The sequence below is a fragment of the Micromonospora sp. HB375 genome (genome assembly GCF_017872985.1).
GTDB lineage: Bacteria > Actinomycetota > Actinomycetes > Mycobacteriales > Micromonosporaceae > Micromonospora > Micromonospora chalcea.
This window is the reverse complement of sequence record NZ_JAGGJO010000001.1, coordinates 2830344-2888014: the sequence shown is the minus strand read 5'-3', so window position 1 is coordinate 2888014 and position 57671 is coordinate 2830344. Positions and strand designations below refer to the sequence as shown.

General features: G+C 71.2%; 49 protein-coding genes, 1 pseudogene and 1 CRISPR repeat array (2 of these 51 cut by a window edge). Of the genes and pseudogenes, 18 read left to right on the top strand and 32 right to left on the bottom strand.

All coding sequences use genetic code 11. The features are described from left to right. The 4 genes from J3R08_RS13345 to J3R08_RS13330 all read right to left on the bottom strand — a co-directional run. Positions 1-1615 carry the 5' portion of an AMP-binding protein gene (locus J3R08_RS13345; protein ID WP_051611052.1) on the bottom strand. It extends 83 nt beyond the left edge of the window, so the window shows 1615 of its 1698 coding nt (coding positions 1-1615); its start codon is at positions 1613-1615; its stop codon lies beyond the left edge, outside the window. Between the two features lie 89 nt (positions 1616-1704). Then, positions 1705-2853, bottom strand: coding sequence for a CaiB/BaiF CoA-transferase family protein (locus J3R08_RS13340; RefSeq protein WP_064446354.1), 1149 nt, complete (start codon positions 2851-2853; stop codon positions 1705-1707). Beyond that, entirely contained in the window at positions 2850-4484 is a 1635-nt protein-coding gene (locus J3R08_RS13335) for an AMP-binding protein (RefSeq protein ID WP_064446355.1), read from the bottom strand. Before J3R08_RS13335 ends, J3R08_RS13340 begins: the two co-directional genes overlap by 4 nt. Positions 4485-4546: 62 nt before the next feature. Next, positions 4547-6118, bottom strand: a complete 1572-nt coding sequence (locus tag J3R08_RS13330; RefSeq protein WP_209961400.1) for an ABC transporter substrate-binding protein — start codon at positions 6116-6118, stop codon at positions 4547-4549. A 396-nt stretch (positions 6119-6514) separates the two neighbouring features. Here J3R08_RS13330 and J3R08_RS32415 point away from each other — a divergent pair, with 396 nt between their 5' ends. From J3R08_RS32415 to J3R08_RS13300, 6 genes are read left to right on the top strand one after another with little or no spacing between them, the layout of a single operon-like run. After that, positions 6515-7162: a PaaI family thioesterase gene (locus J3R08_RS32415; RefSeq protein ID WP_209961398.1), complete on the top strand. Its 648-nt coding sequence runs from the start codon at positions 6515-6517 to the stop codon at positions 7160-7162. Continuing rightward, positions 7159-8034 (top strand): SDR family NAD(P)-dependent oxidoreductase, encoded by an 876-nt coding sequence (locus J3R08_RS13320; RefSeq protein WP_209961395.1) that lies wholly within the window; start codon positions 7159-7161, stop codon positions 8032-8034. Before J3R08_RS32415 ends, J3R08_RS13320 begins: the two co-directional genes overlap by 4 nt. 26 nt (positions 8035-8060) lie before the next feature. Continuing rightward, complete coding sequence (locus tag J3R08_RS13315) at positions 8061-9167, top strand: TIGR03617 family F420-dependent LLM class oxidoreductase (protein WP_043330306.1); 1107 nt, start codon at positions 8061-8063, stop codon at positions 9165-9167. Then, the gene (locus J3R08_RS13310) at positions 9164-10054 is read left to right on the top strand and encodes a TIGR03619 family F420-dependent LLM class oxidoreductase (RefSeq protein ID WP_166456564.1); all 891 of its coding nucleotides are present in this window, start codon (positions 9164-9166) and stop codon (positions 10052-10054) included. Before J3R08_RS13315 ends, J3R08_RS13310 begins: the two co-directional genes overlap by 4 nt. 50 nt (positions 10055-10104) lie before the next feature. Continuing rightward, positions 10105-10623: a nuclear transport factor 2 family protein gene (locus tag J3R08_RS13305; RefSeq protein WP_082930946.1), complete on the top strand. Its 519-nt coding sequence runs from the start codon at positions 10105-10107 to the stop codon at positions 10621-10623. Positions 10624-10627: 4 nt separating this feature from the next. After that, positions 10628-11497 (top strand): TIGR03619 family F420-dependent LLM class oxidoreductase, encoded by an 870-nt coding sequence (locus tag J3R08_RS13300; RefSeq protein WP_209961392.1) that lies wholly within the window; start codon positions 10628-10630, stop codon positions 11495-11497. Between the two features lie 48 nt (positions 11498-11545). Here the strand turns inward: J3R08_RS13300 and J3R08_RS13295 are convergent, their stop codons facing one another. The 6 genes from J3R08_RS13295 to J3R08_RS13270 form a co-directional block, all read right to left on the bottom strand. Then, positions 11546-12376, bottom strand: coding sequence for an SDR family NAD(P)-dependent oxidoreductase (locus tag J3R08_RS13295; RefSeq protein ID WP_209961389.1), 831 nt, complete (start codon positions 12374-12376; stop codon positions 11546-11548). Continuing rightward, the gene (locus J3R08_RS13290) at positions 12373-12849 is read right to left on the bottom strand and encodes a nuclear transport factor 2 family protein (RefSeq protein ID WP_158560012.1); all 477 of its coding nucleotides are present in this window, start codon (positions 12847-12849) and stop codon (positions 12373-12375) included. The genes J3R08_RS13295 and J3R08_RS13290 overlap by 4 nt, the downstream gene beginning before the upstream one ends. Further along, positions 12846-13769: an NAD(P)-dependent oxidoreductase gene (locus J3R08_RS13285; RefSeq protein WP_209961388.1), complete on the bottom strand. Its 924-nt coding sequence runs from the start codon at positions 13767-13769 to the stop codon at positions 12846-12848. Before J3R08_RS13285 ends, J3R08_RS13290 begins: the two co-directional genes overlap by 4 nt. A gap of 150 nt (positions 13770-13919) precedes the next feature. Next, entirely contained in the window at positions 13920-14102 is a 183-nt protein-coding gene (locus tag J3R08_RS13280; RefSeq protein ID WP_187692486.1) for a hypothetical protein, read from the bottom strand. Between the two features lie 113 nt (positions 14103-14215). Further along, complete coding sequence (locus J3R08_RS13275) at positions 14216-14686, bottom strand: UPF0158 family protein (protein ID WP_209961386.1); 471 nt, start codon at positions 14684-14686, stop codon at positions 14216-14218. A 66-nt stretch (positions 14687-14752) separates the two neighbouring features. Next, positions 14753-15469 carry a DUF998 domain-containing protein gene (locus tag J3R08_RS13270; protein ID WP_209961384.1) on the bottom strand — a complete coding sequence of 239 codons (717 nt, stop codon included), beginning with the start codon at positions 15467-15469 and terminating at the stop codon, positions 14753-14755. 117 nt (positions 15470-15586) lie between these two features. Here J3R08_RS13270 and J3R08_RS13265 point away from each other — a divergent pair, with 117 nt between their 5' ends. Next, positions 15587-16189, top strand: coding sequence for a TetR/AcrR family transcriptional regulator (locus J3R08_RS13265; RefSeq protein WP_082930948.1), 603 nt, complete (start codon positions 15587-15589; stop codon positions 16187-16189). Between the two features lie 181 nt (positions 16190-16370). Here J3R08_RS13265 and J3R08_RS13260 read toward each other — a convergent pair whose 3' ends face one another. Then, positions 16371-16739, bottom strand: a complete 369-nt coding sequence (locus J3R08_RS13260) for a helix-turn-helix domain-containing protein (protein WP_043324848.1) — start codon at positions 16737-16739, stop codon at positions 16371-16373. A 64-nt stretch (positions 16740-16803) separates the two neighbouring features. Between J3R08_RS13260 and J3R08_RS13255 the strand changes: the two genes are divergently transcribed. The 5 genes from J3R08_RS13255 to J3R08_RS13235 all read left to right on the top strand — a co-directional run bounded on the left by J3R08_RS13255 (position 16804) and on the right by J3R08_RS13235 (position 21076). Next, positions 16804-17427, top strand: coding sequence for an NADPH-dependent F420 reductase (locus tag J3R08_RS13255; RefSeq protein ID WP_043324849.1), 624 nt, complete (start codon positions 16804-16806; stop codon positions 17425-17427). Between the two features lie 116 nt (positions 17428-17543). Continuing rightward, positions 17544-18410 (top strand): ABC transporter permease, encoded by an 867-nt coding sequence (locus J3R08_RS32050; protein WP_209961382.1) that lies wholly within the window; start codon positions 17544-17546, stop codon positions 18408-18410. Between the two features lie 11 nt (positions 18411-18421). After that, positions 18422-19450: an ABC transporter substrate-binding protein gene (locus J3R08_RS13245; RefSeq protein ID WP_116509170.1), complete on the top strand. Its 1029-nt coding sequence runs from the start codon at positions 18422-18424 to the stop codon at positions 19448-19450. Further along, positions 19437-20207, top strand: coding sequence for an ABC transporter ATP-binding protein (locus tag J3R08_RS13240; RefSeq protein ID WP_209961380.1), 771 nt, complete (start codon positions 19437-19439; stop codon positions 20205-20207). The genes J3R08_RS13245 and J3R08_RS13240 overlap by 14 nt, the downstream gene beginning before the upstream one ends. Beyond that, positions 20204-21076 carry a TauD/TfdA family dioxygenase gene (locus J3R08_RS13235; protein WP_209961378.1) on the top strand — a complete coding sequence of 291 codons (873 nt, stop codon included), beginning with the start codon at positions 20204-20206 and terminating at the stop codon, positions 21074-21076. Before J3R08_RS13240 ends, J3R08_RS13235 begins: the two co-directional genes overlap by 4 nt. 99 nt (positions 21077-21175) lie before the next feature. Here J3R08_RS13235 and J3R08_RS13230 read toward each other — a convergent pair whose 3' ends face one another. The 11 genes from J3R08_RS13230 to J3R08_RS13180 form a co-directional block, all read right to left on the bottom strand. Then, on the bottom strand, positions 21176-22303 hold the full coding sequence (locus J3R08_RS13230; RefSeq protein ID WP_209961377.1) for an MsnO8 family LLM class oxidoreductase: 1128 nt from the start codon (positions 22301-22303) through the stop codon (positions 21176-21178). A gap of 19 nt (positions 22304-22322) precedes the next feature. Continuing rightward, positions 22323-23390 (bottom strand): LLM class flavin-dependent oxidoreductase, encoded by a 1068-nt coding sequence (locus J3R08_RS13225; protein ID WP_209961374.1) that lies wholly within the window; start codon positions 23388-23390, stop codon positions 22323-22325. A gap of 119 nt (positions 23391-23509) precedes the next feature. After that, on the bottom strand, positions 23510-24865 hold the full coding sequence (locus J3R08_RS13220) for an NtaA/DmoA family FMN-dependent monooxygenase (protein ID WP_209961372.1): 1356 nt from the start codon (positions 24863-24865) through the stop codon (positions 23510-23512). Between the two features lie 15 nt (positions 24866-24880). Next, the gene (locus J3R08_RS13215; RefSeq protein ID WP_209961370.1) at positions 24881-26089 is read right to left on the bottom strand and encodes an LLM class flavin-dependent oxidoreductase; all 1209 of its coding nucleotides are present in this window, start codon (positions 26087-26089) and stop codon (positions 24881-24883) included. Then, the gene (locus tag J3R08_RS13210; protein WP_209961367.1) at positions 26086-27729 is read right to left on the bottom strand and encodes an ABC transporter ATP-binding protein; all 1644 of its coding nucleotides are present in this window, start codon (positions 27727-27729) and stop codon (positions 26086-26088) included. Before J3R08_RS13210 ends, J3R08_RS13215 begins: the two co-directional genes overlap by 4 nt. Beyond that, on the bottom strand, positions 27729-28619 hold the full coding sequence (locus J3R08_RS13205) for an ABC transporter permease (RefSeq protein ID WP_209961366.1): 891 nt from the start codon (positions 28617-28619) through the stop codon (positions 27729-27731). Before J3R08_RS13205 ends, J3R08_RS13210 begins: the two co-directional genes overlap by 1 nt. A 4-nt stretch (positions 28620-28623) precedes the next feature. Further along, complete coding sequence (locus J3R08_RS13200) at positions 28624-29559, bottom strand: ABC transporter permease (RefSeq protein WP_209961364.1); 936 nt, start codon at positions 29557-29559, stop codon at positions 28624-28626. 1 nt (position 29560) lies between these two features. Beyond that, entirely contained in the window at positions 29561-31207 is a 1647-nt protein-coding gene (locus tag J3R08_RS13195) for an ABC transporter substrate-binding protein (protein WP_209961361.1), read from the bottom strand. A gap of 400 nt (positions 31208-31607) precedes the next feature. After that, complete coding sequence (locus J3R08_RS13190) at positions 31608-32516, bottom strand: zinc-binding dehydrogenase (protein ID WP_209961359.1); 909 nt, start codon at positions 32514-32516, stop codon at positions 31608-31610. Between the two features lie 92 nt (positions 32517-32608). Continuing rightward, complete coding sequence (locus tag J3R08_RS13185; RefSeq protein WP_209961356.1) at positions 32609-33142, bottom strand: flavin reductase family protein; 534 nt, start codon at positions 33140-33142, stop codon at positions 32609-32611. 34 nt (positions 33143-33176) lie between these two features. Beyond that, complete coding sequence (locus J3R08_RS13180; RefSeq protein ID WP_209961354.1) at positions 33177-34040, bottom strand: DUF1684 domain-containing protein; 864 nt, start codon at positions 34038-34040, stop codon at positions 33177-33179. A 535-nt stretch (positions 34041-34575) separates the two neighbouring features. Here J3R08_RS13180 and J3R08_RS13175 point away from each other — a divergent pair. Further along, a complete protein-coding gene (locus J3R08_RS13175; protein ID WP_069090055.1) occupies positions 34576-35760 on the top strand; it encodes a Cmx/CmrA family chloramphenicol efflux MFS transporter in 1185 nt (394 codons plus the stop codon). A gap of 148 nt (positions 35761-35908) precedes the next feature. On the opposite strand, the gene J3R08_RS13170 is transcribed toward J3R08_RS13175, so the two are convergent. Further along, complete coding sequence (locus J3R08_RS13170; RefSeq protein ID WP_209961352.1) at positions 35909-36838, bottom strand: NmrA family NAD(P)-binding protein; 930 nt, start codon at positions 36836-36838, stop codon at positions 35909-35911. 92 nt (positions 36839-36930) lie between these two features. On the opposite strand from J3R08_RS13170, the gene J3R08_RS13165 reads away from it, so the two are divergent. Continuing rightward, positions 36931-37515, top strand: a complete 585-nt coding sequence (locus J3R08_RS13165; protein ID WP_209961350.1) for a TetR/AcrR family transcriptional regulator — start codon at positions 36931-36933, stop codon at positions 37513-37515. A gap of 362 nt (positions 37516-37877) precedes the next feature. Then, positions 37878-38750 (top strand): SDR family NAD(P)-dependent oxidoreductase, encoded by an 873-nt coding sequence (locus J3R08_RS13160; RefSeq protein ID WP_166456573.1) that lies wholly within the window; start codon positions 37878-37880, stop codon positions 38748-38750. A 320-nt stretch (positions 38751-39070) separates the two neighbouring features. Here the strand turns inward: J3R08_RS13160 and J3R08_RS13155 are convergent, their stop codons facing one another. From J3R08_RS13155 to J3R08_RS13140, 4 genes and pseudogenes are all read right to left on the bottom strand, one after another. After that, positions 39071-40108 carry a DUF808 domain-containing protein gene (locus tag J3R08_RS13155; protein WP_209961349.1) on the bottom strand — a complete coding sequence of 346 codons (1038 nt, stop codon included), beginning with the start codon at positions 40106-40108 and terminating at the stop codon, positions 39071-39073. A gap of 206 nt (positions 40109-40314) precedes the next feature. Beyond that, positions 40315-40407: pseudogene (locus J3R08_RS13150) on the bottom strand (IS5/IS1182 family transposase); the annotation flags it as partial. A gap of 350 nt (positions 40408-40757) precedes the next feature. Next, positions 40758-41192, bottom strand: coding sequence for a hypothetical protein (locus tag J3R08_RS13145; protein ID WP_043324855.1), 435 nt, complete (start codon positions 41190-41192; stop codon positions 40758-40760). A gap of 376 nt (positions 41193-41568) precedes the next feature. Continuing rightward, positions 41569-42198, bottom strand: a complete 630-nt coding sequence (locus J3R08_RS13140; protein WP_209961347.1) for a hypothetical protein — start codon at positions 42196-42198, stop codon at positions 41569-41571. Between the two features lie 648 nt (positions 42199-42846). On the opposite strand from J3R08_RS13140, the gene J3R08_RS13135 reads away from it, so the two are divergent. Further along, positions 42847-43629 (top strand): transposase family protein, encoded by a 783-nt coding sequence (locus tag J3R08_RS13135; protein WP_209960757.1) that lies wholly within the window; start codon positions 42847-42849, stop codon positions 43627-43629. A 522-nt stretch (positions 43630-44151) separates the two neighbouring features. Next, positions 44152-44991 (top strand): hypothetical protein, encoded by an 840-nt coding sequence (locus tag J3R08_RS13130; protein ID WP_209961345.1) that lies wholly within the window; start codon positions 44152-44154, stop codon positions 44989-44991. A 346-nt stretch (positions 44992-45337) separates the two neighbouring features. On the opposite strand, the gene J3R08_RS13125 is transcribed toward J3R08_RS13130, so the two are convergent. The 3 genes from J3R08_RS13125 to J3R08_RS13115 all read right to left on the bottom strand — a co-directional run bounded on the left by J3R08_RS13125 (position 45338) and on the right by J3R08_RS13115 (position 49468). After that, complete coding sequence (locus J3R08_RS13125) at positions 45338-46792, bottom strand: HEPN domain-containing protein (RefSeq protein ID WP_209961343.1); 1455 nt, start codon at positions 46790-46792, stop codon at positions 45338-45340. Positions 46793-46811: 19 nt separating this feature from the next. Then, complete coding sequence (locus tag J3R08_RS13120; RefSeq protein ID WP_209961340.1) at positions 46812-48044, bottom strand: helix-turn-helix domain-containing protein; 1233 nt, start codon at positions 48042-48044, stop codon at positions 46812-46814. Positions 48045-48793: 749 nt separating this feature from the next. Continuing rightward, on the bottom strand, positions 48794-49468 hold the full coding sequence (locus J3R08_RS13115) for an HNH endonuclease family protein (RefSeq protein WP_209961338.1): 675 nt from the start codon (positions 49466-49468) through the stop codon (positions 48794-48796). 273 nt (positions 49469-49741) lie between these two features. Between J3R08_RS13115 and J3R08_RS13110 the strand changes: the two genes are divergently transcribed. Beyond that, entirely contained in the window at positions 49742-50686 is a 945-nt protein-coding gene (locus tag J3R08_RS13110; protein WP_209961336.1) for an endonuclease/exonuclease/phosphatase family protein, read from the top strand. A gap of 270 nt (positions 50687-50956) precedes the next feature. After that, positions 50957-56652: direct repeats of the CRISPR family, unit length 37 nt; unit sequence GTTGCGATCCTCGCCCGCCGCGGAGGGCGGGCGCAGC. 125 nt (positions 56653-56777) lie between these two features. Here J3R08_RS13110 and cas2 read toward each other — a convergent pair. Both cas2 and cas1c read right to left on the bottom strand, forming a co-directional pair. Next, on the bottom strand, positions 56778-57068 hold the full coding sequence (gene cas2, locus J3R08_RS13105; protein ID WP_209961334.1) for a CRISPR-associated endonuclease Cas2: 291 nt from the start codon (positions 57066-57068) through the stop codon (positions 56778-56780). Position 57069: 1 nt separating this feature from the next. Further along, positions 57070-57671 carry the 3' portion of a type I-C CRISPR-associated endonuclease Cas1c gene (gene cas1c, locus J3R08_RS13100; protein ID WP_209961332.1) on the bottom strand. The gene runs 424 nt beyond the window's last position, so the window shows 602 of its 1026 coding nt (coding positions 425-1026); the start codon falls outside the window, past its right edge; it ends in the stop codon at positions 57070-57072.

Genomic DNA, 57671 nt, shown 5'->3' with positions numbered 1-57671 from the left:
GGTACGCGGTGGACGCGCCGTCGCGGACCCAGACGGGGTCGGTCGTGACCCAGGCGGTACGGCGCAGGATCTGCTTGGCGACCTTGCCGTTGCCCGTGCTGGGGATCTGGTCGACGATCCGCACGAAGCGGGGCCGCCACTTGGTGCCGAGGTCGGCCTGCTCGTCGAGGAAGGCGGTGAACGCCTCGGGGTCGAAGGTGGCGCCGCTGCGCAGCTGGATCACGCACATGACCTGGTCGCCGGTACGCGGGTCGGGCACGGCGAAGACGGGGGCGACCGCCACCCGGTCCCAGCGCTCGATGATCCGCTCGGCGGGGCCGGCCGCGAAGTTCTCGCTGTCGACGCGGATCCAGTCCGAGGAGCGGCCGGCGAAGTAGAAGTAGCCGTCGGCGTCGCGGTAGGCCAGGTCCCCGGACCAGAAGTCCTCGCCGCGGACCCGCTCGGCGGCGGCCTCGGGGTTCTTGTAGTAGCCCTCGAACTTCGCCGCCATGCCGACGCCGACGAGCTGGCCGATGGCCTCGTCGGCGTTGAGCAGCCGCCCGGTCCCGTCGAGCCGGGCCGGCGGGCACTCCAGCCCGGTCTCCTCGTTCATGACCTTGATCTCGGCGCCGGCGACGGCCACACCGAGCGCCTCGGCGGGCGTCTCGGGGGTGCGGTTGATCCGCATGACGCCCTCGCTGGAGCCGTAGCCCTCGGAGATGACGACACCGAAGCGCTCGGCGAAGCGGGCGATGTCGGCGGCCGAGGCCTCGGTTCCGACGGCGCGCCGCAGCGTGCTCGTCGCGTCGCGGGGGTCGACCGGCCGGGCCAGGATGTAGGCCAGTGCCCGGCCGACGTAGTTGAAGTAGGTGACGCCGTGCTCGTGCACGTCGCGTACGAAGCCGGACGCGGAGAACCTGCGGACCATGCAGATCGTCGCGCCGCAGACCATGGCGGGGCCGAGGTTGAGCATGACGGCGTTGCCGTGGAACAGCGGCATCGCCAGGTAGCTGACCGAGTCGCGGGTCAGCTCGGTGCGGGCCAGCAGCGCCTCGGAGACCGCGGCGAGGCGCCCGTGGGAGCAGATGACCGCCTTGGGGGCGCCGGTCGAGCCGGAGGAGAACATGAGCAGCAGGTTGGCGCGCGGGTCGACCTCGTCGGTGGGTACCGGCGCGCCGGCGCGCCGGGCCAGCCAGGCGGCGTACTCCGGGGAGTCGATGTTGCGCACCTGCCCGGCGGGGATGCCCAGGTCGAGCCCGTCGACGAGGCCGGCGAGGCGGTCCTCGGTGAGGAGCAGGTCGGTGTCGGTGTGCCGCACGTCGTGGGCCAGCTCGGCGCCACGCCGGGTCGGGTTGATCCCGACCACTGTGGCGCCGGCCAGCGCGGCGGCACAGATCCAGTACACGTAGTCGGGGGTGTTCTCCAGGAGCAGCCCGATGTGCAGTGGCCTGCCGTCGGGCCGGGGCACGTCGTCCAGTGCCGCGGCCCGGTCGGCGGCCTCCTGCACGATCCGGCCCCAGGTGATGGTGCGGCCTTCGAAGAGCAGGCCGGGGTGGTCGTCGCCCGTGCGTGCCCGCACGATGTCGGCGAAGACGGCGGGTCCCGAGTTTCGGGCCACCGGGGCCTGAGTCGTCATTGACGTTTGCTCCGTCTCGTCCGTCGTCAAATGCGAATCACCAAACAAGCAAGCGCTTGGTCGAAGCGTAGAGTGAGGCTTGCCGCAGGTCAAGGCCTTGACAACGCTTCCCATGGGCTGCTCGCGGCGAGCGCCGAGCGCACCCGGTCGGTGTCCTCACCACGCCGGCGCGGGGCCCGTGGGACCCCCGCGGGTGTACGCGAGAAACGGGGCGTCGGGGCCGGCTGGGCGACCCCCTCGACCTCGACGACGGCGCCCCGGGCCCGCATCTGCGGGTGCTCGGCCGACTCGGCGATGTCCAGCACCGGATGCACGCACGCGTCGACGCCCTCGAAGACGCCGGTCCACTCCCGCCGGGTGCGGCCGGCGAAGACCGACGCGATCCGCTCGGCCCAGCCGGCCCACCCCGACTCGTCGAACTGCGCCGGCCCGTCCTCCGGATCGAGGCCGAGGGTACGCAGGAACGTGCGGTAGAACTTCGCCTCGATGGCCGCCACGGACATGAACCTGTCGTCGGCGGTGCGGTACACCCGGTAGAAGTGCGCCCCGCCGTCGAGGTAGTTCGTGCCACGGGTGAGGTTCCAGGCGCCCCGCGCGAGCATCGAGTGGATGACGACGGTGAGCAGCGCGCTGCCCTCGAGCATCGAGGCGTCCACGACCTGCCCACGCCCGGAGGAGACACGCTCCTGCAGTGCGGCCAGCACGCCGAAGGCCAGCATCATGCCGCCGCCGGCGAAGTCGGCCAGATACATCGGCGGCACGACGGGGCCGGTGTCGGGCAGGCCGATCGTGTCGAGCACCCCGGAGACGGCGATGTAGTTGAGGTCGTGCCCGGCGGCCGCGGCGAGAGGGCCGTCCTGGCCCCAGCCGGTCATCCGCGCCACGACCAGGCGCGGGTACCGCTCGGTGAGTTCGGCCGGGGCCAGGCCGAGACGTTCGAGCACCCCGGGCCGGAACGGGTCGAGCAGCACGTCCGCGTCGGCGAGCAGCCGGTGCACGAGCGCCCGGTCGGCCTCGGACTTCAGGTCGAGCGTGACTGTCGTACGGCCCCTGTCGATCGCGTTGACCTGCGCGCGCTCCCGCCGGTCGGGCTCGCCGGGCGGGTCCACCCGGACCACCTGGGCACCCATGTCGGCGAGCATCATCGTCGCGAACGGCACCGGCCCCTGCCCACCGAGTTCGAGGAGCCGCAGGCCGGCCAGCGGCCCTTCGAACCGCTGGCCGGGGACGCTGTTCACGCCTGCTCCTGGGCGCCGGCCGGGACCGGGAGGCCGGTCACGGCACGGGGGTCGGTGCTCCACGTCCGCGCGGTCACGCCCTCCTCGCGCAGGACGCGCTTGAGGACCCGCCCGACGGCGTTCTTGGGCAGTTCGGTGCGGACCTCGATGTGTGAGGGCACGGCGTACCGCGGGATGCGCGGGTGCAGCCACTCGAAGAGCTCAGCGGGGTCGATCTGGGCGCCGGGCGCGGGCACGACAGTCACCTTGAGGTCGTCCTCGGCCAGCGGGGAGGGGACGGCGTGGACGGCGACCTCGCCGACGGCCGGGTGGGTCGCGACGACGCCCTCGATCTCGAAGCTGGAGATGTTCTCGCCGCCGCGGCGCAGGTAGTCCTTGCCCCGGTCGACGAAGTAGAGGTAGCCGTCCTCGTCGAGGCGGCCGTAGTCACCGCAGTGGAACCACAGTCCCCGGAAGACCTCCAGCGTCTTCTCCGGCTCACGCCAGTAGCCGTTGAACATGATCGCCGGACGGTTGGGACGGGCGACGATCTCGCCGACCTCGCCGACGGGCAGCGGGTTGTCGTGCTCGTCGACGATGCGTACCTCGAAGGAGTCGTTGATCTTGCCGGCGCTCCCGGCCCGGTAGCCCCCGGGTGGGGTGAGGGTGATCAGGCAGGCCTCGGTCAGGCCGTAGGCGCCCGAGCCGACCCGTTCGACGCCGAAGCGCTCCGTCCAGCGAGCGGCGAGCTCGGCGGTGACCGGCGAGCCGGACACGACGCGCAGCCGGCCGAAGGCCTCGCGGGTGGCCTCGGAGTCGGGGGCGCCGGCGATCATCGGCAGCATCGAGCCCATGAGCGCGGCCATCGTCGCGCGGCTGCGCAGGATCTCGTTCCAGAAGCCCCGGACCGAGAAGCGCGACGCGAGGTCGATGGCCGAGCCGAGCTGGAGCGAACCCATCACGTGCCCGACGGCGGCCATGTGGAACAGCGGCATCGCCGTCCAGAGGACGTCGTCGGCGCGGCGTTCGAGGTTCTCGTGCATCTGGCGGGCCATGTTCGCCACGTAGCCGTGGCTGACCATGCACGCCTTGGACGGCCCGGTCGTGCCGGCCGTGTAGATGAGGTGGCTGGTGGCGTACGCGTCGAGGTCCGGGGTGGTCGTCACCGCCGAGCCCTCAGCGACGGCGGCGTCGAAGTCCACGACCTCGGTGGCCCAGGCGGGCGCCGGGCCCGAGGCGGGCCGGATGGGGGCGCCGACGAGGACCGGCACCCGTAGCTCCGTGCCGATGAGGGCGTCGTCCAGGACGGGCACGAACTCGTCCTCGACGATCATCGCGACCGGGTCGGCGTCGAGCACCTGGTGGGCCAGTACGGCGCCGCGGTTGCTCGTGTTGAGCGGGACGACGAAACCGCCGCGAAGCGTCGTCGCCCACCAGGAGAGCAGGGCCAGGCGGCCGTTGCGGGCGAGGACGACGACCCGGTCGCCGGGCGCGACGCGGTCGGCGAGGAACCCGGCGAGGCGACGCGACGCGGCGTCGAGCTCGGCCACTGTGAACGGGGCGCCGGCGAGGGTGAGGGTCAGGTCCGGCTGCTCGTCGAGCAGGCGGGACAGGGCGGGCAGGAGCGGGGTGGCTGCGGTGGGACGGTTCACTGGCTCTGGCTACCTTTCTTCGGGTCGGCCGCGCGCGGTGGCGGACGGCGGGGACCTGACGCTCAGCCCTTCGTCATCGCGACGGTCCGCAGGTCGAACAGGCCGAGGTTGGTCCACGGCAGCTGCTCGGCCCCGACGACCTTCGGGGAGGCGATGGTGGCGCTGGTGAGGTTGCAGATCGGGATGAACCACGCCTCGCTGAACAGCCGCTCCCACAGCTGGTGGTACTGCTTGGCGCGCTCCTCGACGCTGGAGCGGGGGTCGGCGGCCTTGGCCGCGATCGGGCCGATGACCTCCGGGTCGGTGGCGAGCTTGTAGTTGCCGATCAGGTAGTTGTCCACAGTGCCCGCCGGGTCGAGACGCGGATTGAACGTGTTGGACACCTCGAGCTCGAAGTCGCCGGCGATGAAGCGGGCCTCGGTCTCGGAGTTCGGCGTCGGGTTGAGCTTCGCGTCGATGCCGGCCTGGGACATGGCGGCCTGGATGGCGGTGGCGGGCTGCTCGGTGTTGGTGCCGGCGGAGAAGCTGATCGACACCTTCGCCCCGCCGACCTCGGAGATCAGCGCCTTGGCCTTGGCCAGGTCGAACTCGTACGGGTAGGTCGCCGCCGGGTCCTCCCACGGGCTGTCCGGGTAGATGCTGCGGGTGGGCGTGCAGGTGTCGGCGAAGAGCGCGCGGATGGCGGCCGGGTCGACCGAGCGCGCGATTGCCTCACGGACCCGCTTGTCCTTGAGGTCGCCCATGTTGGCGCGCAGCAGGATGCCGAGGACGTTGCGGAACGGCCGGGTGGTCACCTTGAGCTGGCCGTCCTCGCCGAGCTGGCGGGCCTGGGTGATCTCGTTGGCCGAGGAGACGAAGCTGAGGTCGGTCTGACCGCTGATGACGCCGTTGAGCCGGGTGGCGCCCTCGGGGACCCGGGTGATCTCCATGCCGGCGAGGCGCCCGGCGTTGGGGTCCCAGTAGGTGCCCTCGGCGCGCTTGACGACGTACTTCTCGTTCGGGATGAACTCGGTGACGACGTACGGGCCCGAGCCGGCCTTGCCGGGGGCGCGCTTGAGGTCGACGCCGTCGGCGATCGCCTTGGGCGAGACCATCATCCCGGCGGCGGTGGCCAGGGCCGAGGGGAGCACGGCGCCGGTGCCCGGCTTGAGGTTGAGGCGCACGGTGTGCGCGTCGACGACTGTGACGCCGGTGATGCTGGCGAGGTCCTGCTTGATGGTGCTCGTGGGCAGCGTCTGGCCGCGCTCGATGTTGACCTTGACGGCGTTGGCGTCGAAGGGCGTCCCGTCGTGGAACTTGACGTCGTCGCGCAGGGCGAGTTCGAGGTGGGAGCCGTCCTGGGCGTAGGTCCACTTCTTGGCCAGGCCGGGGACGACCTGGTCGGTGGAGTCGACCATGGTGAGCCGGTCGTAGATCAGCGTGAGGTAGGGGTAGCCGCCGGGGGCCGGCTGCGCCGGGTCGAGGTTCTGGAACGGCGACGAGGCGCTCACCCGCAGGACGGCGTCGGGGTCGATCTCACCCGTGGTGGCACCGGGGTCGCCGGTTCCGGTGGCGGAGCAGGCTCCGACGACGAGGGTGGCGGCGAGCAGGCTCGCGGCGACGGCGAGGCGTCGGCGGCGCGGGAGGCGAGACACAATGGTCCTTTCCTGACCTTCGGCCCGAGAGCGGGAGCGGCTCCGCGGGTCACCCGGCGGGTTCCCGGGGGCGGCCGGGCCGTTCGGCGGCGGCCGTGCGGGCGCGATGGTCATGGAGGTGATGGATGGCGGCGCTGGTGTGGAGCGCCTGTCCGGAGCTGATCGGCATCCGCGCCCGAGACTGGCGGTGTTGCGGCCGTTCGCGATCCAAACAAGCGCTCGATTGGGAACCGTAGGTGGCAGCGTGCGGGCACGTCAATAGGCGATCGGCAGCATGATCGACAAGGGGGCGGCGCGTAGCGGGCAACCGTTGCCAGCACGCGATCAGGTCGCTAAGGTGCGCATCAAGCAAGCGCTTGGTTGCTTGATGTCCGGCCGGCCAAAGGAGTCCGCACGGTGGAAGCCCCCCTCGCCACGGCACAGCCCCGCGACACCGGCATCGACGCGGTCGCCTCGGCCACCCGCCGGCTCATCGACGCGGTCACGCGCGCGGGCGGCGCCGTCGACCCCGACGCCGACGCGATAGTGGCCGACCTCGACGCGCTCACCGCCCGGATCGACGCCCACGCCCCGGACCTCGCCGAGCGGATCGCGACGATGTGGCGCCAGCCCGGCCCGGGCCGCTTCGACCCCGCCGGCGGCACCGAGAATCCGCTGTCGCCGCCGGTGTCCCTCTGGGTCGAGCCGGACGGTTCCTTACGCGGGGAGGTCACCCTGAGGCTTGCCTTCCAAGGACCACCCGGGCACGTGCACGGCGGCACCTCGGCCATGCTGATGGACCACGCCCTCGGCATCGCCAACGCCCGCGCCGGATACGCCGCGGTGACCGTCGGGCTCGACATCTCGTTCCGCGCGGCCATCCCGATCGGCTCGACGATCACGATCCTGGCCCGGCACGACGGGCGCGACGGACGCAAGGTGCGCAGCTCCGGCGAACTGCGCGTCGGGGACCTGACGTGCGTCACGGCCACCGGCACCTTCGTCCTCATGGACGACCCGTCCACGCGGGAGAAGTTCCGCCGAGCGTCGAGGGAGCAGGCATGAGCACCGATCCCCATCCGAGCAGCGCCGCACCCGGCCCGCTCGCCGGCCGCGGCGCGCTCGTCATCGGCGGGGGCGGCGGCTTCGGCCGCGCCATCGCCGCCGCGCTGGCCGCCGACGGCGCCGCCGTGACGATCATGGGACGGACCGAGGCGACGCTGCGGGCGGCGGCCGGGACGATCGCCGCGGCCGCCCCCGGAGCACCACCGGTACGGATCAGCGCCGGCGACTCCACCCGCGAAAAGGACGTGGCAGCAGCGGTACGCGCCGCCGACGAGACCCCGCTGGCCGCGGTCGTCACCACAGTCGGCGGCGGCACCTTCCGTCCCCTGCTCGCCCTCGACGCCGAGACCCTCGAACACGACTTCCGGCGCAACGTCACCACGGCGCTGCACGCCATCCGGCACGGCGGGCAGGCCCTGGCCGCGCGCGGCGGGGGCGCGATCGTGTGCACCTCGTCGAGCGCGGGCGGGCACTCCTTCCCGTTCATGCCGTCGTACTCGGTGAGCAAGGCCGCGCTCGAAGCGCTCGTCCGGGTCGCCGCCGACGAGCTCGGCCACCTCGCGGTACGGGTCAACGTGGTACGCCCCGGCATCGTCGCCACCGACGGCGAGAACCCGGGCCGGCTGCTGGCCGACCCCGAACTGGCCGCCGCGACGGTCGCCGAGAAGCCCCTGTCGCGGATCGGGCGCGCCGAGGACGTCGCCGCCGCGGTCCGCTTCCTCTGCGGTCCCGGCTCCTCCTGGATCACCGGCGCGTGCCTGCCCGTCGAAGGCGGGGCACACCTGCGGCGCGCGCCCGGGCTGGAGAAGCTCGCCCGGATCGTCAACGGCGACGAGGTCGTCGACGCCACCCTGGCGGGCCGCATCCCGTGACGGCGTCACAGACACCCGCAACCCGGATGGAGCTGACCACGACGCTGCCGCCGACGACGGCGCTGCGCGAGGTGCCCGCGGTCGTGGCGCGCATCGAACGGCTCGGCTTCGACACCGTGCACATCCCCGAGACGACGCACGACTCCCTGGCGGTCGCGCTGCTCGCGGCCGAGCACACCAGCCGGATCACCGTACGCACCAGCATGACGCTGGCCTTCCCCCGCAGCCCGATGGTGACCGCGTACGCCGCGTGGGACCTCGCGCGGTTCTCCGAGGGCCGCTTCCAGCTCGGTCTGGCCACCCAGGTGCGCGGCAACATCGTCGGGCGCTTCTCGGTGCCGTGGGAGCGGCCGGTGGAGAACCTGCGCGACTACCTCGCCTCGATCCGGGCGATCTTCGCCGCGTTCAGCACCGGCGAACCCCTGGAGCACGAGGGCAGCCACTACCGCTTCACCCGGCTGCAGCCGTACTTCAATCCCGGCCCGCTGCCGACCGCGGCCCCGGCGCTCTACACCGGCGGGGTCAACCGGCGCGTCTGCGAGGTGGCCGGCGAGCTCGCCGACGGCTTCGTCACCCACGCCACCAACTCGCACCCGAGTCACCTGCGCACGGTCGTACTCCCCGCGCTGCGCGCCGGGGCCGAACGGGCCGGACGCGCCGGGATCCCGCGGGTCGTCGTGGTGTCCAAGTCGATCACCGGGCCGACGCCGGCCGCGCTCGCCGCGAGCCGCGACTCCGCCCGCCAGGAGCTGGCGTTCCTCTTCTCCACTCCCGCCTACCGCACCACCCTGGACCGGCTCGGCCTGGGCCGGGTCGGCGAACGGCTCGCCGCGATGGCCGCCTCCGGGCGCTGGACCGGACTCGCCACCGTCCTCGACGACGAGACCCTGGCCGCTCTCATCCCGCACGGCACCTACGCCGAGCTGCCGGACGTGCTCGGGCAGGCGTACGGCGGCATCGCCGACGGGCTCGGGCTCGGGCTGCCGCTCGACCCGGACGACGACGAGGACTTCGGCGCGTTGCTCGAACGCCTCCGGCTCATCCCGACCAGTGCCGCGGCCACCATCCCGCCCGCGAACGCCGGCCCCACCAGCGCGACGCGCGGCGTCGCCGGATCGGAGACCCTGTCATGACCGCACGCATCGGGCTGCTCACCCCGGTCGTCGTCCAGCATCCGCGCACCGCGGCCGCCTGGGAACGGGACGTCCTGTCCGGCCCCGACGTCGGCGGCGCGCTGCTGGCCGTCGCCCGCGCCGCCGACGACCTGGGCTACCACCACCTGACCTGCAGCGAGCACGTCGCCGTGCCCGCCCCGATCGCCGCCGAGCGGGGCGCGACGTACTTCGACCCCGTGGCCACGCTGTCGTTCCTCGCCTCGGCGACGCGCCGCGTCCGGCTCGCGACGAACGTCGTCGTCATCGGCTACCACCATCCGCTCGCCCTCGCCAAGACCTACGGCACCCTCGACCTGCTCAGCGGCGGCCGCGTCGTCCTCGGGATCGGGGTCGGCAGCCTCGAAGAGGAGTTCGACCTGCTCGGCGCCGAGTTCGCCGGGCGCGGCGCGATCGCCGACGAGGCGATCACCGCCCTGCGCGCGGCGTGGGGCAGGGCAGTGCCGCACCACGAGGGGCCCCGGTTCACGTTCACCGACTTCGTCGTCGAACCGCACGCGCCGCGCACCACGGTGCCGATGTGGATCGGCGGGCGCACCCGCCGCTCGCTGCGCCGCGCCGTGACGTACGGCACCGGATGGGCGCCGTTCGGCCTCGGACCGCGGGAGCTGACCCGCATCTGGGAATCCGTGGAACGCCCGGACGGCTTCGACCTCGTGCTGCAGATCCCGCCGCTGGACCCGCTCGGCGACCCGGACGGCTCCCGCGCGCACCTGCGCACGGCCGACACCGTCGGGGCGACCGCTGTCAACGCGAGCCTCGTGGCCACCTCGGCCGCCCACCACCTCGAGCAGATGGCAGCGCTGCGCGAACTCGCCCCGGAACGCTTCGAGACGAACCCGGCCTGACCGGCCGCCGACCGGTTCATCCGACGAGACCCGATCAAAAGGAACCCACCATGAGCGACTCGCAGCCCGACCGGCTCGCCCTGCTCGAGGCTCGCCTCGAACAGGCCGAACGGCGCCTCGCCGCAGCCGAGGACCAGCTCGCCCTCTGGCGGATCGTGGCCAGCTACGGCCCCGCCGTGGACAGCGGCTCGGCCGAGATCACCGCCCAGCTGTGGACCGAGGAGGGCGTGTACGACACCTTCCCGGTCGTGCTCAACGGCCGGGACGCGCTGCGCGGCATGGTCAACGGTGAGCGGCACCAGGCCCTGATCAACAACGGCGCCGCCCACCTCATGGGGCTACCGCACATCGTCGTCGACGGCGACCGGGCCGTCGTGACGAACTACTCACAGCTCGTGCTCAGCGCCCCCGACCAGAACGGCTACCGGATCTGGCGTACCGGCTCCAACCGGTGGGAGTTCACCCGCACCGACGAGGGCTGGAAGGTGACCCACCGCTGGAACCGCCAGCTCGACGGCACCGACGAGGGCCGCGACCTCCTCGCCCGCGCCGTCGAATCCGAGGCCTGAGGCCGTGCGCATCGGCCTCAGCTCCCCGGTCCTGGCCGACTCCGGGCCCCGGCCCCCGTGGGAGGCCGAGGCCGGGGTCGCCGAGTTGCGCACCGTCTTCACCACCGCCGACCGGCTCGGGTACGAGTTCTTCACCTGCCCGGAGCACGTCAGCGTGTCACCGGGGCTGGCCCGGGGTGAACGCTTCTACGACCCGGTCGCGACGTTCTCGTACCTCGCGGCGATCACCGAGCGGATCCGCTTCCTGCCGTACGTGCTCGTGCTCGGGCTGCACCATCCGCTCGAGGTGGCCAAGCGGTACGGCACGCTCGACCACCTCAGCGGCGGGCGGGTCGTCCTCGGCGTCGGCGTCGGCAACCTGGAGGAGGAGTTCGCGCTGCTCGGGCGTCCGTTCGCCGACCGCGGGCCACGGGCCGACGACGCCCTGCGGGCGCTGCGGGCGTCCCTGTCGGTACGGCTCGCGACCTACCACGGGGAGTACTACCACTTCACCGAGCAGGTGATCAGCCCGCACGCGGTTCAGCAGAAGGTCCCGATCTGGGTCGGTGGCCACAGCAGGCGTGCCCTGCGGCGCGCGGTCACCCTGGGCGACGGGTGGGCGCCGGCCCCCGTCACGTATCGCGGGCCGGACCTGGAGACGCTGCCGCGGATGCTCGCCGAGCACGACCTGCCGGAGGGGTTCGACGTCGTCATCACGCCTCCGGCCCGCCTCGACCCGACCGGCGCCCCCGAGGCCGCGCTGGACCTCGTCGGCCGGATCGGCGAGGCGGGCGCCACCGTGGTCAACCTCGTCGTCCGGCACCGTGACCTGGCCGAGTACCTCGACCAGCTCGCCGCGGCAGCGGAGCTCTTCGGTCTCGACCGCCGCGACTGAGCACTGCCGTGGACGCCGGGACCCGGCGACGAGCCCCGGCGTCCACGGTCACGCCTCGTTCGGCATGTTCGACCAGCCCTTGCGGTCGGCACGCGCGTACCAGCCCGATGCGGCCAGGGTTCCTCCATCGACGGGGATCGTGTGCCCGGTGACGAAGCGGGCGTCGTCGCTGGCGAGGAACTCGACCACGGCGGCATAGTCGTCGGGCTCGCCGAAGCGTCCGACGGGGATCCACGTACGAATCAGCTCCGGGTCGCGTCCGCGCAGCATCGCCGCGGCCGGTGTCTGGGGCGTGTCGGCGAGGTCGGGCGCGATGGCGTTGACCCGTACCCCGTGACCGGCGACCTCGACGGCGAGGCTCCTGGTGAAGGCGCTGACCCCGGCGTTGTAGGCGGAGTACGGGGCGCACGCCGGGATGCCCCGGAAGGCCTCGACTGTCGAGTTGTTGACGATGGCGCCACCGCCCCGATCGACCATGCCGGGCAGCAGCGCATGTGTCATCGCGAGCACGTGCCACAGGTTGATCTCGTAGAGCGCCTGCCACTGCTGCGGGGTCGAGTGCAGGAAGGTCTTGGCGGCCGGGCGGAAGTCGCCGACGTTGTTGACGAGCACGTCGACCCGCCCCGAGTCGACGGCCGCCGCGGCGGCGACCGCGTCGGCGACACCGTCGGCGGTGCGTACGTCGGCGAGGACGACCTCGACCTCGCCGCCGGCACTCCGGATGTCGGCGGCGGTGCCGGCGGCGGCCTCCCCGTCGATGTCGACGAGGACGACGTGGGCGCCAGCGGCGGCGAGACGGCGGGAGATGCCGCCGCCGATCCCGAGGGCGCCGCCGGTGACGACAGCGATCCGGCCCTCGAGCCTGCGGGTGGCGCTCATCTGCCGGTTCCTTCCTCGTCGGCCCGGGTCACGGAGACGCGGTGGCGTTCGATCCAGTTGACGGTCACCGCGCGACGTGTGAAGGCCCATCCTTCGCCGGTACGCGCGTACTCGTCGTCGTAGTGCAGGAACCAGACCACGTCCGAGGGCCCGTCGCGACCGGGGACCAGGTGGTGGGCCGTGCCGCGAACCCGGCCACGGGCCCCGGTCGGCGTCGGCAGGTAGCGCGCCCCGGCCACGACGTGAGTCGTCGCCAGGGTGCCGGCGAGCGCCCCTAACGCGGCCACGACAGCGGCGCGGCCGACGTGGGGCACGTGCGGGCCGAGGTGCGCCGGCGGCTCGGGAACCACCAGGACGCCGTCCGGGACGAACAGCGCGCCGATCGCTGCCGCGTCGCGGTCGTCGGCCGCTGCGGCGTACGTCTCGGAGAGCGCGCGCAGCGCGGTGAGGTCGGCCGCGCCGAGGCCGGTCACGCCGCGCGAGCGGTCGCCGCGCGCACGACCTGGACGAGCTCGGCGACGGCGCGCTCGCAGTCGCCGCGGGTGTAGCCGAGCAGCGCGGTCTCGGCCGGATCCGGCTCGTAGGCGAGGACGTTCCCGCGACCCTGGACGATCATCGAGTCGGGCATGAAGGGGTGCGGCTCGTCGCGCTCGGCGATGGTGCGGTTGCCCCCGGCCGCGTCGACCAGCAGCTGGAAGAACTGCGTGAACGTGAGGTTGGCGTCACCGACGAGGTAGGCCGCGCCCGCCGCGCCACGGTCGAGCGCGCCGCCGATCGCCTCGGCCAGGGACCGGGCCGACATGTAGTTCGTGCCGCCGGCCGGCGCGTGGTCGGGGATCTGCGGCTCGTTGCCGGCCGCCCAGGACACCATGCGGCGGTAGCGCTTTGCCGTGACGCCGGGGATGGCACCGATGATCGAGGGCGGGTTGAGGGTGCAGACCGTGAAGGAGTCGTCAGCCAGCGCCCGGGCACCCTCGTCGGCGTCGCGGCGGGCGGCGACGTAGGCGCTGGACTCGGCCAGGTCGGGTCGCAGGTGGTGGTAGTAGCTGCCGACCTGGACGAAGCGGGAGACGCCCGCGCTCTTGGCGAGGGCGGCGAAGGCCGGCACCCCCTCGCTCTGGGTCTCCTTCCAGAACGTGGCCTCGTCCGCGTCCCGGGGCAGGTGGCGTACGTCCTGCCCGGCGGCGAAGACGACCGCGTCGAAGGGGGCCAGGTCCTGGCGGGTGAAGGTCTGGCGGGTGTAGTCCCCGCGGAGGACGGGCAGGCCGGCGACGGGTGAGTCCGCGTCGACCGTCCCTCGGGCGGCGACGGTGACGTTGTCTCCCCGGTCGCGCAGGTGAAGGGCGGTGTGGACCCCGATCATGCCGGTTCCACCGACCACGAGTACCTCCATCGCGAGGTCTCCTTGCGTAGTGAGGCGGCTCCCCCGGCGTGCGTCTGGGAGCCGGCATGACGTCCGTATCAACCAACCAAGCGATTGGTAGGTTAGCACGAGCAGGCGCCCGCCGCGCCAGGCGTCGCCGCGCCGACATCGACCTGCGACTCAGCCGCCCGCGACTTCCTCGACATCGATGCCGCCATCAGCGGCCGGTACACCCTCGACCAGCTCTGCGACCTCGCGCACGCCGCCGACGACGGATTCGACCGGAGCATGTTCGCCGCGATGCTTCGCCACGTCGACCGCTTCGACGACGAAGACTTCACCAGCTATGGTCTGGCGCCGCATGAGGTCGCCGACATGCGGGCTCGCGTCTCTGCATGGCGGACCGCCCTGCTCCGAGAAGTCGAATAGGCTCGATCACCCTGCTCTGCTGCCCCCGTCTTCTTGGCCTGTTCGACTCACGGCACGTCCGGGTCAGGGTGCTCGGTCCGACAGCGGCTCGCGGCAGCGTCATCGATCAGGCATCTGTCGAGCAGCCAGTCAATGGCCCGGCGGGCTGCCCGAGCCTGGCGGAAGGCGTGCCAGACCGTCAGCAGGTGCGGATACTCGTCGTGCAGTTCGTCCCTGAACCGCCGGAAGGCACCCCTGCCTTGGACGGCCCGCAAGAGCCTGCGGCCCGCCTGCTCGTCGCTGACCCGCTGGGCAAAGTCGACCATGTCGCGGTGCCAGACGGAGGGCGGCAACGCCTCGATCGGAACCAGATCGAGTTCATCGAGGTCGACCGGCGTCTTCCCGTCGATGCCGCCGTCAGCCGTCCACATCCTGATCTCCCCGCTGGCCGGATCGATGAGCCAGCGGTACTCGTACGCGCTCTGGTCCTGCAGAGCCGTGGCGATCTCTTCGAGATCGAGGTGGCGTACGTCGAGCATGATGTCCACTCCCGTTGCCGTGGTCGTCGGCGACCACGGCAGGTGCTCTTGCCTCTCGGCCGCGAACTAGAGCGCGGCGGTGTCCCGGTAGCTGCGGCGACAGATGGACACCCCTGCGGAGATGAGGCCGATGAGGATCGGGTAGACGGCGCAGCGCTCGACGAGGCCGACCAAGACGTTGGTCCCTGACCCGGCGACGGCGAGGAAAGCCGCCGTGGAGACGAGTCCGAAGGCGCCGAGCATGACCATGGCCTTCCCGGGCTTCCTGCCGATGCGGAGGTCTCGGTACATGCGCCCGAGCACGATGATCAGAATGTTGCCGCCGACGATGGCGGCCATGGCGCCCAGACCGTGGAAGTCGACAGTGCCCTGCCGGTCGGCTTCGCCGTCGCCGGGGAAGAGCGCCAGCACGACGCCGCCGGCACCGACAAGGGCGGCCATGCCGAGCAGGACCCCCCGGCGCCAGCCTCGCAGGCCGTTGAGCAGGGCGACACCGATGAACACCAGGACTCCGAAGAGGAAGAAGCCGGTGTTCATGACCCACCAGAGGGGCGAATACATGTACTGGCCGAACGCGGTCAACGGGCCGTGGACTCCGAGGTCGCTGATGTAGTGGTAGGTGTAGCTGTAGGGCGGGCTCCGCCAGGCCGCGGCGGCGACGAACTCGAGCAGCAGAAAGATCGCTGCTGCGGCGGCGAGCGCTGCCCCGGCGGGCCGGCGCTGGCCGCTCCGGTACGCCGCAGAGACGGTTGCCTTCGGCGTTGCCTTCACCAGTTGTGTCATGGCCGGGAGCCCTTCGGCGAGGTCGACAGGGGCAGAGGAGCCTGGTATCACTACGGAAGTGTAGTGATACCAGTTTTGGTGTCAATACCATCATGGTCAGAGTTGTACGATGACGGCATGGCAAGGGAGCCGAATCGAACTGGGCGGCGCGAGCGCAAGAAGGCCATGACCAGGGCCGCGATCCTGCGAGCTGCGCAGGAGCTGTTCCTCGAGCGCGGCTTCGACGCGGTGAGCGTGCGGGAGATCGCCGACCAGGCGGACGTCTCCCCCACCACTGTCTTCGCCCACTTCCCCCAGAAGGAGGCACTCCTCTTCCACGAGGAAGACGCGCAACGCGAGCGACTCGTCGCCGCCGTGCGCGAGCGGCCGGCCGGCCTCTCGATCTCGGAAGCGCTGAAGGCCCACTACCGCTCCGAATTCGTCGCCATGTGGTCCGGCGAGGAAGCGCCGCTCCGCCGCCGGGTCATGTCGCTGATGGAAGCCACACCGGCCCTCCAGGAGTACGCCTCCCGGATGTGGCTCCGCCATGAGGACGCACTCGTCGCAGCCATCACCGAGGATCTCGGCCTGTCCCAGCCGAGCGACGACATCCGGATCTACGCCCGGTTCGCCCTCCAGATCCAGCTACTCGTGACGAGTGACACCGATCCGATGCTCGACGCGGGATTCCGGATCCTCGATCAGGGCTGGAGTGAGCACGACCCGGCGCGAGGCACGTAGCGTCCACGCCAATGGGCGTATGGAAACCTCACGGCCCCGTCACGGTGACGGGCTTCCCGTTGAGTCCTGGCCCACGTCACCAAAGAGCGCATTGAACCGCCGGTTGAGGTCATCGCCGACCCCGACGACTCCGGGCGGTTCAGTGGGTGGGGTACGCGAACAGCCCGGGCCGTTCGCGGTGCTACGACGCGCCGAGCCGCTCCTGCGCCTCGAACAGTTCGTCGCCATGCTCGGTGACCCAGGCGCCCAGCGCCCGCATCGGGCCGTCGGCGAAGCTGCGGCCGAGATCGGTGAGCGCGTAATCGACCCGGGGCGGCGCCTGGGGGAAGAACCGCCGCTCGACCAGGCCGTTGCCGACCAGCCTGTGTACGGCCTCGGTGAGCGCCTTGTCGCTGATTCCTCCGATGCGTGCCCGCAGTGAGCGGCGGCGGAGGGCGCCCTCGGCCAGCGCGGCCAGCACGACCGCATCCCACGTGTGCGCGAACAGGTCCGTCGCCATCCGCATCCGGCAGTCGGCTACGAGTTCCTCGCAGAGGTCGCCGTCACCCATGCGCCCATCCTGGCACGCCCGACATGCACCATCCGGTGCGCGTCGGCCTGCCTAGCGTGACGGTATGCGTATCGGAATCCTCGGCACCGGCAACCTCGCCACGGCACTGGCCACCGGCTGGGCCCGGGCCGGACACGACATCATCATCGGGGGTCGCTCGACGGCCGCCGCCGAAGCGATCGCGAACCGGATCGGCGGCACCGCGCGGCCCGTGCCGACGGTCGCCGCCGGCGCCGACGCGGTTCTGCTCGCGGTCCACTGGGACGGCGTCACCGAGATGCTGACAGCGGCCGGCGGGCCCGCCGGCGCACTGGCCGGCCTCGCCCTGATCGACCCGACGAACGCCGTCGAGCACGGTGTCGGCACCCTCCGGACGGAACCCGCCCGGTCGGCCGCCGGCCACATCGCCGCCCTCGCACCCGGCGCGCACGTGGTCAAGGCTTTCCATCTCTTCCCGGCCGACCGGTGGGTGACGCCCGATGCCGGACCGGTCACGGTCGCCATGTGCGGTGACGACGAGCGCGCACTCGATGTCGTCGGGTCGCTCGTGCGAGACGTCGGTGGAGTTCCCGCGGTCCTCGGAACGCTCGACCGGGTACGACAGTTGGAGGAGGTCGCCGGCTTTGTCATCGGGCTGGCGTTCGCCGGGGTCGACCCGCAGTCGGCGATTCCGTCGGTTCCCCGCTGACATGTGTCCGACAGGCCGCTCGTGGAGGCGGACGGTCCCCGCCGGGAGCGCCGTCTGCTCTCCCACCCGTCGATCTCCCACTTGCCCAATCCCTAGTTACACTATAGGAATAGTAGGTGGCTACCACGGTCCCCGCGCCGACGGCGGCGGAAGCCTCGATCGGCGCGCCGGCGGTGACACCTGACGCACAGGCACCGCGCGGCGGACGCCGCCGCCGGATCCTGCTCCGGCTGCTCGCCCTCGTCGTCCTCTACGCGGTGTGGGAGATCGCCGCCCGAGCCACCGGCAACCCCACCTTCATCCCCTCGCCCGGTGCCGTGTGGCACCAACTCGTCCAGACCTCGACCACCCACGACGACATCCGTGGTTACAGCGGACACCTGCTGATCGAGCACCTCGGGGTGAGCCTGCGCCGCATCCTGATCGGATCCGTCATCGGTGTCGCCGGCGGAGTGCTCATCGGTGTCGTCATGGGAACGGTCAGCTGGATCCGGGTGGTCGTCGAACCGGTCGTCACCTTCATCCGGGCGCTCCCACCCCTGGCCTACTTCAGCCTCTTCATCATCTGGTTCGGCATCGACGAGACACCCAAGCTCTGGTTGCTCTCCATCGCCGCGCTGCCCCCGGTCGCGGTCGCCACCGCGGCGGCCGTCCACTCCGCACCGACCGGTCTGGTGGAGGCCGCGCAGGCGCTGGGCGCCAGCCGCGCACGCGTGATCCGCGACGTGGTGCTGCCCCATGCGCTACCGGAAATCTTCACCGGCATCCGGATCGCCGTCGGGGTCGCGTACTCCTCGGTGGTCGCCGCGGAGACGATCAACGGCGTACCCGGAATCGGCGGCATGATCCGCGACGCCCAACGCTACTCACAGACCGACGTGGTCGTCCTCGGTCTCTTCGCCATCGGCCTGTCGGGCCTGCTCATCGACGCCCTGCTGCGGACCGCCGAGAGCCGGCTGATCCCGTGGCGCGGCCAGATATAGGAGAACAGCACATGCGCAAGATTCTGGGCCTGCTGGCCGCCGCCGCCCTGCTGCTACCCACCGCCTGCGGGGACGGTGCCGCCAGCGGCGGCGGCAACCCGGACCGCAAGAGCATCCGGATCGCCTACCAGGCATTCCCGAGCGGCGACCTCATCGTCAAGAACCAGGGTCTGCTGGAGAAGGCCCTGCCCGACTACCAGATCACCTGGACCAAGTTCGACTCCGGCGCCAGTATCAACACCGCGTTCGTCGCCGGTAGCGTCGACATCGCGGCGATCGGATCCAGTCCGGTCGCTCGCGGACTCTCCGCACCCCTGAACATCCCGTACCAGGTCGCCTTCGTGCTCGACGTCGCCGGCGACAACGAGGCACTTGTCGCCCGCAACGGCTCCGGGGTCACCGACGTACGCGGCCTGCGCGGCAAGAAGGTGGCGACCCCGTTCGCCTCCACCGCCCACTACAGCCTGCTGGCCGCGCTGGACCGCGCCGGTGTCAAGGAGTCCGAGGTCACCATCGTCGACCTGGAACCGCAGGACATCCTCGCCGCATGGACCCGCGGCGACCTGGACGCCGCCTACTCCTGGCTGCCGTCGCTCGACGAACTCAGGAAGACCGGCACCGTGCTGGTCACCAGTCGCGAACTGGCCACCGCCGGCAAGCCCACCCTTGATCTCGGTGTCGTCGCCACCGACTTCATCAAGGCGCACCCGGCGGCCGTGGACGCCTGGCGTAAAGCTCAGTCCCAGGCGCTGAACCTGATCCACAACGACCCGGCCGCAGCCGCGAGGTCGGTGGGCGCCGAGCTCAACCTCAAGCCGGAGGAAGCGCAGCGGCAGCTCTCCCAGGGCGTCTTCCTCAAGCCCGCGGACCTGGCCGGTCCCGCATGGCTCGGGACCTCGGCAGCCAAGGGGCAGCTCGCCGACAACCTCGTCAGCGCGGCACAGTTCCTGAAGGACCAGCAGAAGATCGACGCCGTGCCGGACCTCGCGACCGTGCAGGCCGCCATCTACACCGAGGGGCTGCCGGATGTCCTCGGCTGACCCTGGCCGGACGGCCGCGATCGCCGTCAACGACGTCGAGCACGCGTACGGCGACGTCGTCGCCCTTGGTCCGATCGACCTGGCCGTGCCGACGGGTGAGTTCCTCGTCCTGGTCGGCGCCTCCGGCTGCGGCAAGAGCACCCTGCTGCGGCTGATCGCCGGCTTCGAGCGGCCCACCACCGGCACAGTCCTGACCGCTGGACTGCCGCCGGTCCCAGGGCGTGGCGCCGGCCTGGTCTTCCAGCAGCCCCGCCTGTTCCCGTGGCTGACCGTGGGCGGCAACATCGAGCTGGCCCTGCGCTACGCCGGACAGCCCACCGACGGTGTCGATCGGCTACTCGCCCGGGTCGGCCTGCCCGATGTGGCGAAGCGCCGCACCTGGCAGATCTCCGGCGGCCAGCAGCAGCGCGTGGCGATCGCCCGCGCTCTCGCCGCCGACCGCCCACTGCTGCTGCTCGACGAACCGTTCGCCGCGCTCGACGCGCTCACCCGGGAACGCCTCCAGGAGGACCTGCGCGCGGTCAGCACGGTAACCGGCCGGACCTCGGTGTTCGTCACCCACAGCGTGGACGAGGCCGTCTTCCTGGGCAGCCGGGTCGTGGTGCTCAGCCCGCGCCCCGGCCGGATCGTCCTGGACCTGCCCGTCGACCTGCCTCGCACCGGCGTCACGCCGGACAACCTGCGGGGCCTGCCCGAGTACGCCGTACTGCGAGCCGAGATCGGGCACGCCGTCCGAACCGAAGGAGCATTCACATGACCAGCGTGCGCGTGCAACTCGACCTCGAACCGCTGGGGCCGCACTTCGGCGCCTTGGTCCACGGGATGGACCTGGCCACCGCCACCGACGACGAGATCGTCGCTCTCCGCGCTGCTCTGGTCGACCGCAAGGTGCTCTTCCTGCGCGACCAGCACCTCGACGACGACGCTCAGGTGCGCCTGGGCCGCAGGATCGGCGAGCTGACCGCCTCGCATCCGGTCGTCGGTAGCGTCGACAAGGCCCACCCAGAGGTGTACGCCCTGGACAGCACCGACAACGGCTTCGCCGACGTGTGGCACACCGACGTCACCTTCATGAAGCGGCCGCCACTCGGCTCGATGCTGCGCCCGGTCACCCTCCCACCGACCGGCGGAGACACCAACTGGGCCGACGCGCAACTGGCGTACGACTCGCTCAGCGAGCCCGTACGACGGCTTGTCGACCACCTCACCGCCGTCCACGACGGCACCCGCGAGTTCGGCTACTACCTCGCCCAACGCGGAGGCAACGTGTGGGAGGGCCAGCCGGTGTCCCGGCTCGACCCGGTCGAGCACCCGGTGGTCCGGGTACATCCCGAGACCGGCCGTAGGGGAATCTTCGTGAACCCGGGCTTCACCTCGCACATCGTCGGGGTCTCCGACGTCGAGAGCCGGGCCATCCTGGACCTGCTCTACGCCCACCTCACCAAGCCGGAGCACATCGTGCGCCACCGCTGGCGCCTCGGCGACGTGGCACTCTGGGACAACCGCAGCACCGCCCACTACGCCAACCGCGACTACGGATCCGAACGACGGGTCATGCATCGCATCACCCTGCGCGGGGACATCCCCCGCGGACCGCAGGACCAGCCGCAATCCTCCGACAGCTGACGATCTCTGCCGCGCGTCGATCGCGGGGCAGTCGTGATGCCCGGCCGCGGTGCCCTGCGCACCGCGGCCGTTGCCGAAAGCTCGGCCCCGGTGCCGCGGTCAGTCCTGCCACTCCTTGGCGAGCAGCTCGTACGAGCCGACCCGGTCGCCGTGCGCGTGGGTGATCGTGGTGATCAGCAGTTCGTCGGCGGCGGTGACGTCACGCAGGACGCGCAGCCGCTCGACGACCGTGCCCGGCGATCCGACGAACTGGGTGTCCACCCGGTCGGCGACGAACTCGCGGTCCTCGTCGGTCCACGGCAGCGCGGCTGCCTGCTCCGGGCGTGGAAACGGGATCGCGCCGCCACCGCTGCGGATGCTGCGCACCCAGGGCCCGTACGGCGCGGCGAGCCGACGTGCCGTCTCGTCGGTGTCGGCGACGACGACGTCGGCGGAGACCACCACGTAGGGCCGGGCCAGCACCGCCGAAGGTCGGAACGCGGCCCGGTAGGCGGTCACGGCATCGAGCACCGAGGAGGGGCTCACGTGGTAGTTCGCGGCGAAGGGCAGGCCGAGCGCGCCGGCGAGTTGGGCGCTCTCGCCGCCGCTGCTGCCCAGCAGCCACACCGAGAGGTCGGTGCCCTCCCCCGGTACGGCGTGCGCGTCCAGACCGTTCTCGTCGGTGTAGTCGCCGCGCAGGAGGGCCAGGACGTCGGCTACCTGGTCGGCGAAGGCCGGCGGCTGCGCACCCGGTTGGTGCAGCAGCGTGCTGGTCAGCGCGAAGCGGGGTGAGGCGAGGACGCCGGCGTAGGAGAACGGCGGCGGGATCAGCAGTCCGTCGACGACCCGGGCCTCGACGGGCGGCTCGTTCGTTCCAGCGGTGAGTGCCTGGGCCGCCTCGACGCGCCGCTGCCCGGAACGGCCCAGCCCGAGGTCGATCCGCCCGGGGTACAGCGTAGCGAGGGTGCCGAACTCCTCGACGACCGACAGGGCGGTGCGGTGACCGACCTGGACGGCGCCGGAGCCGACGCGGATGGCGCTGGTGGCCGCGGCGACCTGCCCGATGAGCACCGCGGGTGCCGAGCTGGCGACGCCCGCGGCGAGGTGGTGTTCGGCCAGCCAGTAGCGGTGGTAGCCGGACTGCTCGACCCGGCGGGCCAGGTCGACGGTGTTGCGCAGGGCGTCGGCGACGGTGCCTCCGGCGGGCACCGGCGACAGGTCGAGGACGGACAGTGGCGTCGTTGGCATGGTGGTTTCCCGTCTCTTCTCAGACCGCCGGCGTGGCGGCCGGCGCCGGCGCGAAGGGGCGACTGGGGATTTCTCGCCGCAGCACCGGCGCCACCTCGGCCTGGAACAGCTCCAGGCTTTCTCGGTGCTGCTTGTCGGTCAGCCCGTCGTGATCGGCTTGGAGGTGCATGACCTCGTGGCCGAACTCCTCGTGGTAGCGCAGCACCTTGTCGACGATCTGCTGCGGGCTGCCGACCAGGATGGAGCTGCGTTCGATGGCGTCCTCGAGGGTGGGGAAGACCGTCGGCAGGCCGAGCCGCCGGAACGCGGCGACCCGGGCGTCGAAGACCGGCCGGTACCGCTCGATCGCCTCCTGCGAGGTGCGCGTCACGTAGAAACCGGCCGAGCCGGCGCCGACCAGGGCGTCGGCCGGGTCGTGGCCGTAGTGGACCCAGCGGTCCCGGTAGTGGCGGATGAGCTCGGCGTACGGCTCGATGGGGTTGGTGACGTTCGCGGAGAAGAGCGGGTCGCCGTAGCGGGCGGCCAGGTCGACCGATTCCCGGCTGGTGGCGCTGCCGTGCCAGACACGGATGGGCTGTTGCAGCGGGCGTGGCCAGGTCTCGGCGTCGGTCAGCGACGGCCGGTACGTCCCGGACCAGGTGACTTTGTCCTCCCGCCAGAGCCGGCGGAACAGCTCGTAGCCCTCCCGGTTCCGGTCCCACTGATCCTCGGCGGTGACGTGGAACAGTTGGGCCTGCGCGGCGCCGTTGCCCTTGCCGATGATCAGCTCGAGCCGGCCGCCGGAGAGGTGGTCCAGGGTGGCGTAGTCCTCGTACGCGCGGACCGGGTCGAGCAGGCTGAGCGTGGTGACGGCGGTGAAGAGCCGGATGGCGGACGTACGGGCCGCGATGTGGCTCAGCACCACCGGAGGCGAGGAGGAGATGAACGGCCGTTCGTGCCGTTCGCCGACGCCGTACCCGTCGAAGCCGAGTTCCTCGGCGAGGACAGCCGTGTCGACCACCTCCCGGAACCGCTCGGTGGTGCTGCGGCGCCGACCCGTGACCGGGTCGGGCAGGTGGGTGATCAGGGTGATCAGCAGGAACTTCATACGGGGACCGTCACTTCCGGCGCAGGGGGTCATGGGGTACCGGCGGATCGCGAGCCCGGGGTGAGCACCCGGGCCGTGGGCAGGTGGTTCGGGGCGTCGGCGGACCATGAGGGGCGTGGTCACGCCGCACCGACGCGGCCGACCGGGCGGGCGGGGCCGAGGCCCAGGTGGTCGCGCAGGGTCGTGCCGGTGTACTCGGTGCGGAAGACGCCGCGTTCCTGCAACAGCGGGACGACCTGGTCGACGAACTGGTCGAGACCACCCGGGGTCAGGTGGGGCACCAGGATGAACCCGTCGGCGGCGTCGGACTGGACGAAGTGGTCCATCCGCTCGGCGACCTGCCGCGGGGTGCCGACGAACGACTGCCGGCCGGTCACCTCGATGATCAGGTCGCGGATTCCGAGGCCCTTCTCCTCGGCCAGGGCACGCCACTGGCGGGCGGTGCCGACCGGGTCCGCGTACATGCCGGCCCGGCCCCGGCTGATCGCCGCGGCGCTCACATCCGGGTCCTCGGCGGGCAGCGGGCCGTCCGGGTCGTACGCGGACAGGTCCCGGTTCCACAGCTGTTCCAGCAGCAGGATCGCGGTCTGTGGGCTGACCTGCTGGCGGCGGATGTGGTGGGCGCGTTCCTGCGCCTCGGCGTCGGTGTCGCCGAGCACGAAGGTGACCCCGGGGATGATCTTCAGCTCGTCGGGCCGGCGGCCGTACCGGGCGAGCCGGGACTTGACGTCCCGGTAGAACTCCTGGCCGTCCTCCAGCGTGCCGTGCCGGGAGAAGATCGCGTCGGCGCTGGACGCCGCGAACTCCCGTCCGTCGGGCGAGTCACCGGCCTGGAGGATCACCGGGTGCAGCTGCGGGCTGCGCGGCACGGTGAAATGTCCGGCGATGTCGAACTGGTCGCCGTGGTGGGCGAACGCGCCCGGGTCCGCCTCCGTCACGTACCGTCCGCCGTCGCGGTCTCCCACTACTGCGTCCGCCGGCCAGGACTCCCACAGCTCGCGGGCCGTCCGGACGAACTCGGCGGCCCGCTCGTAGCGCAGGGAACGGTCGAGGTAGCCGCCCCGGCGGAAGTTCTCCCCGGTGAACGCGTCGGACGTGGTCACGACGTTCCAGGCGGCGCGCCCCCCGGACAGGTGGTCGAGGCTGGCCAGCTGGCGGGCCAGTTCGTACGGCTCGCGGAAGGTGGTGTTCAGGGTGCCGGCCAGGCCCAGGTGGCTGGTGACGCTCGCGAGGGCGGCCAGCAGGGTCAACGTGTCCGGACGGCCCACCACGTCCAGGTCGTGGATACGGCCGCGCTGCTCGCGCAGGCGCAGCCCCTCGGCCAGGAAGAAGAAGTCGAACTTGCCACGCTCCGCGGTGCGGGCCAGGTGGACGAACGAGGAGAAGTCGATCTGACTGCCGGACTCGGGGTCGCTCCACACCGTCGTGTTGTTCACGCCGGGAAAGTGCGCGGCCAGGATGATCTGCTTGGGCATGACGGTCTCCAGGAATCAGGCGGTCGCCGCGACGGCGTACCGGCTGGCCGGTCGGGGCAGGCCGAGCAGGTCACGCAGCGTCCCGCCGGGATATCCGACGCGGAACAGACCGCGGCCCCGCAGCGCGGGCACCAGCGCACGGGTGATCAGGGTCAGGTCGTGGGGAAGCACGGCGGGTCGCAACCGGAAACCGTCCACACCCGAGCGCTGCCAGGCGGCGAGCAGGTCCGCCAGGTCGGCCGCCGTTCCGGTGAAGGTGGCCGCGTCCGAGCGGAACTCCTGGCCGTGCAGCTCGTCGAGACGGGCGCCGCGCCGGCGGGCGAGAGCCGGCGACTCGTCGAGCAGGACGCCCAGGTCGGCGAACACGCGCAGCGGCGGGTCGGTCCGGCCGACGGCCGCCTCGGCGGCCCGGACCTCGGCGACGATCGCGGCGGCGTGTTCGGCGTCGGCCGGGGTGACGAAGACGACGTCGGCGTGCCGGGCGGCGAAGGCGTACGGCACCGACGAGTGGGCCAGCGCGGCCACCACCGGCTGGCCCTGCGGCGAGCGGGGCACGATGGAGGGGCCCTTGACCGAGAACCACCGGCCCACGAAGTCGATGTAGTGCAGCCGTTCCCGGTCGACGAAGCGCCCGCTGGCGACGTCCCGGATCTCGGCGTCGTCCTGCCAGCTGTCCCACAGCCGGCGGACCACCTCCACGGCGTCGCCGGCCTCCGCGAAGAGGTCGCCGACGAGCCGGACGACCTCCGGGTCGTCGAGCCGGGCCGGATCCAGGGCGGGGATCTCCCGACGGCCGAAGTGACCGGCCTCGGCTCGCCGGGCGGAGACCCGGGGCCGCCAGCCGGCCCGGCCGCCGCTGAGGTGGTCGAGCGTGGCCACCCCCGTGGCGAGGTGAAACGGTTCGGTGTGGGTGGTGCTGGTGGTCGGCACCAGCCCGATGTGCCGGGTCAGCGGGGCCAGCCGGGCCGCGATCTGCACCGCGTCGAGGCGTCCGCGGAGCTGGTCGGCCCGGCCGTCGGGGCCGTCGGGCCGCGTCGACTGGAGGTCCAGGCTGTCCTCGACGGTGAGCAGGTCCAGTGTGGCGCGTTCGGCCTCACCGGCGAGGGCCGCCCAGTAGCGCGCGGTCAGCGGCGCCGACGCGTCGGCGCGGGAGAGACGCCAGGCGGCCGGGTGCCAGCCGAGGCCGTCGAGGGCGACTGCCAGGTGCAGGGTCTTCTCGGTCATGGGCGTTCCTCCTGCGGTCGGCGGGCGGGGACGAGCGTGGGCAGCGCGTCGAGCAGCGATCGCGTGTAGTCGTGTCGGGGGTAGGTGAAGACGTCGCCGACCGGTCCCTGCTCGACCACCGTGCCGTCGTGCATGACCAGCACCCGGTCGCTCAGGTGGTGCACCACGCCCAGGTCGTGGGAGATGAAGAGCAGCGCGGTGCCGTCGGCGGCGCGTAGCTCGGCCAGCAGGTCGAGGACCTGCGCCTGGACGGAGACGTCGAGGGCGGAGACCGGTTCGTCGCAGATGATCAGGCTCGGCCGGGGGGCGATCGCGCGGGCGATGGCGACCCGCTGCCGTTGCCCGCCGGAGAGCTGCCGGGGGTGCCGGTCCAGCAGGTCCGGCCCGAGGCCGACCCGGTGCAGCAGGTCGGCGACGTGGGCGCGCCGGTCCCGCCGGTGGACGTCCGCGTCGAGGTTCTCCCCGATCACCTGGCCAACGGTGTAGCGGGGGTCGAAGGAGCCGAGCGGGTCCTGTGAGATCAGTTGCAGCCGGCGGCGCATCGGGCGGCGGGTGCGTTCGCGGGCGGCGGACCACGGCTTCCCGTCGAAGGTGACGGTGCCGGCGTCGGGGGCGAGCAGACCGGCCACGATCCGTGCCACCGTGCTCTTGCCGGAGCCCGACTCCCCCACCAGTCCGAGCGTCTCGCCACGTGCCACGGAGAAGGAGACGTCGCGGACGACGGTGTGCTCGCCGTACCTCTTGGTCAGCCCGCGCGCGTCGAGCACCCGGTCGTCGGGGCGGACCTCGCCGCGGGCGGGCAGGGCCGCCCGGGCGCCCTCGACCGGGGCCGTCGCGGTGAGCCGGCGGCCCCGCGACGACGCCGACGGCACCGCGGCCAGCAACTGCCGGGTGTACGGGTGTTCCGGTGCCCGCAGCAGCCGGTCGGTGGGTCCGTGCTCGACCACGCGGCCGTCGCGCATGACCAGTACCCGGTCGGCGACCTGGGCGACCACCGCCAGGTCGTGGCTGATCAGCAGCAGGCTCACCCCGGCGGCCCGCCGCTCGGCGAGCAGCCGCAGGATCTCGGCCTGCACGGTGACGTCCAGCGCGGTGGTGGGTTCGTCGGCGATGAGCAGTGCCGGTTCCCCGGCGATCGCCGAGGCGATCAGCGCGCGCTGCCGCAGCCCGCCGGAGAGCTGGTGCGGATACTGCCGGGCCCGGCGCTCCGGCTCCGGCAGGTGGGCCAGGTCGAGCAGGTGGGTGACCCGGCCGGCCCGCTCCCGGCGGCCGACGATGCCGTGCGTGGTGAGCACCTCGCCGACCTCGGCGCCGACCGTCCGCAGCGGGTCGAGGGAGACCAGCGCGTCCTGGAGGACCAGCCCGGCCAGGCGGCCCCGGACCCGCCGCCAGTCCCGGGGGCGGTGGGTCCGCACGTCCTCACCGGCCAGGTCGAGCCGGGCGGCGCGGACCCGCGCGCCGGGGCCGGCGAGACCGACCAGGGTACGGGCGGTGACGCTCTTGCCGGAGCCGGACTCCCCGACGACGGCCACGCACTCGCCACGCTCGACGGTGAAGCTGATTCCGCGCACCGCGGCCACCCGGCCGGTCGGGGTGTCGAAGTCGACGTGCAGGTCCTCGACAGTGACCAGCGGCGCCATCAGCGCCGCCGCCCGTCGAAGCGGGCCTGCCAGTGCCGGCCGACGACGGTCAGGGAGACCACGGTGGCGGTGACGGCCAGGCCGGGCAGGATGCTGATCCACCAGGCCACCTGGAGGTAGTTGCGGCCCTCGGAGAGCATCGCGCCCCACTCCGGGGACGGCGGCTGGGGGCCCATGCCGAGGAAGCTGAGCCCGGCGGCGGCCAAGATCGCCTCACCGAGCCCGATCACGGCGAGCACCGGCACCGGGCCGACCACGTTGGGCAGTACGTGCCGCAGCACCAGCCGAGGCTGGGACTGCCCGAAGGTGACGGCCTGTTCGACGAAGCCGGAGCGGCGCACGAGAAGCGTCTGACCACGGACCACGCGGGCGTGGTGCGGCAGGGTGGCGATACCGATGGCGACGATCAGGCTGGTGGTGCCGGGGCCGGCGATGGCGATGAACAGCAGCGCCAGCAGCAGCATCGGAAACGCCGACAGCGCGTCGAACGTGCGGCTGAGCGCCTCGTCGGCGATCCGGTGCGTGAGGCCGGCGAGCAGGCCCAGCAGCACTCCGCCGGTCACGGCGATCGCGGTGGCGGCCACACCGATGGTGAGCGAGTGGCCGGCGCCGTGCACCACCCGGGTCAGGACGTCGCGGCCGAGGTGGTCGGTCCCGAACCAGTGCCCTGCGCCGGGCGGGCGCAGCACGGCGAGCGGATCGGCCGCGAGCGGGTCGGCGGGGGCCAGCGCCGCCGGCCAGGCCGCGGCGACGACCAGCAGGACGAGGTACGCCCCGGCGGCGAGCAGGCCGGGGCCGGGCCGGGACCGCCGGCGTACGGCCAGTTCGGTCGGGTCGACGAGGATCCGGGCCGGCGTTTCGGTGAGCGGGGTGCCCAGGGTGACTGTCATCGGGTCAACTCCTTCGCAGACGCGGGTCGACCAGCAGGTACGCCAGGTCGGCGGTGGTGTTGACCACGACGTAGCCGGCGGCGGAGAGGGTGACCACGGCCAGTACCACCGGCATGTCCCGGGTGGTGACCGCGGAGAGGGTGACCTGGCCGAGGCCGGGCCGGCCGAAGACCTGTTCGACGATGACGGTGCCGCCGACGACGACGCCGAAGACCCAGCCGGCCAGGCTGACGGCCGGCAGGACGGCGTGCCGCAACGCGTGGCGTACCAGCACTGTTCGTTCCCGCACGCCCCGGGACCGGGCGGTGAGCACGAACGGCTCGTCGAGGGCCTTGTCGATGCCGTCGCGCAGCACCTGGGCGAGCAGCCCCGCGATGGGCAGCGCAAGGGTGACGGCGGGCAGCACCAGCGCGGCGACGCCCTGGTCACCCGACACCGGGAAGAGGCCGAACCGGAACGACAGCACGCTGAGCAGCAGGAGCCCGATCAGGAACGACGGGGTGGAGACCAGCAGCAGTTCGCTGCCGGAGCTGAGCCGGCGCAGCCACGGCCGCCGGTTCCCGGCGGTGGCCACCGCGATGAGCAGGGCGATCAGCACCCCGAGCCCGGCGGCGGCGACCGCGAGCCTGAGGGTGGGGGCGAGCTGCTCTCCGATCACCTCGGCGACGGGTCGTTGCAGGAGGTACGAGCGACCGAGGTCGCCGCCACCCAGCCGCCCGAGGTAGTCGAGGTACTGGACGACGGCCGGCCGGTCCAGGCCCCAGTCGGCGATGATCTCGGCGCGGATCTGCGGGGTGTCCGGGCCGTCGCCGACGATGTTGTCCACTGTGTCCCCGGGGGCAGCCAGCAGCGCCAGGTAGGCGGCGGTGGCCGCGACCCAGAGGACGACCAGGCCGGCGCCGAGCCGGCGGGCCACGGCACGCACGGGTGGGCGGCTCATGTCACTTCCCGATCCACAGGTCGTACGCGCTGGCGGGCACCCCGGCGGTGGGTTCGAAGCGCACACCGCCGACGCCGGTGCCGGCGGCGATCTGGTCGGCCGGCGCGTACAGCGGCAGGACGAGGGCCTGCTCGACGACGACCCGCTGCTGCAGGTCGGCATAGATGCCGGCGCGCTTCGCCGGGTCCGCGGCGGCCTGACCGGCCTCCAGGAGCGCATCGATGCGGGGATCGTTGGCGTGGGTGCGGTTGATGCCGCCCTTCGAGTGCAACAGCAGGTTCAGTGCCGCCCCGGCGTCGGTGTCGGCCCGCGAGTTGTCGAAGACCTCGTACTCGTTGTTCTGGATCGCCTCGGTGGCGGTGCCCTGGTCGACGAGCGACACCTTCAGGTCGATGCCGGCGCTCTGCTTGACGGCCGCCTGCACGGCCTGCGCCAGCACGTCGCGTCGGTCGCGGACGAAGGGTGCGGACTGTACGAGCCGCACGGTGAGCCTTTTGCCGCCCTTCACCCGGTAGCCGTCGGCGTCCCGGGCGGTCCAGCCGGCCTGGTCGAGCAGAGCGTTCGCCTTGGCCGCGTCGCCGCTGTACGCGCTGCCGTCGAGCCGCTTGTCGTAGAGCGGGCTGGACGGGCTGATCACGCTCCAGGCGCGGGTCGCGGTGTCCCGGTAGACCGACCGCAGCACGGTGTCCACGTCGACGGCCTGGCGGAACGCCTGCCGGACCCGTAGGTCGTCGAAGGGCGGGTGGGAGGTGTTGAAGTAGTACGAGTAGGCGGAGCCGGAGTTGAGCTCCCGGGTCAGGCGCAGCCCCCGGTTGGCGGTGACCAGCGGCTGGTCGGTGGCGGGCACCCCCTCGACGACCTGCACCTGGCCCGACGTGAGGGCGCCGACGCGCACCGCCGACTCCTTCAGGAAGCGGTAGGTGACCTCGTCGAGGTAGGCGGGGCCGGTATGGGCCGCGGTGGGCGGGGCCCAGTCGTAGCCGGGGTTGCGCCGGTAGTGCAGTTCCTGACCGGCGACGTAGCGGTCCAGCACGAACGGCCCGCTGCCGACCACGTCGACGCCGCCGGCCTTGAGGTTCTTCGCCTCGCGCAGCGACTTCGGGGAGATCTGGGCGCCCTGCGGGGAGGCGAGGAAGTCGAGGATCAGCACGTCGGGGGTGGTGAGGGTGAGCCGTACGGTGCGCGGGTCGACCACCTCGACGGCCTTGAGGTTGCGCAGTTGCACGGCGGTGACGGCGGGGGCGTACCCGGGTTCGCGCAGTTTGTCGATGTTCGCCTTTACTGCCGCGGCGTCCAGGGGCGTGCCGTCGGAGAAGGTGACGCCGTCGCGCAGTGTCAGCGTGTACGACAATCCGTCCGGGGCGACCTGCCAGCCGGTGGCCAGCCACGGCACAAGCTTGCCCTGCTTGTCGTAGGTGAGCAGGGACTCGAAGGTGTTCCAGACCAGCAGCCGGGCCTTGGCCTGGGCGTACTGGTGCGGGTTGAGGGTGATCGGCTCGGTCTCTACGGCCCAGGTGAGGCTGCCGCCGGAGCGGGGCTGGCCGGCGGCTTCGGCGGCCGGCGTGGCGGTGGTGGAGCAGCCGGCGACGACGGCGAGCAGCGGGGTGAGCGCGGCGGCGGCGAGGGTTCGCAGACGGTTGGCGGGCATGGCGAGGTCTCCTGTCCAGGCAGGCGGTTCGGGTACGCCGACACCGGCCCGGCGCGGTGGGCGCGGGTCGGTGACGGTGTCGGTGCTTGATGGCTCGGCGGTCGGCTCGGCAGTGAGCCCCACCTCGGCGGGCCGGTGCGGCGCGCCGGGTAAGCGGGTGCCGGTCAGGCCAGACAGGAACTCGACCACACCCGACCGAAGTCGATGTGGCCGCGGATCGTCAGCCGCAGCTCGCTGGACATGAGCCGAGTCCACTCGACGCGCGGGACGGCGTCAACACATCGGTCGACGGATGTCGGTTATCGCACGCGGGGAGGCCGATTCGTTGACGCATTACCTACTAAGGCTATAGGGTTTAGGGGGAATGTGTCCGCCGGGCACTCACCGCTGCGCGTCACAGTCAGTCCAGATCGAGCAGGACCTTGCCCGGCACCCGTCGTTCCCGCAGCGCCTCGATCGCGCCCCCGAGGTGACGCCACGATCCGCGCCAGCCGATCGGCGCCCGCAGCGCCCCCTGAGCCACGAGGTCCACCAGCAGCGCCAGATCGGCGGCCGGGGCGGTGGTGTCGCCGAAGGACCGCAGCGTCCGGGACGCGCCCGGGGCGAAGGTCGAGTTCACCGGAAAGACGGCCGGCTCACCGGAGGCCCAGCCAATGCTGTGCAGCACCCCGCCCGGCGCGAGCAGACCCCACGCGGCCACCAGCTGGGCGCCTCCCACGGTGTCCAGCACCACGTCGACCGGGTCGCCGACACCCTTCAGGCCGACCACCACCTCGTCGGCCCCCAGCGCCGCCAGCCCGTCGCCCCGGGACGCCGACCCGACCGCGGCGATCACGTACGCGCCCCCGTGCCGAGCCAACTGGACGGCAACTCGGCCCACTCCCCCGGACGCCCCGGTGATCAGTACGCGACGCCCGGGCAGCGGACCGGACTCACGCAGCGTCCGCAGCGCGGTGAGGCCGACCATCGGCAGCGCGGCAACCTCGGACAGGTCGACATCGGGGGGCACCACCGCGACGCTGTCCAGGTCGAACACCGCGAGTTGGGCCCACGCGCCCGGTCCGAAGGCGAGCACCCGGTCGCCCACCCGGGGACCGGTGCCGCTTTCGGCGGCGCGCAGCACCTCTCCGGCGGCGTCGTGCCCGAGCACCTGTCCGGCCGGCCAGAGGTCGAGGTGACGGATCTCGCCGTTGTTGACGGCGGCATGCCGCACCTCGACCAGCACCTGCCCCGGCCCGCATTCGGGCTCGGGGACATCGGTCACCCGGAACCCGTCGACGGTGCCCGGAGCGGCGACGATCGCACGCATACGACCTCCTTCGGTCCTCGCCAGGTTCCCGACAGGTGGCCCACAGTGGCGACCCTGTCGACGACGACCGGCGCAAGACGCCGGCCCGATGGTCAGGCGGCGGCGCGACGGGCCGTGCCGTCCGGAGCGTCCGCGAGACCGGCGTAGCGACCCCGGTGGTAGAGCAGCGGGGAGCCGACATCGGCGTGCCGGAGCAACTCCGGCTCGGCCAGCACGACCGCGTGATCGCCGACGACCACCCGGTCGACGACCCGGCACGCCAGCCAGGCCAGGGCGCCGTCGAGGATCGGCAGTCCGTTCGGCCCGGGCCGCCAGCGGGTCGGAGCGGCGAAGCGGTCGATGCCGCTCGTGGCGAAGGTATGGGCCAACTTGTGCTGGCCGTGTGCGAGCAGGTGCACCGCCACGTGCCGGGCCTGCGCCAGCGTCGGCCACGTGGACGAGCCGAGGTTAAGGCAGAACGAGACGATCGGCGGCGTCAGCGACACCGACGTGAACGATGTCGCGGTGAAGCCCACCGGCGGCGCACCGGGGGCGGTGACCACAGTGACGGTGCTGGCCTGGTGGCGCAGCAACCTGCGTAGCGCGTCGGCGTCGGCGTCAATCGGGTCGTCGGCGGACGAGGTCATGGGCGTACCTCCCGAGTGGTGTGGGCGCGGAGCGCTAGGAACGGGCGGCGGGGTCGGCCGCCAGCCGCTCGTACGGAATCTTCTCCCCGGCCTCGACGGCGACCGGCAGCCGGTTCTCCGTCGGTGGCAGCGGGCACGTCGCGAAGTCGGTGTACGCGCATGGCAGGTTGACGGCCCGGTTGAAGTCCAGCGTCACCCGGCCCTGCTCGTCCGGCGTACCGACGGCCAGCGACCGGTTGGCCCCATAGGTGGTGATGCCGGAGGTGGTGTCGGTGAACAGCACCGACAGGCTGCCGGGCGTCACACCGTTGAACGCGGTCAGGCTCAGCGGCAGCCCGTCGACGCAGAACTCGATCCGGCCGGGCGCGTCGTAGATGTGCTCGAGCCCCTCCACGGCAGCGCCGACCGTGGTGGGCCGGGGACGCTCGAACGGCACGAACCGCCCCTGGAGCACCCACCGCTCGGCGGGCGGGAAGGTGGCGGTGCCCCGGTAGCGCGTCCGCAGCGGGTGGTCGGGGCGTCGGGGTCGGAGGATGTCGCGCCCACCCCGCCGGGCCACCTCGAGGACACCACCGTCGATCTCCACGGTGATCCCGGCGCGCTCGGCGATCACCCCGAACTGATGCCTCTTCCGGATGCGCCGGCCGTCGACGACGATCTCCTCGTCGTCGGCGAGGGTCACCACCGGCCCGTCCGTCCCGGTGCGCCACTCCCCGGGCACACCGGGGAACCGCTGCGGCTCCGCGGTGAGCCAGTGCAGTCCGGCCACGGCGAGGAAGCCGTGGCGGTCCGCCCGCGCCTCCTCGTGCCGGCGGTGCCACTCCTGCCAGTCGTCGGCGAACGCGCGGGTGGGTCGTGCGGCGTCGGGGGGTGCGGACGGTGCGGGTTCACTGTTCATGACGGATCCCTCTCGTTGACGTGCGGCCGCTCGGAAACGGGCGCGGAGGTGCCGGACGCGAGCCGGCGGGACGAGGACCGAGAGGCAGCGAGCGCCCGCTCAGGCCGGAAGGGTCGCCACGCGACAGAGCTGCGCGGCGACCCGCATCAGGTCGACGACCCGGCGGGAGGTGAACAGCCGAACAAGCAGCATGGATCAATTTTCCTACTGAGCAAGTAGGATTTCAAGCCCCGGAGCCACTCAGCATCGCGTGGCCATCGCAACGTCTACCGGAATGGGCCGAACCAGGCAGCTGTCGCGCGGCCTGCCTCATCGAAAATGGATGTGCGGGAGCCGGGCAGCCATCGGTAAAGTGGCGTCCATGTCGAGCCCCGAGTCGGACACTTCGGGGGCTTTCGGCCACGCCGTCAGCCCCTGAACCACTGAGGTTCCAGCCTCCCGCCCACTACCGCATACGTGTGGGCGGTTGTTCGACCCCCGGGTTGGCCGTGGTGACGAGACGCCTTCTGTCCGTTTCATGCCTCGGAGCAACTCGATGCCTTTCGCTCTCCATCTTCTTGCCCTCGCCGTCTTCGCCATGGGCACCTCTGAATTCATGCTCGCGGGCCTTGTGCCCGACATCGCCACGAGCCTCGATGTCTCCGTCGGGTCCGCCGGGCTGCTCACCTCCGCCTTCGCGGTCGGGATGATCGTCGGCTCACCCCTCATGGCTGCCTTCGCACGTCGGTGGCCGGCACGGACCACGCTCCTTGGATTCGTGGTGATCTTCACTCTCTGCCACGTCGTCGCCGCGACAACCCCGTCCTTCTCCGTGCTGTTCGCAACCCGTGTCCTGGCTGCGGTTGCCAACGCCGGCTTCCTGGCCGTCGCCCTCACCACCGCGACCGGTCTCGTGGCCCCGAACCAGAAGGGGCGTGCCTTGGCGGCCCTCCTTTCCGGTACGACGATCGCCGTCGTCGCAGGCGTGCCGGCGGGCGCGCTGCTCGGCACCGCGATGGGGTGGCGAGCGACCTTCTGGGCAGTCGCGCTGCTGTGTGTCCCCGCCGCTGTCGGCATCCTCGCGGGGATCCGGCCCCGCTCCGAGCCGACAGCGGAAGGGCCCGCCGCCGGCGCGTCTCTGGCCTTCGAACTCGCGCAACTCCGAAAGCCCCGACTGCTCGTGGCAATGCTGCTCGGAGCGTTTGTCAACGGCGGGACCTTCGCGGCGTTCACCTTTCTTGCACCCGTCGTCACCGAGACCGCAGGACTGGACGAGGTGTGGGTACCGCTGGCCCTGGTCGTGTTCGGCATCGGATCGTTCATCGGCGTCACTGCCGCCGGGCGGCTCTCCGACCGGCGCCCTCGTCCGATTCTCGGAGTGGCCGCTCCCCTCCTGTTCCTGGGGTGGCTGGCACTCGCGCTCGTCGCCACACACCCCGTACTGCTGCTGATCCTCGTCTTCGTCCAGGGCATCCTGGCTTTCGCGGTGGGTAGCACGCTCATCGCGCGGGTGCTCTACGCAGCATCCGAAGCGCCCACCATGGGAGGTTCCTACGCAACCGCCGCGCTCAACATAGGAGCCGCCGCCGGCCCGGCACTTGCAGCCCTGACGCTGTCGGATTCCAGTGACCTCGGCCCCGTGTGGGTGGCTTCTCTCCTGACTGGGCTTGCCCTGCTCATGCTGCTTCCATCGGTGGGGCTGATCGCGCCACGGAACCGGAGTGGGGAGGTCGTCAGGTGACTCATGCGAATGCTCCGCGCAACGTCGACATCGTCGGCGGCTCGTCGACGATGTCGAACTCGACCGATCGCTCACGTCGCGGCCGACAAACTCGCCGACTTGGACCGGACGGCGTGTCCATGGGCGTGACAATGACCAAGCCTTGGCGTCAGCCCTGACGGAGGGGGCGCAGGTGGCGGTCGGCCCACTCAGCGAACGGGGTCAGGGGGATGCCGAGGGCGCGCGCGAACTCCGGCCGGGCCGGCTGCCCGGCGACGTTCAAGAACTCGTGGGAGGTGGTGGCCCACGGCGGCATGCCGGCGGCAAGCGCTTCCGCCTCGGTCATGTCGGGAGCGGTGCCGTCGATGCCGAGCGACTCACCGATGATCTTCGCGATTTCCGTCATCGGCAGGTGGTCGCCGGCCAGTTCGAGTTCGACGCGGTGGAAGCGGTCGGGGTCGGCGACGGCAGCTGCGGCCGCGCGACCGATGTCGTCGACGGCGACCAGCGACAGGTGGGTCTGCGGCCGGAGGACCGTCGCGAGCCCGCCCGCGATGCCCCGCGGCAGCAGGTAGGCCAGGTCGGGCAGGAAGTTCTCCATGAAGAAGCCCGGCTTGATCAGCGTCCACCGGTCGAAGCCGGCGGCCCGGACGCGTTCCTGCATGCCGGCCTTGGGCAGGAAGACGCGCTCCATCGCGGCCCAGCGTCCGTCGGTCCAGCCGGGGGCGTCCTCGTGCCGCCCGGCGCCGGACACCGAGGTGCGCACGAACTGCGGGACCTCCGCGGCCAGCGCGGCCTCGATCAGGTTGACGCCCTGGGCGAGTTCGCTCTCGAAGTCCCAGGTGTCGCCGCGCAGCTCCGGCATCTGCACGGAGAAGACGGCGCGGGCGCCCCGGGCGGCCGGGACCAGCGATGCGGGGTCGCGGAGATCGCCGGTGACCAGCTCGGCGCCGAGGGCGGCGACTGCGGCGGCATTGGCGGCAGCAGGGTTACGGACCAGGGCGCGCACCGGGACGCCGGCGGCGAGCAGGGCGCGGGCGGTTGCCCCGCCCTGCTGGCCGGTAGCGCCGGTGACCAGTACTGGTGCTCGATCAGACATGGACACTCCTCGACCCAAGAAACGGCGGGGCCCGCCGTTTATGCTTGCTAAGATACGGCGGACCCCGCCGCTTAGCAACGCCGAGGTGAAACATGCGAGCAGACGCACGCCGCAACTACGAACTTCTGCTCGCGGTGGCAGCGGAGGCGGTTGCCGAGCACGGGGCCGACGCGTCGCTGGAACAGATCGCCCGGACCGCCGGGGTGGGCTCCGGCACGGTCCGCCGCCACTTCCCGACCCGCCACGCCCTGCTCGAAGCCGTCTTCCGGGAGCGCATCGACGCCCTCTGCGCCCGCGCGGGCGAACTAGTGGGCAACCCGGACCCCAGGGCCGCGCTCACCGAATTCCTGATCGAGATGACGCGGGCCGCCGCCACGATCCGGGGCCTGGCCGAGGCGCTGAACCGCGGCCGCGTCGAAAGCGCCTACTGCGCGTCCGACCAACTGTCCGAGGCGGGTGAGCCGCTGGTACGCCGGGCCGCCGAGGCCGGAGTGCTGGCGCCCGACGTCACCTTCGGCGACCTGTCGACGCTGGTCACCGGGATCGCCCTGGCGACCGAGAACGACCGCGACCCCGGTACCACAGCGACCCGCCTGCTCTCGCTGGCCATGACCGGGTTCACGGTGACACCGCAGGAACCCGCACAGCACAGCCCGCTTCCGAATTCAGGTGCCTGACCACGCCCCCCGGGCCACGGCCTGATCGCAAGCCGTAGCTCGGGCCGGCTTCGCCGGACCAGATAGCGGTCCGAGCCACGGCTCGCGGGCCTACCCTGCGCCGTCGTGGCCGGCGAACCCCACCGCGCCTTCTACGGCAACCAGTTCAGTCTCACTGTGCCGACCCAGCCGACAAGGCCGAGGTCTACCGACAACTCGGTTTCCAGCCTGAAACGCAAACGGTGCGCGGTGCGCTCCCCGGCGTGCACAGCGTCGAAACCGAGATCGTCGCGCAGAGGATCAAGCGGGCGGGACCACTCGTCGCCTCCGGAGCCTGAGCGCGGCTTGCTTTCAAGCGCGCTCGAAGCTCTAGTGTCGGGGCCGTGACCACGACAGCCGAGACGAGAACATGGATCATCACGGGCGCGAGTTCCGGCCTCGGTCTGGGGCTCGCCGAGGCGGCACTCCAGGCTGGCGAGCATGTGATCGGGACCGCGCGAAGGGCCGACCGCTTCGACGGGCTCAAGGCGCGGTACGGGGATAGGCTCCTCGCCGTCGCGCACGATGTGCGCGACACGGCCGGAGCTGCCGGGGTCGTGCAGCGGGCGCTGGAGGTGTTCGGGCGCGTCGACGTGCTCGTCAACAATGCAGGCGCCGGACAGGTCGGCGCCGCCGAAGAGATCACGGACGCTGCTCTGCGGGCCATGCTCGAGCAGCACCTGTTCGGCCCGGCCGCCTACGTGCGTGCCGTGCTGCCCCACATGAGGGAACGTCGCTCTGGTGCGGTCGTGCAGATGAGCAGCCAGGGCGGGCGGATGTCGTTTCCCGCCGTCGGCAGCTACTCAGCCGGCAAGTTCGCGCTCGAGGGCTGGTCGGAGGCGCTGGCGGGCGAGGTCGCACCGTTCGGCATCCGCGTCCTCATCGTCGAGCCCAGTCGATTCCGCACCGCGTTCAACGCCGCGGACGTGCTCAACACAGCGCGGCAGAGCTCGATCTACGAGGGGGTCACGGGTGCCGTGCGCGCGAACATGGAGGGAGCCGACGGCATCCAGGAGGGCGACCCGGCACGAGCCGCCCGGGTGATCCGGAACATGCTCGACACACCCGACGCGCCGCTCCGGCTCCCGCTCGGCGCCGAGGCGGTTCGCAACCTCACCCGCGCCTACCGTGCAGCGCTCGACGACGTCGAGAAGTGGGCGTCGGTGAGCGAGTCGGCGGACTTCCCAGGTATGCCGCCCGCGGTTCGCCCGTTCTGATCGCCGTACGCTGATGGCCGAGACGGCATCCAGTTCGGCGTCGAGCGCTGACTCCGGAACGGCACATCCCGACTCCGGGAGTGCCTGCGATCTATTCGCCCAGCTCTCAACGCCCGGCTCCGCCGACGTTGGGCCGCTTCCAGCATCCGGTCGAACCGGATGCCGATTCGGTAGTTCACGATGGCGACGACGACACCAGTACCGCGCCAAAACGGCCCACTACCAGCGAAGACTCCGACCCCACCAGGTGCGGCTGGAGTACCAAGCGCGGTTCAGCACCAGAACGCCTGACCCCGCAGTCGAGTGGCGATGATTTGCGGTCAAACGCGCGGCGCTCGGTCCGCGGGATCGTCGCGACGCTGAGCTGCACGGCTCGGCTGGGCGGGGATGGTGCCGTCAGTACGAGTCGTGGCCGCCGCGGTCGCAGCCGCAGGCTTGGATTTGCGGAGGTGGAGCGTGAGAGTCATGACCAGCACGACCAGCGCTCCGACGATCAGCCCGAGGATCGCGCTGGCCACCGTGTTGACGAGCCAGCCGACGAGCCCGCCGAGCGCACCCGTGGCGTCGTGGGCGGCGACCTCCACGTGGTGCACGGCCTCGTACAGGAAGTGCAGGTTCAGCTCGTTCGTGCCTAGCAGCAGGATGTGCCCGCCCACCCACAGCATCGCCGCGGTGCCGACCACCGTCAGCACGGTGAGGACTACCGGCATCGCCCTCACCAGACCGCGGCCGAACGTGGCGACGGCGCCGGAACGTTGCGACAGGCGCAGCCCGGCGTCGTCCATCTTTACGATCAGGGCCACCACGCCGTACACCATGACGGTTATGACGACGGCGACGACCGCCAGGATCGCCAGGCGGGACCAGAACGCCTCATTGATCACCTCGTTGAGGCTGATGACCATGATCTCCGCCGAGAGGATCAGGTCGGTTCGTACCGCCCCGGACACCAGTGTCGTCTCGTCCTGCACCTTTTCCTCGCCCGCGCCGTGGGCATCGTGATGGGCGATCTTGGCCCACACCTTCTCCGCGCCTTCGTAACAGAGGTAGGCGCCGCCGAGCATGAGGATCGGAGTGAGCAGCCAGGGCACGAACTGACTGAGCAGCAGCATGGCCGGCAGGATGATGAAGAACTTGTTGCGCAGCGACCCCAGGGCAATGCGCTTGATAATCGGCAACTCGCGCTCGGCCGCCAGGCTCCGCACGTACTGCGGCGTGACGGCAGCATCGTCGACGACGACGCCCGCAGCCTTGGCGCCGGCCTTCGCGGCGCCCGCCCCGATGTCATCGATCGACGCGGCAGCGGCTCGGGCCAGCACCGCCACGTCATCCAGCAGGGCTACGAGTCCACCGGCCAAGGGAGGGTCCTTCCAGGGTTGCGCAGAGTTCGAACTGGCCCATTCTCGCTCAGGTCCTGTGCGCGGCAAGCCACCGCCCGGCCGTATATCGGGCGAGAGCTCGAGGTGAGCGTCTATCGCGCTCAGCCGACGACCCGCCACCACCGCGCCCGGGTCATCAACCTGGCGCCAGCTCAGGCCGAGCCCGTCCGCCGCGGTCGCCGTTAGCCAGGGTCGGCGTAGATGCGTTTCGGTCGCTGTCCGGGTCGGCCGCGGATGCCTTTGATCGGCGGGATCTCGTCGACCAGGGGCAGTAGACGGGCCGCCCTCGGCAGACAGCGACTGGAGCGACAATCCAGTTGCTGAGCAGCCTCGCGGCCTGGCGACACGAGGGGCGACGACAGGGCGTCACCAGATCCACGGCGCCACGGTCCCCCATCAACAGCGCACCCGTCAAAGTCCGGGGCGTCCACCCGGCCGCCGCAGTCGCGACGGTCGAGAACGGCCCACCCCCGTTCATCGTGACACGCTGCTCGCCGGCATGGGGGTTCGTGTCGGTGCGGCGACGGCATCTGGGCATACATGGTCGTCATCAGAGACGATCTGCAACTGGCGCCCAGGTAGCGAACGGCAGCCGGGCTGACGGATGCCGTTGGATTCGGTTCGTGTGTCAGGGGCTACGGCGCAGTGAGCGGAGCGCGGGAACCGCGTTGGTGGCGGCGAGCGCCCAGAGTACGAGCAGCGGCTGGAAGAGCAGGCGGACCGCCCGTGCCGCGTCGGTGTCCAGGCCGAATCCGTCACGCCCTTCGGTGAACTGAGCGATGTTGCCCGGGAAGACCGCGACGAAGAAGGCGGCTACGACCGCTCCGGTGAGGCCGCGTACGGGCTGTCTCCAAGCCGCGAGCAGGGCCAGCCCGAGACAGATCTCGACCACTCCGGAGGCGACGACGACGAGATCGGCGTCGAGCGGGAGCCAGGAGGGCACCTGCGCCAAGAACTCCTGGCGCGCGACTGTCAGGTGGGCGATGCCGGCACCGAGCAGCATCGCGCCCAACGCGACCTGGCCGACCGCGCCCGTCAACCGTCGGGCAAACGTGGAGGTCATGGCACCTCTCCAGTGGCGTGAACGAGGGACCGACGGCCGGCCCGCTGCGGGGGGTGTCCCTATGGGTTTCGTCAAGCGGGGACCTCGACCTGGCGAGCCGTCGGGCTGGGGACATCCGACCATTGGCCGGCTTGATCGAGAAGCGGTCCGAGCTATGGCCGGGCTCAGAGTTCGAGCTGCGGGGCGACGATCTCGGCCAGCAGGTCGGCGCGTGTCGCGGAGGGGTCGCGGCGCCCGGCGTTGGCCTTGCCGCCGGGCGGGCGACGCTGGCCGACCGGGCCAACCAGTACTGGTTCGTCGAGGAGCGGATGCGGACGGAACGCCGAACCCGAGTGACGTTGGCGACCAGGCCATCCTCCCACCCGAAGGCGGGTGCTCACCGGGGGACCCGATCGCGAAGCCGCGCGACCAAATAGTCGACCATCTGGGCCGCATCACCCTCGAATTCGACGCCGTCGTCGTCACCGAAGATGACAAACCGTCCGGGACGGCGGACGAACACCGCGACGAGAATGCCGTCGCTGTATTCGTCGACAGACAACGCGAAACGGTGGCCCAGGCGAGGAAAGAATCGATTGAGGACGCTGTCACGCGAGGCCAGGAGAACAAGGCCCCGGAAGATGTGATCCTCTTCTTCAACCGAGGCAAGTAGCGCAGCCCATTGGTACTCGGCAGCAGTCCCTCTCTCATAGGCGAGTTGAAGCCCGGAGAACTTGATGAACGGATGGTCGGCGGCGAGATCCTCTAGACCTGAACCTTCTACCCAGCGCCGTGCCGCGTCGGCGACGTGGGAGATGTCGGAGGTTTGCCCGTGCGCCTGCTGCCGCTCCTTCCAGTTGAATGACAGCAAGTATGAGCCATCGTTATCGATCACGTTTACGAATCGTTCCCCAACCGAAAGGACGGCTACTGCAGTGCTGGCCGAAGCAATGCCCACCGTAAATTTCAGCGCAAGGGAGTGATCCAACTCGCCGTTAAGCGCACCAACCAGATTCTTCTCAGACATTGGCGCATCCGTTCCCATTCCAGTACGCCTCGCATGGCCGAAGTGACATTCGAACCGTTCAGGTACCAAGTTATCCGGCCAGCAAGATTCGGATTTCGGAAGGATTTGAGCATAATCTGTCTCGTTTCCCAGTCCGTACCCGCGTTGCCCCTCCAGCCTCCCGGCCCGCTCCCACGCCTTGCCGCCGCCTCGAAGATCTCTCTGGGACCCCAACCCGCCTTCGCGTCGAGCCCACCTAGGTCGACGGCGATGTTCATCCCATCATTACCGAGTGCATTCTGAACTTCGTTCACCCATTGCGGATTACCGTTCTCCCCGATGTTGGCCTATGCCTTGCCATTGAAATGGACTCCATTCAACTTCTCGGCGAGCGGGACTCCCAGCTCCGCTCTACCGAGAACAACCGTGTCTCCCACCTGCGGGTGGTATCCGGTGATAATGCCGGTATCTGCGCATGCGCATGTCGCATCATGCCGAGGGCGAGAGCCACCGCAATTGTGCACCAGGACTGGATCATTGAGCTCTTTTCATCGTGATCAAGGGCGGTTGAGCAGGTAGGCGGGGGCGGCGTGTCGATTGTCCGGATAGGACGAAGCTCCCGGTAGGACAGCAGTCGACCAAGACGCACTGCCCAGCACGGGAGCTTCGTTGCTGACCTATCCTGCCAGCATCCCGCTGTCCACGCGCAGCCTGACCCGCCTGACCGAGCTGATCCGCGACCGCCGACGTGCGCTCGACGGCCGCTGGCGGAGGCTGCCTGCGCAGCAGCAGGCGCTGATGGCCCTGGCCCATCTGCGCAACGGCGACACCCTCACCCGCCTCGCGGCCGGCTTCGCCGTGTCGGTGGCCACCGTGTGGCGGTACCTACGCGAGGCCGTCGACCTGCTCGCCGCCTGCGCCGACGACCTCACCGCCGCCATGCGTCGGGCTGCCCGGTTGGCGTACGCGATCCTCGACGGCACGCTGATTCCCATCGACCGGGTCGCTGACCAGCGGCCCTACTACTCCGGTAAGCACAAGCGCCACGGGGCGAACGTGCAGGTCCTGGCCGACCCGGCCGGGCGGTTGGTCTGGGCGTCGGCCGCGCTGCCCGGCGCGGTCCACGACCTCACCGCCGCCCGCACCCACGGCCTGATCGACGCGCTGACCAGCGCAAACGTGCTGACCTTCGCGGACAAGGGCTATCAGGGAGCCGGCGGAAGCGTGCGCACGCCGTTCAAGCGCCACCGATACCGACCGAAGCTGTCCCGCCGCCAGCGGGCCGTCAACCGTGGTCATGCCCGGCTCCGCGCCCGCGGCGAACGAGCCATCGCCACGCTGAAGACCTGGAAGATCCTGACCAAGCTGCGTTGCTGTCCCCGCCGCGCTACGGCGATCGTGCAGGCCATCCTCGTCCTGCACCGCGCCGAGACCAACCGCTACACAGGATGAAAACGGCTCACTACATCGCCAAGCCGGTACAAGCCCCAGACGTGTCCGGCATCCTCGAACGGCTCGGCAGCCACCCGAGCACCCAAGGATCGTCGCCAGGAGAGAACGATGCACACCGATGACGAACTTGGTTGCCGTACCGCGTAAACGGGGGGTTTTCGGGGGGCGGTTCAAATCTCCATAGAAGAAAATCAAAGCCCTGACCAGTGTTTCCGCTGGTCAGGGCTTCTTCTTTGTCGGGACGGCCGGATTCGAACCGACGACCCCTTGACCCCCAGTGAACTAGCGGCCCTACCGACGCCTGCCGGACGATACCGTCTCGTGCCGGACACGCAGATCAACGGCCAGGTGGCGGTCCGAGGCAGGTCGGGCTCCACCGGGCCTTCCCGGGCCGTCCGTGAGACGGTTGTTAGATATCACGGGCGGTCCGGCTTGGGACGAGGCGCTGGAGATCATGACCGGCGCCTCTCCGCCGAACGATCCAGACGTAACTCATTTCTCACAGTCGGTATCCTGATCACCGTGAACACCGGAGATCAAGAGAAAGAGCGCAAGGCCCACGCTTCTCTCATCGCGTTCATCCTTCGCGCCCGGCGCACCGAGGAACACTCGCTCGCCCGCGATCGCACCGCCCTGGTCTCGCTGGCACAAATGCGGTTCAAGATCCAGGTCACACCCTCGACGGGTATGGCGACCTGGATCCAAGAGTTCCCGCCCGAGGAGCAGGTCGAATCGGCTGCAGCCCGGGTGCGCCCGCTGATCCTCAACGACGACCCGACCTACTATGGGAAGGCCCTCAAGGCCCTCGGCTACCTCCTTCACATAGCAGGCGCGCCGGAGCCGGTGATGCAGAACCTGCGGGGACTCAAGGCCGAATGGACATCGATCCAACCAAAGGGACGGGATGTTCGGGGCTACTACCTCCAGGTGTCCAAAGCGGGCTCCGGCGAGTTCGAACAGCTGACCGACAACGTCCTCGGGTTCGCATGGATCTACGGCGACGTCGTTCACGCTGACGCCGAACGACTAGCGGAGACGCGCACGTTCGGTGTGCGGGAGCGGTTCCGCGCGGCGGTGCCGCTGATTGCACAGATCATGGTGCTAACCATCGCCACCTTGAACTTCATTCGGTTCCTCCACGAGAACGGCATGGTCAGCGGTCTGGACACCGCCTTCGACACCGAGGTCATTGTGACCGAGACGAACTTCCGGGCGGAAGGACGAGTCTTCCTCGGCGAACCGGACTCCCCCGACCAACCGATGACGATCCCGATTGCCGGCCATGAGCTCGGTGAAAATTGGAAGCCGATCCACCAGGTCCTCGGTCCCCCCAGCCCTGCACCTGCGTCGCCGGAGTCTTGAGTCGCCCTGGCGCTGAGGGACTCCACCAGAGTCGGGGCGGTTCAGGGAAAGCACAAGACGTCCTGTTGGTCGACGAAGAGTGGTTAAGAACGAGGCTTCGCGACCTCGACGCCGACATGGTGATCGGCACACTGAGCGAACGCCACGCCCTGCCGGTGGACGATGACGAATACAGGCACATGGCCTGGTCCGATGTCTGGTACGTAGCGCTCGTTACCTCTGACACGGACAGCCGAGAAGTCGGCCCTCTCCTCAAAGTTCGACGCCAAGTCCGGGATCCGGACGGATCGGCACACGCCGACCAGATCCCTCCGGAGGAGCCGTTCGACCTAACATCGACCTAGCACTAGTACCGCCGGGGGCGACCGTTGAGGTAGCGCCAAGGTCCGGAGGGCAACGGCTTGACGACCTGTTGAATCGGGCCGGTGATCTGCTCCTCGCGAACCGCAGCCGACACAAGAGCGCTGTCGCAGACCGTGGACACGTCGAACAGCGGCCCGAGAATGATCAGATTTCGGAAGACCCGCCGCAGGTACGCACGTAGCTGACCGGGTAGCGCGGCGACGCCGTTGCCGGAAGGTAAGGCGCCGTGGGCAACCTGCGATCGGATGTTGTACGCCTGCTTGACGGTACGGAGGATTTCCAGCCGTTCCTCGTCGTCAAGCCCGATCAACACGGCCGTCCGCTGGGACACCTTGCGGGTGAAGTCACCCTCGCCCTTCTCCGATTTCGGGATCATGAGGTGTTCCAGCGCGGATACGTACCAGAAGATGACCTCGGCGCGCTCGCGTTCATGTAGGACGTCGCCGCTGGCGCCCAGCCGTGGGCCCAACGCCACAAACTGGTGGCCGCTTCGGCGGAGTCGTTGGCCAGCCGCCGTGGCGCGCGTCCGGTCCGGCTTTAGTTCGTGCTGCTCCGGCGTCTGCCAGCAGGCGAGCAGGGGCGACATGGCATTGGTGAAGGCCAGCACATCGGCCACGTCAGCCTCGTCGAGGTAGCACGGCCCCCACGCCGGTACCTCGAACTCCTCCACCCCGTCGTAGGTCTGCGGAACCAGGCCGAGGCCGGTACCGCGGACGCGTTCGACCAGGCGGCCGGGTTCAACCTCGTACTCCGCAGCGAGGATCACGCGGTCGGGCTGTGCCAGGTTGAGCAGGAGCAGCGGCTCCCAGGCCGCGATCACAAGCTCGGGTTCGAACAGACTCGTCATCACGTCCCGGGGAAAGACTGACGGGAAGCGGGCCGTCAGATGATCGGCGGTGCGAGACAGGACCCAACAATCCCCGGCCCGCAGTGCCTCATCCCATGGGTCCGCACCGAACGGCCGAGCGGACGGCAGCGGGGTAATCGCGTCGAGGTCCGCGGCGGAAAGCCGGCTCAGGCCCCAGCCGGCCACCTCGTGCTCGCCGCGTAACCGAAGGTCCGCATCAATGACCGCGAACTCCGTGATGGCAACGGCCGGCCCGGCGAGGTAACCGGCCAGGTCGGTAGCCAACCGGTCCGGGAGACTGGTCGGCGTGCGAAGCAGCTCGATCAGGCCCAGGGTGGAAACGGTGCGCTTGTTCAGGCGGCGCCCCCACCGCTCGCCGGTGTCCCCGTCGCCCTCCTGGTGTAGATAGCCGTGGACGCGGGCGGTGGCGGCGGCTGCCTGGTTGACCGCGTGCAACTCCGGCCACTTCAGCATCTGATCGACCGCGACCGTCTGGCTCGGGTCGGCCAGTTCGGCGCGCTCGCTGCGGGCACGGTCCAGCAGGGCCTCAATAGCGGAGATCAGTGTCGGCGGCGACGGGTCGGTGCTCATCGTTGAGATCGCGACCCTGTCACTGAAACGCCGACGGTTGACCGAACCCGACGGCGATCTCCTGGAGCCGCGCCGGGACCGTGCTGGCGCCGCGGCGCAGATAGAACTCGGGCCGCTTCGGGTTGTACGCGTACCAGCGGCCGCCGGCGCTCACCTCGACCAGCAGGACGGTCTTACCGTCCAGCGGCACCGGGCGCACCGTGACCGGAGGGTCGGGGTCGATGCTGTCGCGGATCATGCTGCGCAGGGTGCGCATTTGCTCGTCGACCTTTGTCGCGTCGACGCCAGCGATCTGCCCGTCGTCGGTCACCCCGATCAGCGCGGTCCCGCCTTCGCCGGAGGCGAACGCGGCCACCGTCTTGAGCATCTTCTTGCGGGACTCGCCGGTGGGCACCTCCTGCTTAAACTCGACGTACTCGGTCTCTCCGCCAGCGACCAGCACGCTCGCGTCGGCGCCCGGTAGGTCCCAGATCACCGATCTGTCGCCGTCGCCGCCACCTCCCGGCGCAGGGAAGTAGCGGAAGTCCAGCCAGTCGTCATCGGATCGCAGCATTAAGAGGGTGGCCGGAGCCAGGCCGCGCGGCAGCCGCAGCCGGACCCGCCCGGTCGCACCGACCGGGCGGACCTGCCATCCGTCCGGAGTGGTCAGCTCCACCTGTACTCCGGCAAGGTCAACGCCCTTAATGACCACCGTCAGTGTGTCGGAGCCGATGGTGACCCGGTGGATCCAACCGCGGCGGTCCAACCGGACGATGCGCCACAGCATGTGTGGAGGACGGGGACCGTTCTCGACGGCGGCCGCGTAGAAGAAGGTGTTGAACGCCGCCTCGGCATGCAGGAAGCTCGGTGCGTTGCCGACCAGCACCGCCCGCTGCCGCGTCGGTGCCTGCTTGGCTGGGCTTAGCTGCCATTCGGTGCGCGGCCACGGCAGCACCGTGTTGTTCCAGCGCACCTGACCGGCGAGCCGCTGAAAGCCGCCGCTCTGCTGCGCAGCAGGTGCGGACACTGTCAACCCGTCGACTTGCTGCGGCTTCTCACGCACCAGGTCGGCCACCAGGGACCCCGGTAGGCGGCGCTCGACGAAGGCGTCATCGCTGTAGAGCCAGGTGCGCTCGGGGCTAGCACCATCGGCGCCGATCAGCACCTCGCCATAGCTGATCTGCCAGCCGTCCTCACCGCGGCACAGGGCCAGCCGGACGTCAACGGTGGCACTCCGCTCGAGCATGCCGGTCAGCTCGTCGACCGACGTCATCCCGCTCTCCACGGCCGGTACCTCCCCCACGTCGCCCTCACCCTGACGTCGCTCCACCACGCTGTTCAACTTCCTTGGCGACCGTCCACGAGCGTACGTGGTGCTGGCCGAGGACCGCCGCTCAGTAATGGGCGTCGAGGAACCTGATAGTGGCGATGACGGCCACCCGACCGGCGAAAGACCAGAGCGTGCCCATCGCTTCGGGGGTGGCCTCGATACGCGAGGATTGTGGGATGTCTGAACCTGCCGCCCGCCTTGTGCCACACATCGTGGCGCTATTTGACCACGTCCGACATGTGGACCTATCGATCAAGGCGCACCCCCGCAGCAGTTACGGCCACATGGGTGCATTCTCGTCGATGCGATTCTGCAGGCTGGGATGCGATACGAGACGGTTAACGCCCGGGCACGTCGGTTTCGCTCGGACCAGCCAGGGGCGGATACAACAAGCGGTCTGTTGGCGCTCGGCTGCCCCGACCGCGTGTGAACCTGCGGTTGTCTGGTCCGACGGCAGCACCCTGTCGGCCCGTGACGGTGCCGCTGTCCCACCCGGGTGACCGCCCAGCCAGCGGCACCTGCGCCTCATCCGATTGCGCCTCGGCGCTGGAGGCCGGGTTCCGTGTGGCGACCCGCCCTCCAGCGCGTCGGCGCCGCTATCCGCGGGCGCGCGGGCGGGGCCGACGACGAGTGGCTCAGGCGTTGCCGCGCGTCGACGATTGTGCGGTCAGCTCCGGAGGTGGTGCGGAAGGTTAGGAGCTGCAGGTGTTCACCATGCTCTGCAGGGCGGACTTCTCCGACGACTGCAGGCTCAGCCCCCAGTTGTACTTCACGGTGATCCACATCTTGCTGTAAGTGCACCGGTACGACGACAACGGCGGCTGCCACGTCGACGGGTCCTGGTCACCCTTGGACTGGTTCACGTTGTCAGTCACCGCGATCAGCTGCGGGCGGCTGAGGTCGTTGGCGAAGCTCTGCCGCCGGCTGGTGGTCCAGCCGCTGGCGCCGGAGCGCCACGCCTCGGCGAGGGGCACGACGTGGTCGATGTCGACGTCGGAGGCGGCGGACCATGTTGCGCCGTCGTATGGGCTGTACCAGCGGCCCGAGGTCGCCGCGCAGCTGCTGTTGGTGACCACGGACGTGCCGTCGCGCTTGAGGACCGTCTCGCGGGTGTTGCAGGCCCCGCTGATGGTGATCCAGTGCGGGAAAAGATCCCGGGAGTACCCACTCGTCGACCCCTCGCTCTTGACCGTCAGAGCGTTGAGCTGCGACTGGGCGGTGGCCTTGGACGGAATGCCGGGAGGTGTCGCCGAAGCCGCCGAGGCGTCGACGGCGGCTAGGCCGGCGCTGGCGACCATCACGGCCGCTGCGCCGGTCAGGGCACGCCGTGCCACCGCAGATGTGGTGAGTCGTCGGGTGAGTCGCATGAGGGCCTCCTCGGGCATCCGTCGTGGACAGCGACCATCTCGCCCTATCATGTCGATCGACGGTCACCATTGTGAAGAGTGGGGAAGGCTCCCGCGAACACTGATCACAGCCAATTCCTGTCCGCACCATCGGCCCCGGGGGAACTCGCCGGTCCGCTGCCCCGCCGGCGATCGTGCCTGTCGAGATGGCGACGAACCGGCGATCAGCGACGATCCGACGTCCTAGAGTGCGACTCTCAGGCTCGCGCTAGACCTGCAATTCCGGGAGCGACGGTGGCCAACAACCTGATCGTCATGACATGGAACGTGGAGAACCTGTTCGCACCCGAGGACACGGACACGTCGGCGGCCGACACCTACACCGCGAAGCTCACCTACCTCGCCGGTCTGATCGCCGGCACCGGCGCCGACGTCGTCGCCCTTCAAGAGATCGGCAGCGTCCGGGCGGCGCAGGACCTGCGAGCTGCCCTCGGTGAGCCCTGGCAGGCCGTGGTGTCCTCCCACCCGGACAGCCGCGGCATCCGCGTCGCCGTCCTCGCCCGGCATCCTCTCACCGAGGAAGCGCAGATCGTCGCGCTGCCGTCCTCCGGATTGCCGGCGGTTCCCGACGTCGACGGCGACACCCTCACCCACCTGGGACGCGGAGCGCTTCAGGTGCACGTCGATTGCGGCGGCGCCGGGGTGCGGCTGCTGACCGCGCACCTGAAGAGCAAACTGCTCACCTATCCGGGCGGGCGACGCTACCCCCTCAACGAGGACGAACGCGCTCGCGGCGCCGGCTACGCCCTCCTGCGGCGCACCGCCGAAGCCGTCGCCCTTCGCGTACACCTCAACGAGGCCCTCGCCGCAGCCGCCGTGAACGGCCAACCAGACATGCCGACCATCCTCTGCGGCGACCTTAACGACGGTCCGGACGCCATCACCACCGTCCTGCTCGAAGGCCCAGCCGACGGAGACGTCAACCGCCCCGACAAAGGCGACGCCGTCCGGCTGTACAACCTCGGACGACGCCTCCCCCCAGCCCGCGCATACTCCCGCATCTACCAAGGCAACGGCGAGCTCATCGACCACATCCTGGCAACCCGCGACCTCCAATTCCGCCTGATCACCGTCGACTCCCTCGTTGATGACATCACCTCTATTGGCGCCTCCACCCGCAGCCGGGAGAAGGTCGTCGTGCCAGACCATGCCCCCGTCGTCGCCCGATTCCACGGGTAAAACGCGGGCGGCCGGGAAACGCGGCGACCGACGCTGCGCGTCGCGGTGTCGTCGAGCTCGGCGGCGGTGGCGACGCGATAAATGGCAACGTTAGTTGGGCGAGGGCTGTCCAGAAGACACGACTGACGCTCCGGTCTCTCGTCTACTGGGGCACGTAACCGGCCGTTAGCTGATGTTCGAGGTGCCCCGGCAGAATACGACCGGCCACACACGGTTTAGGAAGTGTGGAGACGAGCGGCCGCCTCGGCACGATCCCCTGACCAGCACACCGTTGCGATCCTCGCCCGCCGCGGAGGGCGGGCGCAGCGCGAACGGCCGGCTTCACGACATGCGCGGCAAGTTCGTGTTGCGATCCTCGCCCGCCGCGGAGGGCGGGCGCAGCACGGAGGGATCCAACTCGCGTCTCTACGGCTGGACCCGTTGCGATCCTCGCCCGCCGCGGAGGGCGGGCGCAGCGGAGCCGACCAGGGCGACGCCCAGCACCGCGACATAGTTGCGATCCTCGCCCGCCGCGGAGGGCGGGCGCAGCCTGCCGAGCGCGTCGGCGGTCTCGCTCAGCGACATGTCGTTGCGATCCTCGCCCGCCGCGGAGGGCGGGCGCAGCGCGCGGCCCCACCCGGCACGAAACGTGGCCGGTTGGGATCGTTGCGATCCTCGCCCGCCGCGGAAGGCGGGCGCAGCCCGCCGGCGCGCTCGCGCTCGCCGACGTGTACGCGGTGTTGCGATCCTCGCCCGCCGCGGAGGGCGGGCGCAGCGACCCGGCGTCGCAGGCCGTCCTAGACGAGGCCCGGGAGTTGCGATCCTCGCCCGCCGCGGAGGGCGGGCGCAGCATGAGCGCGTCGTGCCGGTCGGCATCAGTCTTGCGTTCGTTGCGATCCTCGCCCGCCGCGGAGGGCGGGCGCAGCGCGCCACTTCCTGGCCGGCCGCCGGCCGCTCGACTGACGTTGCGATCCTCGCCCGCCGCGGAGGGCGGGCGCAGCACGCTGGCGCGCATGGTGATCGGGTCCGTCTGGGTGGGGTTGCGATCCTCGCCCGCCGCGGAGGGCGGGCGCAGCCACCCAACATGCAGGGCCGCGCCATCCACCCCACGGAGTTGCGATCCTCGCCCACCGCGGAGGGCGGGCGCAGCGTCTCGATCGGCGTACACCGAGGCTGGCCGGACACGTCGTTGCGATCCTCGCCCGCCGCGGAGGGCGGGCGCAGCAAGGATGTGACAGCGTTCACGTCGAGCGGCGACCCGTGGTTGCGATCCTCGCCCGCCGCGGAGGGCGGGCGCAGCACCAGGAGCTGACCGCGGCGCGGCGGGCGGACACCGCGTTGCGATCCTCGCCCGCCGCGGAGGGCGGGCGCAGCGATCAGCTCCTTCGTCTTCTTCCCGTACATGTCGTGGATGTTGCGATCCTCGCCCGCCGCGGAGGGCGGGCGCAGCTCGCCGCCCAGCAGCGGCCCCGGCGGCAACGGCGTGTAGTTGCGATCCTCGCCCGCCGCGGAGGGCGGGCGCAGCTCGCCGCCCAGCAGCGGCCCCGGCGGCAACGGCGTGTAGTTGCGATCCTCGCCCGCCGCGGAGGGCGGGCGCAGCCGGCCCGGGCTGGTCCTCGACGGTGGGGGTGTCGATGTTGCGATCCTCGCCCGCCGCGGAGGGCGGGCGCAGCGCCGTCAACCCGGTGATGTCGTAAACGACACCCGGCAGGTTGCGATCCTCGCCCGCCGCGGAGGGCGGGCGCAGCGCAACGCCTCCTCTGCGTCCGCGTACGCCTGCCCGGGGTTGCGATCCTCGCCAGCCGCGGAGGGCGGGCGCAGCCCCAGGTGGCCACCGCGTACGAGACCTGGAAGGCCGAGTTGCGATCCTCGCCCGCCGCGGAGGGCGGGCGCAGCGTCGTTGTCGTCTGCGCTCATAGCGCTACTCCCTACGGTTGCGATCCTCGCCCGCCGCGGAGGGCGGGCGCAGCTCGGGGGTAGCGCTGCCCTTGCCCGCGCCCTTGCTCGGTTGCGATCCTCGCCCGCCGCGGAGGGCGGGCGCAGCTGGCGGATCCGGGCGAGGGCGTCGGTCTGGGCGATGCCGTTGCGATCCTCGCCCGCCGCGGAGGGCGGGCGCAGCGACCGCGACCGCCGCCGCGTCCCGCCTCACGAGGTCGTTGCGATCCTCGCCCGCCGCGGAGGGCGGGCGCAGCCGCCGGCTTCCCGGCCTTGGCGCCCGGGTCCTCCGACGGTTGCGATCCTCGCCCGCCGCGGAGGGCGGGCGCAGCGCGGCCGTCACGTGCTGCTCGGCCAGCGCCCGCAGATCGTTGCGATCCTCGCCCGCCGCGGAGGGCGGGCGCAGCCGCCGGCTTCCCGGCCTCGGCGCCCGGGTCCTCCGACGGTTGCGATCCTCGCCCGCCGCGGAGGGCGGGCGCAGCATGATGACCATAGGCCCCCACCTTGCGGTCCTGGTGTTGCGATCCTCGCCCGCCGCGGAGGGCGGGCGCAGCGTGCCGGCCCGACCGGACCTGCTTGTCGTCGAGCAGGTTGCGATCCTCGCCCGCCGCGGAGGGCGGGCGCAGCGGACGGCGACCCCGGCGGACCCGCCGGAGTGGCCGTAGGTTGCGATCCTCGCCCGCCGCGGAGGGCGGGCGCAGCGCCTCGGACCGGCGCGCGTGCACGGCGTGCGCCATCTTGTTGCGATCCTCGCCCGCCGCGGAGGCCGGGCGCAGCGACCGCCGCGGCGGCTGGACCCGCTTCTTCACCGTCCAGTTGCGATCCTCGCCCGCCGCGGAGGGCGGGCGCAGCGACCGCCCGCATCGCTCTCCGGAGGTCGATCCGATGTTGCGATCCTCGCCCGCCGCGGAGGGCGGGCGCAGCAGCCGCACACGCCCGTCCTGGACGCGGTACACCTGCTCGTTGCGATCCTCGCCCGCCGCGGAGGGCGGGCGCAGCTTGCCGACCAGCGCCGGAGCCGCCGCCTTGACCGGCTTGTTGCGATCCTCGCCCGCCGCGGAGGGCGGGCGCAGCTTGCCGACCAGCGCCGGAGCCGCCGCCTTGACCGGCTTGTTGCGATCCTCGCCCGCCGCGGAGGGCGGGCGCAGCTGCTTCTCGACCCACACGGGCGTCAGCCGGCTCGGCGGGTTGCGATCCTCGCCCGCCGCGGAGGGCGGGCGCAGCTACCGTCAGCCGACGCCATGACCGGTTACCGGTTCAGGTTGCGATCCTCGCCCGCCGCGGAGGGCGGGCGCAGCGACGTGCAGCCGTCGACGCTCGCCCTCGCGCTGGAGTTGCGATCCTCGCCCGCCGCGGAGGGCGGGCGCAGCATCCGGTCGTACTCGTCCGGGTAAGCGTCCCACCACGCGTTGCGATCCTCGCCCGCCGCGGAGGGCGGGCGCAGCCGCCCGCCACGATGCCCGGCTCGTCACCGGCCAGACCGTTGCGATCCTCGCCCGCCGCGGAGGGCGGGCGCAGCCTACGCCGTGGAGGTGGCGCTCCAGCAAGCCCAATGGTTGCGATCCTCGCCCGCCGCGGAGGGCGGGCGCAGCGCGAGGCCAGCAGCTACACCTGGGCCACCAACGCCAGCCCGTTGCGATCCTCGCCCGCCGCGGAGGGCGGGCGCAGCGGCGCGGCGCCAGATGCCGGTGCGGTCGTCGGTCCAGTTGCGATCCTCGCCCGCCGCGGAGGGCGGGCGCAGCGGCGCGGCGCCAGATGCCGGTGCGGTCGTCGGTCCAGTTGCGATCCTCGCCCGCCGCGGAGGGCGGGCGCAGCTCGTCCCGGTGGCGGCTGTCGTGACCGACCCGTACGAGGTTGCGATCCTCGCCCGCCGCGGAGGGCGGGCGCAGCACCCCCACCGAACAGGGAGAAGTGATCATGAAACCTGGTGTTGCGATCCTCGCCCGCCGCGGAGGGCGGGCGCAGCACGACGGCGTGGCGGACCATCTCGGCGGTGAGCTTGGTGTTGCGATCCTCGCCCGCCGCGGAGGGCGGGCGCAGCAGCCGAACTTCACCGCGGCGGCGCCGGTCGCGCCGGTGTTGCGATCCTCGCCGCCGCGGAGGGCGGGCGCAGCTAGTCTGCGCCTGGCTCAGCGTCCGGTAGATCGAGGTGTTGCGATCCTTGCCCGCCGCGGAGGGCGGGCGCAGCAGGCGTCCAGTCCGGCGGTGCTGTCGACCTGGGCGATGTTGCGATCCTCGCCCGCCGCGGAGGGCGGGCGCAGCGCGCCTCGAAGTCGAGCCGTTCCCGCCGGCCGCCCCGCAAGTGTTGCGATCCTCGCCCGCCGCGGAGGGCGGGCGCAGCCATCTCGCGCCGCTGCTGCTGGCCGGCCTGTCCCCGGAGTTGCGATCCTCGCCCGCCGCGGAGGGCGGGCGCAGCAGCCACCCGCCGATGAGGTTGACGACAAGCATGATGAGGTTGCGATCCTCGCCCGCCGCGGAGGGCGGGCGCAGCGCGGCCGCGTCGACCGGCTCGGTCAGGGCGTCGCTCCAGTTGCGATCCTCGCCCGCCGCGGAGGGCGGGCGCAGCGTCCCCGACCTGGACCTGTCCGGCGTGCGGAAGACGTTGCGATCCTCGCCCGCCGCGGAGGGCGGGCGCAGCCTCACGAGGGCGTCCTCGAAGTCGGTGACGTTGTCGAGTTGCGATCCTCGCCCGCCGCGGAGGGCGGGCGCAGCACCTCGGCATACAGATAGGGCATGGTCGATCCCCCCTAGTTGCGATCCTCGCCCGCCGCGGAGGGCGGGCGCAGCGTACCGAGCCGCTCGACCGAGGTGACCGTCGGCCCGGCGTTGCGATCCTCGCCCGCCGCGGAGGGCGGGCGCAGCAAGGCTCCGGCGCCGAAACCGGCACCGGCCACACCAGCGTTGCGATCCTCGCCCGCCGCGGAGGGCGGGCGCAGCGTCGGCGCTTTTCCCGCCGTCATGCCGGTCAGCTCACCGTTGCGATCCTCGCCCGCCGCTGAGGGCGGGCGCAGCTCAGTGACCCGGTGCGGTACGTGGCCGATCAGTGGGAGTTGCGATCCTCGCCCGCCGCGGAGGGCGGGCGCAGCGACGATCGGCGCGGCGACGTACCAGGGCAGGACCAGGTTGCGATCCTCGCCCGCCGCGGAGGGCGGGCGCAGCTCCACCGCGTTGCGGGCCAGCAGCGCGGCGCCGAGTTGCGATCCTCGCCCGCCGCGGAGGGCGGGCGCAGCGGTCGACGCTGACGAGACACCCGCACACCAGCCGCAGGTTGCGATCCTCGCCCGCCGCGGAGGGCGGGCGCAGCACCAGGTGACCGCCGTCCTCGGCGAGCGGGGAGCGGGCGTTGCGATCCTCGCCCGCCGCGGAGGGCGGGCGCAGCTACGGCTCCACCACGCCCGGCGGGGCGTGGGTCAAGACGTTGCGATCCTCGCCCGCCGCGGAGGGCGGGCGCAGCGTCAGGGACGGCAGACTCTCGCCGCTCGCCTTCACGCCGTTGCGATCCTCGCCCGCCGCGGAGGGCGGGCGCAGCCTGCGGCACCGGCGCTCACCACCTCGACGGGCGAAGAGGTTGCGATCCTCGCCCGCCGCGGAGGGCGGGCGCAGCTCCTCCATGACCAGCAGCGCCCGCACCTGCTCGTCGGTGTTGCGATCCTCGCCCGCCGCGGAGGGCGGGCGCAGCGTCGGTGACGTACTTCGCGAGGTGCCGCACGCACCGGTTGTTGCGATCCTCGCCCGCCGCGGAGGGCGGGCGCAGCTACGGCCCCGACGTCGACCACGCCGTCGGCACGTACGTTGCGATCCTCGCCCGCCGCGGAGGGCGGGCGCAGCGGCCCGTCGGGTGGGCGTGATCGAGGTGACGAGCTGATTTGCGATCCTCGCCCGCCGCGGAGGGCGGGCGCAGCCCAGGCCACCGCCGCCGCCACCCGGTACCTGGCGCGGATTTGCGATCCTCGCCCGCCGCGGAGGGCGGGCGCAGCCCGGGCCGCGTCAACGGTGGCCGGGAGTCGGCGCATCTTTTGCGATCCTCGCCCGCCGCGGAGGGCGGGCGCAGCGGCTCTTGAACAGCCGAAATACGTAGCGGACAACAACACCGAGTCGATCTTGCGTGGCATTAGTACCGATTGGAGCCATTCACTGCTTCGGAACCCCCTGCCTTGAGCGTGCGCACTGGAGGTTCCTAGATCACTAAGGGGCCCCGAGGATCTACCTGCCGGGCACGGCCGAGGTGTTCGACGTCGTCGAGTGCCTGTGCGGGTAGCCGGTAGATACGGACGCTGTCGAGAGCCGGGTCGATCGCCCGGGCGAGAGCATCGACAAGTTTCACCTTGTCAGGCTCGCGGCATACGACCTCGAAGACGGATTTCTGCACGCGGTGGCCATACGCTTCGCAGATTTTTGCGACCTTTCGGAGACGCCGCTGGCCCGCTTGCGTGGCCGTCTCGACGTCGTACGTGATGAGCAGGTCCATCTCAGTTGACCGTCCAGGGCCGGTACGCCTCGATGTCTCCGCGCAGGTGTCGGGCGAGCAGTCGCGCCTGCACAAGCGGCAGGACCGCCCCTTCAACCTCGCGCTGGAGGTGCGCGTGGGGCCAGGCCCGCCTACGGCTGGTCTGCCAGGCGTTCAGCACAGCCTTACGTCCATTGTCGGTGAGCCGGTAGGCGCCGTTGGGTAGTTCCTCGAAGTCGGCACGGTTCACCTCCTTGCGGTTGAGGAGGGTGAGCGCAAGGCGATCGGCGAGCAAAGGTCGGAATTCTTCCATGAGGTCGAGTGCGAGCGCCGGCTTTCCAGGTCGCACACCGTGCAGGAACCCGATGTACGGGTCAAGCCCAACCTGCTCAAGGGCACCTTGTACGGCTACCCGCAGCATGCCGTAGAGGAAGGAAAGTAGGCAGTTGACGGGGTCCGTGGGCGGACGTCGATTGCGTCCCGCGGGCTGCCACTCTTTGCCGCTGAGGAGGTAGGGTAGGGCAGCAAAGTAGTCGCGTGCAGCGATGCCTTCAACGCCCAGCACCTCGTCGATGGTGCTGGCGGCAGCAAGTAGGTCGAGGCGTTGTGCGAGGAGTTCGGCGC

Excerpts from the sequence above, each read along its gene's own strand:
- J3R08_RS13240 (WP_209961380.1), top strand. The coding sequence starts at position 19,437 with ATGTCCTCGGCTGACCCTGGCCGGACGGCCGCGATCGCCGTCAACGAC.
- J3R08_RS13170 (WP_209961352.1), bottom strand. The coding sequence starts at position 36,838 with ATGTCTGATCGAGCACCAGTACTGGTCACCGGCGCTACCGGCCAGCAG.
- J3R08_RS13180 (WP_209961354.1), bottom strand. The coding sequence starts at position 34,040 with ATGAACAGTGAACCCGCACCGTCCGCACCCCCCGACGCCGCACGACCC.
- J3R08_RS13305 (WP_082930946.1), top strand. The coding sequence starts at position 10,105 with ATGAGCGACTCGCAGCCCGACCGGCTCGCCCTGCTCGAGGCTCGCCTC.
- J3R08_RS13260 (WP_043324848.1), bottom strand. The coding sequence starts at position 16,739 with ATGGGTGACGGCGACCTCTGCGAGGAACTCGTAGCCGACTGCCGGATG.
- J3R08_RS13265 (WP_082930948.1), top strand. The coding sequence starts at position 15,587 with ATGGCAAGGGAGCCGAATCGAACTGGGCGGCGCGAGCGCAAGAAGGCC.
- J3R08_RS13220 (WP_209961372.1), bottom strand. The coding sequence starts at position 24,865 with ATGCCCAAGCAGATCATCCTGGCCGCGCACTTTCCCGGCGTGAACAAC.
- J3R08_RS13230 (WP_209961377.1), bottom strand. The coding sequence starts at position 22,303 with ATGCCAACGACGCCACTGTCCGTCCTCGACCTGTCGCCGGTGCCCGCC.
- J3R08_RS13125 (WP_209961343.1), bottom strand. The coding sequence starts at position 46,792 with ATGAGCACCGACCCGTCGCCGCCGACACTGATCTCCGCTATTGAGGCC.
- J3R08_RS13295 (WP_209961389.1), bottom strand. The coding sequence starts at position 12,376 with ATGAGCGCCACCCGCAGGCTCGAGGGCCGGATCGCTGTCGTCACCGGC.
- J3R08_RS13140 (WP_209961347.1), bottom strand. The coding sequence starts at position 42,198 with ATGTCTGAGAAGAATCTGGTTGGTGCGCTTAACGGCGAGTTGGATCAC.
- J3R08_RS13205 (WP_209961366.1), bottom strand. The coding sequence starts at position 28,619 with ATGACAGTCACCCTGGGCACCCCGCTCACCGAAACGCCGGCCCGGATC.
- J3R08_RS13320 (WP_209961395.1), top strand. The coding sequence starts at position 7,159 with ATGAGCACCGATCCCCATCCGAGCAGCGCCGCACCCGGCCCGCTCGCC.
- J3R08_RS13245 (WP_116509170.1), top strand. The coding sequence starts at position 18,422 with ATGCGCAAGATTCTGGGCCTGCTGGCCGCCGCCGCCCTGCTGCTACCC.
- J3R08_RS13120 (WP_209961340.1), bottom strand. The coding sequence starts at position 48,044 with ATGACGTCGGTCGACGAGCTGACCGGCATGCTCGAGCGGAGTGCCACC.
- J3R08_RS13175 (WP_069090055.1), top strand. The coding sequence starts at position 34,576 with ATGCCTTTCGCTCTCCATCTTCTTGCCCTCGCCGTCTTCGCCATGGGC.
- J3R08_RS13215 (WP_209961370.1), bottom strand. The coding sequence starts at position 26,089 with ATGACCGAGAAGACCCTGCACCTGGCAGTCGCCCTCGACGGCCTCGGC.
- J3R08_RS13310 (WP_166456564.1), top strand. The coding sequence starts at position 9,164 with ATGACCGCACGCATCGGGCTGCTCACCCCGGTCGTCGTCCAGCATCCG.
- J3R08_RS13270 (WP_209961384.1), bottom strand. The coding sequence starts at position 15,469 with ATGACACAACTGGTGAAGGCAACGCCGAAGGCAACCGTCTCTGCGGCG.
- J3R08_RS13115 (WP_209961338.1), bottom strand. The coding sequence starts at position 49,468 with ATGCGACTCACCCGACGACTCACCACATCTGCGGTGGCACGGCGTGCC.
- J3R08_RS13165 (WP_209961350.1), top strand. The coding sequence starts at position 36,931 with ATGCGAGCAGACGCACGCCGCAACTACGAACTTCTGCTCGCGGTGGCA.
- J3R08_RS13190 (WP_209961359.1), bottom strand. The coding sequence starts at position 32,516 with ATGCGTGCGATCGTCGCCGCTCCGGGCACCGTCGACGGGTTCCGGGTG.
- J3R08_RS13275 (WP_209961386.1), bottom strand. The coding sequence starts at position 14,686 with ATGCTCGACGTACGCCACCTCGATCTCGAAGAGATCGCCACGGCTCTG.
- J3R08_RS13235 (WP_209961378.1), top strand. The coding sequence starts at position 20,204 with ATGACCAGCGTGCGCGTGCAACTCGACCTCGAACCGCTGGGGCCGCAC.
- J3R08_RS13185 (WP_209961356.1), bottom strand. The coding sequence starts at position 33,142 with ATGACCTCGTCCGCCGACGACCCGATTGACGCCGACGCCGACGCGCTA.
- J3R08_RS13195 (WP_209961361.1), bottom strand. The coding sequence starts at position 31,207 with ATGCCCGCCAACCGTCTGCGAACCCTCGCCGCCGCCGCGCTCACCCCG.
- J3R08_RS13255 (WP_043324849.1), top strand. The coding sequence starts at position 16,804 with ATGCGTATCGGAATCCTCGGCACCGGCAACCTCGCCACGGCACTGGCC.
- J3R08_RS13280 (WP_187692486.1), bottom strand. The coding sequence starts at position 14,102 with ATGCGGCGCCAGACCATAGCTGGTGAAGTCTTCGTCGTCGAAGCGGTC.
- J3R08_RS13285 (WP_209961388.1), bottom strand. The coding sequence starts at position 13,769 with ATGGAGGTACTCGTGGTCGGTGGAACCGGCATGATCGGGGTCCACACC.
- J3R08_RS13145 (WP_043324855.1), bottom strand. The coding sequence starts at position 41,192 with ATGACCTCCACGTTTGCCCGACGGTTGACGGGCGCGGTCGGCCAGGTC.
- cas2 (WP_209961334.1), bottom strand. The coding sequence starts at position 57,068 with ATGGACCTGCTCATCACGTACGACGTCGAGACGGCCACGCAAGCGGGC.
- J3R08_RS13200 (WP_209961364.1), bottom strand. The coding sequence starts at position 29,559 with ATGAGCCGCCCACCCGTGCGTGCCGTGGCCCGCCGGCTCGGCGCCGGC.
- J3R08_RS13225 (WP_209961374.1), bottom strand. The coding sequence starts at position 23,390 with ATGAAGTTCCTGCTGATCACCCTGATCACCCACCTGCCCGACCCGGTC.
- J3R08_RS13315 (WP_043330306.1), top strand. The coding sequence starts at position 8,061 with ATGGAGCTGACCACGACGCTGCCGCCGACGACGGCGCTGCGCGAGGTG.
- J3R08_RS13210 (WP_209961367.1), bottom strand. The coding sequence starts at position 27,729 with ATGGCGCCGCTGGTCACTGTCGAGGACCTGCACGTCGACTTCGACACC.